At 64.6% G+C, this 57671-nt stretch carries 43 protein-coding genes (1 of these 43 running past the window's edge); 36 read left to right on the top strand and 7 right to left on the bottom strand.

Annotation, left to right across the window (positions count from 1 at the left end):
- Positions 1-292: 292 nt before the first annotated feature.
- From icmH to tssJ, 3 genes are all read right to left on the bottom strand, one after another.
- A complete protein-coding gene (gene icmH, locus ABIA71_RS13665) occupies positions 293-1084 on the bottom strand; it encodes a type IVB secretion system protein IcmH/DotU (RefSeq protein ID WP_038687984.1) in 792 nt (263 codons plus the stop codon).
- Positions 1084-2418, bottom strand: a complete 1335-nt coding sequence (tssK, locus tag ABIA71_RS13670) for a type VI secretion system baseplate subunit TssK (RefSeq protein WP_038687986.1) — start codon at positions 2416-2418, stop codon at positions 1084-1086. Before tssK ends, icmH begins: the two co-directional genes overlap by 1 nt.
- Positions 2419-2604: 186 nt before the next feature.
- On the bottom strand, positions 2605-3165 hold the full coding sequence (tssJ, locus tag ABIA71_RS13675; RefSeq protein WP_236546289.1) for a type VI secretion system lipoprotein TssJ: 561 nt from the start codon (positions 3163-3165) through the stop codon (positions 2605-2607).
- A gap of 302 nt (positions 3166-3467) precedes the next feature.
- Between tssJ and ABIA71_RS13680 the strand changes: the two genes are divergently transcribed.
- The 23 genes from ABIA71_RS13680 to ABIA71_RS13790 all read left to right on the top strand — a co-directional run bounded on the left by ABIA71_RS13680 (position 3468) and on the right by ABIA71_RS13790 (position 36199).
- Positions 3468-4091: a tetratricopeptide repeat protein gene (locus ABIA71_RS13680; protein WP_354285812.1), complete on the top strand. Its 624-nt coding sequence runs from the start codon at positions 3468-3470 to the stop codon at positions 4089-4091.
- Positions 4092-4127: 36 nt separating this feature from the next.
- On the top strand, positions 4128-4628 hold the full coding sequence (tssB, locus tag ABIA71_RS13685) for a type VI secretion system contractile sheath small subunit (protein WP_038687988.1): 501 nt from the start codon (positions 4128-4130) through the stop codon (positions 4626-4628).
- 3 nt (positions 4629-4631) lie between these two features.
- Positions 4632-6125 carry a type VI secretion system contractile sheath large subunit gene (gene tssC / locus ABIA71_RS13690; RefSeq protein WP_354285814.1) on the top strand — a complete coding sequence of 498 codons (1494 nt, stop codon included), beginning with the start codon at positions 4632-4634 and terminating at the stop codon, positions 6123-6125.
- Positions 6126-6265: 140 nt separating this feature from the next.
- Positions 6266-6763, top strand: a complete 498-nt coding sequence (locus ABIA71_RS13695; protein WP_038687991.1) for an Hcp family type VI secretion system effector — start codon at positions 6266-6268, stop codon at positions 6761-6763.
- Positions 6764-6902: 139 nt separating this feature from the next.
- Entirely contained in the window at positions 6903-7394 is a 492-nt protein-coding gene (tssE, locus tag ABIA71_RS13700; protein WP_128097832.1) for a type VI secretion system baseplate subunit TssE, read from the top strand.
- 1 nt (position 7395) lies between these two features.
- A complete protein-coding gene (gene tssF / locus ABIA71_RS13705) occupies positions 7396-9231 on the top strand; it encodes a type VI secretion system baseplate subunit TssF (protein WP_128097831.1) in 1836 nt (611 codons plus the stop codon).
- Positions 9195-10286, top strand: a complete 1092-nt coding sequence (gene tssG / locus ABIA71_RS13710) for a type VI secretion system baseplate subunit TssG (protein ID WP_128097830.1) — start codon at positions 9195-9197, stop codon at positions 10284-10286. The genes tssF and tssG overlap by 37 nt, the downstream gene beginning before the upstream one ends.
- 71 nt (positions 10287-10357) lie before the next feature.
- Complete coding sequence (gene tssH / locus ABIA71_RS13715) at positions 10358-13108, top strand: type VI secretion system ATPase TssH (RefSeq protein WP_354285817.1); 2751 nt, start codon at positions 10358-10360, stop codon at positions 13106-13108.
- Between the two features lie 26 nt (positions 13109-13134).
- Positions 13135-13488 carry a hypothetical protein gene (locus ABIA71_RS13720; protein ID WP_038688001.1) on the top strand — a complete coding sequence of 118 codons (354 nt, stop codon included), beginning with the start codon at positions 13135-13137 and terminating at the stop codon, positions 13486-13488.
- Between the two features lie 231 nt (positions 13489-13719).
- Positions 13720-16461 carry a type VI secretion system Vgr family protein gene (locus ABIA71_RS13725; RefSeq protein ID WP_354285819.1) on the top strand — a complete coding sequence of 914 codons (2742 nt, stop codon included), beginning with the start codon at positions 13720-13722 and terminating at the stop codon, positions 16459-16461.
- 3 nt (positions 16462-16464) lie between these two features.
- Positions 16465-17310 carry a DUF4123 domain-containing protein gene (locus ABIA71_RS13730; protein ID WP_354285821.1) on the top strand — a complete coding sequence of 282 codons (846 nt, stop codon included), beginning with the start codon at positions 16465-16467 and terminating at the stop codon, positions 17308-17310.
- Entirely contained in the window at positions 17297-20023 is a 2727-nt protein-coding gene (locus ABIA71_RS13735; protein WP_354285822.1) for a T6SS effector BTH_I2691 family protein, read from the top strand. The genes ABIA71_RS13730 and ABIA71_RS13735 overlap by 14 nt, the downstream gene beginning before the upstream one ends.
- A 9-nt stretch (positions 20024-20032) precedes the next feature.
- A complete protein-coding gene (locus tag ABIA71_RS13740) occupies positions 20033-21052 on the top strand; it encodes a DUF6708 domain-containing protein (protein ID WP_354285823.1) in 1020 nt (339 codons plus the stop codon).
- Positions 21053-21228: 176 nt separating this feature from the next.
- Complete coding sequence (locus ABIA71_RS13745) at positions 21229-22275, top strand: DUF6708 domain-containing protein (RefSeq protein WP_354285825.1); 1047 nt, start codon at positions 21229-21231, stop codon at positions 22273-22275.
- A gap of 126 nt (positions 22276-22401) precedes the next feature.
- Positions 22402-23337 (top strand): DUF6708 domain-containing protein, encoded by a 936-nt coding sequence (locus ABIA71_RS13750; RefSeq protein WP_354285827.1) that lies wholly within the window; start codon positions 22402-22404, stop codon positions 23335-23337.
- A gap of 436 nt (positions 23338-23773) precedes the next feature.
- Positions 23774-26506, top strand: coding sequence for a type VI secretion system Vgr family protein (locus ABIA71_RS13755; RefSeq protein WP_354285829.1), 2733 nt, complete (start codon positions 23774-23776; stop codon positions 26504-26506).
- Positions 26493-27404, top strand: coding sequence for a DUF4123 domain-containing protein (locus ABIA71_RS13760; RefSeq protein WP_354285831.1), 912 nt, complete (start codon positions 26493-26495; stop codon positions 27402-27404). The genes ABIA71_RS13755 and ABIA71_RS13760 overlap by 14 nt, the downstream gene beginning before the upstream one ends.
- Positions 27397-30657, top strand: a complete 3261-nt coding sequence (locus ABIA71_RS13765) for a toxin VasX (protein WP_354285833.1) — start codon at positions 27397-27399, stop codon at positions 30655-30657. The genes ABIA71_RS13760 and ABIA71_RS13765 overlap by 8 nt, the downstream gene beginning before the upstream one ends.
- A 7-nt stretch (positions 30658-30664) precedes the next feature.
- Positions 30665-31726, top strand: a complete 1062-nt coding sequence (locus ABIA71_RS13770; RefSeq protein WP_354285834.1) for a hypothetical protein — start codon at positions 30665-30667, stop codon at positions 31724-31726.
- A 212-nt stretch (positions 31727-31938) separates the two neighbouring features.
- Entirely contained in the window at positions 31939-32817 is an 879-nt protein-coding gene (locus ABIA71_RS13775; protein ID WP_354285836.1) for a DUF6708 domain-containing protein, read from the top strand.
- 137 nt (positions 32818-32954) lie between these two features.
- Complete coding sequence (locus ABIA71_RS13780) at positions 32955-33794, top strand: DUF6708 domain-containing protein (protein WP_354285838.1); 840 nt, start codon at positions 32955-32957, stop codon at positions 33792-33794.
- An 8-nt stretch (positions 33795-33802) separates the two neighbouring features.
- The gene (locus tag ABIA71_RS13785; RefSeq protein ID WP_354285840.1) at positions 33803-34636 is read left to right on the top strand and encodes a hypothetical protein; all 834 of its coding nucleotides are present in this window, start codon (positions 33803-33805) and stop codon (positions 34634-34636) included.
- A gap of 507 nt (positions 34637-35143) precedes the next feature.
- A complete protein-coding gene (locus ABIA71_RS13790) occupies positions 35144-36199 on the top strand; it encodes a DUF6708 domain-containing protein (RefSeq protein WP_354285842.1) in 1056 nt (351 codons plus the stop codon).
- A gap of 74 nt (positions 36200-36273) precedes the next feature.
- Here the strand turns inward: ABIA71_RS13790 and ABIA71_RS13795 are convergent, their stop codons facing one another.
- The 3 genes from ABIA71_RS13795 to ABIA71_RS13805 form a co-directional block, all read right to left on the bottom strand.
- Positions 36274-36471 (bottom strand): hypothetical protein, encoded by a 198-nt coding sequence (locus ABIA71_RS13795; protein ID WP_354285844.1) that lies wholly within the window; start codon positions 36469-36471, stop codon positions 36274-36276.
- Between the two features lie 102 nt (positions 36472-36573).
- A complete protein-coding gene (locus ABIA71_RS13800; protein ID WP_354285846.1) occupies positions 36574-37584 on the bottom strand; it encodes a hypothetical protein in 1011 nt (336 codons plus the stop codon).
- 129 nt (positions 37585-37713) lie between these two features.
- On the bottom strand, positions 37714-38481 hold the full coding sequence (locus ABIA71_RS13805) for a hypothetical protein (RefSeq protein WP_354285847.1): 768 nt from the start codon (positions 38479-38481) through the stop codon (positions 37714-37716).
- A 218-nt stretch (positions 38482-38699) separates the two neighbouring features.
- Here ABIA71_RS13805 and ABIA71_RS13810 point away from each other — a divergent pair, with 218 nt between their 5' ends.
- The 6 genes from ABIA71_RS13810 (at position 38700) to ABIA71_RS13835 (ending at position 46921) form a co-directional block, all read left to right on the top strand.
- Positions 38700-39554 (top strand): M15 family metallopeptidase, encoded by an 855-nt coding sequence (locus ABIA71_RS13810; protein WP_354285849.1) that lies wholly within the window; start codon positions 38700-38702, stop codon positions 39552-39554.
- Positions 39555-39659: 105 nt separating this feature from the next.
- On the top strand, positions 39660-39920 hold the full coding sequence (locus ABIA71_RS13815) for a PAAR domain-containing protein (RefSeq protein ID WP_354285851.1): 261 nt from the start codon (positions 39660-39662) through the stop codon (positions 39918-39920).
- A gap of 164 nt (positions 39921-40084) precedes the next feature.
- Positions 40085-41404 (top strand): hypothetical protein, encoded by a 1320-nt coding sequence (locus ABIA71_RS13820; RefSeq protein ID WP_354285853.1) that lies wholly within the window; start codon positions 40085-40087, stop codon positions 41402-41404.
- 14 nt (positions 41405-41418) lie between these two features.
- Entirely contained in the window at positions 41419-45159 is a 3741-nt protein-coding gene (gene tssM / locus ABIA71_RS13825) for a type VI secretion system membrane subunit TssM (protein WP_354285855.1), read from the top strand.
- Complete coding sequence (tagF, locus tag ABIA71_RS13830; RefSeq protein WP_354285856.1) at positions 45156-46139, top strand: type VI secretion system-associated protein TagF; 984 nt, start codon at positions 45156-45158, stop codon at positions 46137-46139. Before tssM ends, tagF begins: the two co-directional genes overlap by 4 nt.
- A 2-nt stretch (positions 46140-46141) precedes the next feature.
- A complete protein-coding gene (locus tag ABIA71_RS13835; RefSeq protein ID WP_354285858.1) occupies positions 46142-46921 on the top strand; it encodes an OmpA family protein in 780 nt (259 codons plus the stop codon).
- A gap of 20 nt (positions 46922-46941) precedes the next feature.
- Here ABIA71_RS13835 and tssA read toward each other — a convergent pair whose 3' ends face one another.
- Positions 46942-48006: a type VI secretion system protein TssA gene (gene tssA / locus ABIA71_RS13840; RefSeq protein WP_128097952.1), complete on the bottom strand. Its 1065-nt coding sequence runs from the start codon at positions 48004-48006 to the stop codon at positions 46942-46944.
- A gap of 379 nt (positions 48007-48385) precedes the next feature.
- Here tssA and ABIA71_RS13845 point away from each other — a divergent pair, with 379 nt between their 5' ends.
- The 7 genes from ABIA71_RS13845 to ABIA71_RS13875 all read left to right on the top strand — a co-directional run.
- Positions 48386-51169: a type VI secretion system Vgr family protein gene (locus ABIA71_RS13845; protein WP_354285859.1), complete on the top strand. Its 2784-nt coding sequence runs from the start codon at positions 48386-48388 to the stop codon at positions 51167-51169.
- 2 nt (positions 51170-51171) lie between these two features.
- Positions 51172-51771 carry a hypothetical protein gene (locus tag ABIA71_RS13850; protein WP_354285861.1) on the top strand — a complete coding sequence of 200 codons (600 nt, stop codon included), beginning with the start codon at positions 51172-51174 and terminating at the stop codon, positions 51769-51771.
- 2 nt (positions 51772-51773) lie between these two features.
- Positions 51774-53183 carry a hypothetical protein gene (locus ABIA71_RS13855; protein WP_354285863.1) on the top strand — a complete coding sequence of 470 codons (1410 nt, stop codon included), beginning with the start codon at positions 51774-51776 and terminating at the stop codon, positions 53181-53183.
- Positions 53176-55359: an SH3 domain-containing protein gene (locus ABIA71_RS13860; protein WP_354285865.1), complete on the top strand. Its 2184-nt coding sequence runs from the start codon at positions 53176-53178 to the stop codon at positions 55357-55359. The genes ABIA71_RS13855 and ABIA71_RS13860 overlap by 8 nt, the downstream gene beginning before the upstream one ends.
- Positions 55360-55367: 8 nt before the next feature.
- Positions 55368-55970 (top strand): hypothetical protein, encoded by a 603-nt coding sequence (locus tag ABIA71_RS13865; RefSeq protein ID WP_354285867.1) that lies wholly within the window; start codon positions 55368-55370, stop codon positions 55968-55970.
- A 55-nt stretch (positions 55971-56025) separates the two neighbouring features.
- The gene (locus ABIA71_RS13870; RefSeq protein WP_354285869.1) at positions 56026-56655 is read left to right on the top strand and encodes a decarboxylase; all 630 of its coding nucleotides are present in this window, start codon (positions 56026-56028) and stop codon (positions 56653-56655) included.
- Positions 56656-56797: 142 nt separating this feature from the next.
- Positions 56798-57671, top strand: the beginning of a protein-coding gene (locus ABIA71_RS13875; protein ID WP_354285870.1) for a type VI secretion system Vgr family protein. 1925 nt of this gene lie beyond the right edge of the window; the window shows 874 of its 2799 coding nt (coding positions 1-874); it begins with the start codon at positions 56798-56800; its stop codon lies beyond the right edge, outside the window.

Raw genomic sequence — 57671 nt, forward strand, 5'->3', positions numbered from 1 at the left:
GTACTGCCGCAGACCGATTCCTGGCCGTCGAAGCGCTCCACGACCAGGCCTGGGGCCGGGCCCTGCAGCTGGATCAGGCGTGCCTGCTGCGAGGGAGAGGCGAGAGCGGCGAGCGCCGCTGAGCGGGAGATATCCATATCGTCGTCATGCTTCTTGGAAGATGGGCGAAGATGCTCACGTTCCTGTGCGCATCCGCATACGGTCGACACGCACCGTCATGCGCTGAAAACTGCTTGTTGCCCTTGTGGGGCAGTACCAGGTCGCCGGGACAGGGCCGGCGACCCTGGGCGCCTCAGGGCAGCGTGATGGTGATGTGCGCCGTACGCTGCGGCATCTGCACCACATCGTTGTACGCCGCCATCCGCTGCTGGGTTTCGTGACCCAGATAGAAGCGCAGGCCGAAGAAGCCCAGCAGGCCGAAACCAGCCACCAGTGCCGCCGGCATCCACAGCGGCACCACGCGGCGCAGGCTGTGGCGCACGTTGTCCGGCGGCAGTGCATGCGGCGCGAAGCCGTGTCGCTTGCCCTTGAGGTAGACGATCTCATCGCCCAGCCGGGCGGTGAGGTAGCCGAGCTTCTCGGTGCCCTCCAGGCGGTACTTGCCTTCGAAGCCCATCAGCAGGCAGAAGTGGTACACCTCCAGCGACGGCAGGCGCGGGGCACCCTGGCGGCGAAGCTCTTCAAGCCGGTCGAAGAAGTGTTCACCGGCCAGGTGCTCGCCGAACAGGCGCAGCTGCAGCGGGTTGCGCTCCCAGGATTCATGCAGCGACGACGGCTGCGACAGGATCGCTTCGTCCACCGCGGCGCAGAACGCGTACTTGGCGGCGTAAACATCTTCGGAGGCGATGCCCATGCGGTTGGCGTTACGCTCCACGCCGTCCAGGAACTTCTGCACGGTGGACACGAACGCTTCACCGTCGGAGGGCAGCTGCCCACGCTTGAGCAGCAACAGCAGGTAGAAGCCATCGGCCATCAGGTCCTGCAGGCTCTGCGGATTGGCGGCCTGCGGTGCAGGCGCAGCCAGGCCGCCATGCGAGCTCAGCGAGGGCATCGGGCCCGGGGTAGGGGGCAGGGGCGAATTCATCATGAGGTCACCGCGACAAGTTCCATTTTGAGGTCGGCAATGCCGGACGGCACGTACACCATCAGCGACTGCGACTTGAGCATGCGCTCATACAGCGCGCCACGCGTATCCAGTTCGAAGTAGTGGCTGCCCGGGCGCACCGGGATCGCCGCCGGCACCTGGTTGGCGTGGGTGAGCTTGACGCCGGGCAGCGCCGACAGCACGCATTTCTCGACGTCGTCGGGGGCGCCGATCTTGAAGCGCACCGGCACCGTCTGCACCAGCTCCTGCGCGGGCACGTCGGCCGACACCGCCAGGTAGAACGAGGCATCGCCATCGATACGCTGCGAGTCCAGTCGGCCCAGGTGGTAGGACGGCTTGACTTCGTTGAGCGCGATCTTGAAGTAACGCGCCGAAATCACCGTGTCCAGCAGCGTGCGGATGATCTCGAACAACTGCCGGAAGCCCGCTTCAGGCTGCGCGTGCAGGTAGCGCGGCAGATCGTTGAGCGCGTATGCATTGGAGAACGTCAGCATCGCCCCGGCCATGCGCAGCAGTTCCTGGTGCAGGCGTTCGGGGTGCAGCTGCGGGTGGTGGTACAGGTGCGCCAGCGAACTGAACGACGAGTTGATCGTGTGCAGCAGCCAGAACGAGGCGATGTCGCCGGAGCGGAACTCGATGATGTTCTTCGACGGTTCGCGGTGCAGGCCGTACAGCGCGTCCACCTTGGCCTGGAGCGAATCGAGGATGCCACGCAGTTCCCGGTGCAGGGTCGGCGAAGCTTCCAGGTGCGCGCATGGCGGAATGAACTCGTCGTCGAGCTCGAAGCCACCGGTGGACGTGCGGCGGATGCGCGCCAGCGCCACGGTGGAATAGGGGTCGCGCGGGTTCTCGTCGGTGAGCAGCTTCACCGCCTTGCCGAGGAAGCCAAGTTCGGCTTCGACCGCATCGGTGTACAGATCGTTGGCGCCGCGATTGATCTGGCGATAGCGCGCCAGCTGGCTGGACTCCGCATCGGCGCAGTTGTCGCCATCATCGCGCAGCAACGGCAGGGCGAGGTGGATCACCGTGGACTGCACGCCGGGCGGCAGATCCTTCAGCGAAAGCGCATCGGGCAGTGCGTCATGCACCGGCGCGTCGTAGCTCTCGCCATCGGGAAACACGGCCGAAATGTCCAGCGGACGCAGCGTGCCGCTGCCGAGTGCCTGCGGATCGAAACGCACGCGACGGCAGCCCCAGGCATAGGGGTGCAGCGTGAGTGACAGGTCCTGCAGACGCGCCTCGTGATACGCATCCTGGCGCTGGAAATGCTGGGGCCTCAGGAACAGACCTTCACCCCAGAGAACTTTGGACATCCTGCTTACATATGCCACATTTCAATCCTTGGAAATCTCGGGCCAACCCCGCCCGATACACACTAGGGTTCCACACACACTCCCAAGACAGGAATGTGAAAGTGCGAGATGCATCACGTTTTTGATGCCCGGCTGCACAACAATACTACCGCATGCCGGGATTCTGACGTCAGAATGCAGGCATCTTCAACGAGGAGAGACGCAGCGCACGGAAGCGAGACTGCCCGGGTCCCCTGACACACGTGTGACCAGGGCCTGGCTGTCAGTGGTCAGTGCGCAGGCATGGATTCCCACCGTAATACCTTCGTTGGCCAGGTTCTTGTGCTTGCTGTCGAACGCGAACCGCCATCGGCCTTCAGCTGGCGCGCGGAACAGGGCAACCACACCCAGCACCGCGGTCCCCTCACTCAATTGTTCCTTGAGCTCCTGGCGGTTGCCCGGGGTCAGTACGATCTCGTTCACCGACAGCAGATCCGCACCCAGCGCGGCCTGCTCGCCACTCTGGTCCAGGAACGCATTGAAGGGCGCCTGTTCGAAGCGCTGCGCACTGCGCAGGTGGTAGACCTTCACCACCGCGGCGGTGGCGCGCTTGTCGTTGCCGGCGTTGAGGTTGATGCCGGCCAGCAGGCGCAGCGGAACGACCGGCGGCGCTTCCGGTTGCGCGTCACGGATGCCGACCGCCTGCAGTGTCTTGTCCATGGCCTTGCCCAGCCCGCCGCTGGCACAGCCGGACAGCGACAATGACATGGCCGTGACAAGACATATAAGAGTGTGACGCCCTAAGCAGAAATTTCGGCTCATGAGGGGTTTCATGCATTCTCGGACTGAGGATGGGGATGGTGATCAGCAGGGCGTTGCGATGCCGCATGTACGTCAAGATCGCGGAAGACAGTGTGAAAAACTGCAACGTTGCATTGAAACACTCTATGCGCTTCACTATACCCCTGCGTATTTGCAGTTGTACACTTGCGGCGGTTAGGGAAGGGAATCCCGTGTGTTGTATCGGCGGGGACCGGACTCACCTTTAGAAGTTTCCATGAGGGATTGGCATGAAAGTGAAGGTAATGGGGAAGGCTGTCTATCGGCCGTTGTTGGCAATGGCGTTGCTGTCCAGTCTGGCGGCGTGTTCGTCGGCGCCGAAGAAGGGCGCGGTACCTCCGTACGAAGCAACGATGACCACCGCGGAAACGCAGGTCACCACGGTGGGTTCCGAAGCGGCCATCAAGAGCTTTGAAGACGCCGCGCGCGCCGATCCGACCCGCAAGGAACCGTGGGTGCGCATCGCGCAGCTGCAGTTCGACCAGGGCCAGTACGCACGTGCCATCGTTGCCGCCGAAGAGGTGCTGCAGCGCGATCCGGACGACCTGGTCGCCGATGGCGTCATCACCGTGGCCGGCTTCCGCATCGCCAACACCTCGCTGACGCGCCTGCAGGGCCGCGGCGCACTGGCATCGGAAACCGCGCGCAAGGAAGCCAAGACCCTGGCCGACACGCTGCGCAAGACCATGGGCGATGCCGTGCTGGAAGATCCCAAGCCGAAGCCGCGCACGCCGGCCCGTCGCACTGGCCCCCGTCGCACCACCTCACCGGCCACGGCACCTGCTTCCGCGCCTGCCGCACGTCCGGCGCCGTCCAACGGCGGCGATCCCTTCCAGAACCTCGGCGGCAACTGATCCGCACGCAGTAACGCCCCCAGTCAGGAGACACCGATGGCGAAGAAGGACAGTATTCAGAAGCGGCTCCAGAAGATCCGCCCCCCGCGCGTGCAGTTGACCTACGACGTGGAAAAGGGTGACGCGATCGAACAGAAGGAGCTGCCGTTCGTGGTGGGCGTGCTCGGTGACCTGAGCGGCAACCCGGAACAGCCGTTGCCCAAGGTCAAGGACCGCAAGTTCGTCAACGTCGACCTGGACAATTTCGACGAAGTGATGGAAGGCGTCGCGCCGCGCGCGGTCTATCGCGTCGCCAACAAGATCAGTGATGGCGGCGGCGAGTTCGGCGTCGAGTTGAAGTTCAACTCGATCGACGATTTCCGCCCCGAATCGGTGGTCGACCAGATCGAACCGCTGCGCAAACTGCTGGAATCGCGCACCAAGCTGGCCGACCTGCGCAACAAGCTGGCCGGCAACGAGAAGCTCGAAGACCTGTTGACCGATGTCCTGAACAACACCGAACAGCTCAAGAAGCTGGGCACGGGCAAGGAGCAATAAGCCATGGCAGCAGAAGCTACCGGTGTAGCCGAACAGTCGGCCGCGGCCGTCGAGGAAATCGGCCTGCTCGACCAGATCGTCGAGAAGAGCAAGGTTGCCAAGTCCGAGACCGAGCACCAGCGTGCCAAGGACATCATTTCCGAGCTGGCCAGGGAAGTGTTGGAAGGCACCGTGGTGGTGTCCGACAACCTCAACCTGACCCTGGATGCGCGCATCGCCGAGATTGACCGGATCATCTCCGAGCAGCTCAGCGCGGTCATGCATGCCCCGCAGTTCCAGCAGCTGGAAAGCACCTGGCGCGGCCTGCACTACCTGTGCCAGCAGACCTCCACCGGCCCGAACATGAAGATCAAGGTCTTCAACGCGCCGAAGAAGGACCTGGTCAAGGACTTCAAGTCGGCGATCGATTTCGATCAGAGCGCGCTGTTCAAGAAGGTCTACGAAGAAGAATTCGGCACCTTCGGCGGTGCGCCGTTCGGTGCGCTGGTCGGTGACTATTTCATCGGTCGCCAGCCGGAAGACATGTACTTCGTCGAGCAGATGTCGCACGTGGCTGCTGCCGCCCATGCGCCGTTCATTTCGGCCGCGTCCGAGGGCATGTTCGGCCTGGAGACCTTCACCGACCTGGGCAAGCCGCGCGACATGGCGAAGATCTTCGACACGGTCGAATACGCCAAGTGGAAGTCGTTCCGTGAAAGCGAGGACAGCCGTTACGTGGGCCTGACCCTGCCGCGCTTCCTTGGCCGCCTGCCGTACAACCCGAAGGATGGCACCACCGTCGAAGGCTTCAACTTCGTCGAGGAAGTGGACGCTGCCGACCACAGCAAGTTCCTGTGGTGCAACACGGCCTATGCCATGGCCGCGCGCCTTACCCACGCGTTCGAGGATTACGGCTGGTGTGCAGCCATCCGCGGCGTCGAAGGCGGTGGCCTGGTCGAGGACCTGCCCACCCATACCTTCCGCACCGATGATGGTGAAGTGGCACTGAAGTGCCCGACCGAAGTGGCGATCACCGATCGCCGCGAAAAAGAACTCAGTGACCTCGGCTTCATTCCGCTGGTCCACTGCAAGAATACCGACTACGCCGCGTTCTTCGGCGCCCAGTCGGCACAGAAGCCGAAGAAGTACAACACCGATTCGGCCAATGCCAATGCGATCCTGTCTGCCCAGTTGCAGTACATGTTCGCCGTCTCGCGTATCGCCCATTACCTGAAGGCGATGATGCGCGAGAAGATTGGCAGCTTCGCTTCGGCGGGCAACGTCGAGGAGTTCCTGAACCGTTGGATCTCGCAGTACGTACTGCTGGACGACAACGCCTCACAGGAAGCCAAGGCCCAGTACCCGCTGCGCGAAGCCGCTGTGAACGTTTCGGAAGTGCCGGGGAAACCCGGTGTCTACCGCGCTGTGGCCTTCATCAGGCCGCATTTCCAGCTCGATGAGCTGTCTGTTTCGTTGCGATTGGTTGCCGAATTGCCGGCAACTGCAAAAAAGTCGTAACGCATTGATGTTGCTGTAGCGCCAAGGGGCGGATGCCCTGATTGCAGCGACGTTTTTCCAAGAGGGTTAAACCCCCCTGAACCGCCGGGAGCGATCCCGGCACCCAATCTCACGGAAGACCGGAACTTAGGAGACCAGATATGCAGCACGCTTTCCTCTCTATCGACACCATCAAGGGCGAGTCCCACGACGACAAGCACAAGGATTGGATTGAAATCCAGTCCTTCTCGCAGGATCTGCTGCAGCCGCGTTCGGCCACCGCGTCGACCTCGGGTGGCACCACCGCAGCTCGTGTGAATCTGTCGCCGATCGAAATCACCAAGACGATCGATCTCGCCACCACTGCCCTGAACCAGGCGGCCAGCAATGGCACCACCTTCCCGAAGGCTCGCATCGAATTCATGCGCGCTGACAAGGACGGCAACGCGATCAATTACTACACGGTCGAGCTGCTGAACGTCCTGGTTCACCGCGTCACCACCACGGTTGATTCCGAGGGGATGCCGCAGGAAGTGATTCAGTTGAGCTTTGGTGCGATCAAGTGGACCTACCAGCAGCAGAAGCCGGAAGGCGGCGTTGGTGGCAAGGCCGTGGCGCAGTGGAGTGCAACCAAGAACATTCCGAACTACGCCGTTTGATGTAGTGTCGCTGCGATGGCGCCTTGCGCGCCATCGCAGTCTGAAATCACCTGGCAGTACATCGGGAGTGGCCAGGAACGGCCGCAGCGCGTGTTGCCCCTCTGCATGATGCAGGGACGCAGACAGACCGGAATGACCAATGAAGGGACTCGAACCCAGCTTGCTCGAGAAACTGTTTGACGATGCCCCCAAGTCCAATGGGGGAGGGCATGTGTTCAAGTCCATATCGCTGGACCAGTACAAGGAATCGATCGCCCGCGACCTGGAAGGCCTGCTCAATTCCCGTGCAGCGTTCCAGGAAGAAGACATGGCCGAATTCCCGAACTGCAAGCAATCGCTGCTCACCTACGGGCTGGCGGATTTTTCCGCGATGAGCCTGGCCAACGCCTATGACCGTGCCGCCATCTGCCGCTCGCTGGAGCAGGCCGTGGCCCGGCATGAGCGCCGTTTGAAGAACGTGGGGGTCAGCCTGGAGGTTGGCTCGCAGTTCGGTGGCGGCCTGCACTTCACCATCAACGCATTGCTCGACCTCGAGCCGGCCCGCGAGCCGGTCAGCTTCGACGCGATGTTGCAGCCGTCGACCCTGCAGTACCAGGTCAGCCGTACCCGTCGCCAGCAGGCGACCAGCTGACATGCAGGATCTGCTGCCCTATTACGAACGCGAACTGGCTTACCTGCGCCGCTACGGCCGCGAGTTCGCCGATCGCTACCCCAAGATTGCCGGTCGCCTCCAGCTCAATGCCGAAGGCAGCCAGGACCCGCATGTCGAGCGCCTGATCGAAGCCTTCGCGCTGCTCAGTGCACGCGTCTCCAAGCGCATCGAAGACGATTACCCCGAATTCACCGACGCCCTGCTGGACGTCCTGTATCCGCATTACCTGCGCCCGTTCCCGTCGTGCTCGATCGCCCATTTCGACATGGACGGTGTGTCGTCCAAGTTGAGCGCGCCGATCACCGTGGCGCGCGGCACGGCACTGCAGTCGCGCCCGGTGCGCGGTGTGTCCTGCCGCTTCCGCACCGCGTTCGACGTGGTGCTGGCGCCGATCGCGGTGCAGTCCGCCGTGTACCGCGGCGTGGCGGAAGCGCCGATGGCCACCAGCCTTCCCGCCGGCAGCGGCGCGCAGGTGTCGCTCAGTTTCCGCCTGATGTCTGACCAGGCCAGCTTCGACACGCTGGGTACCGACGCCCTGCGCCTGTTCCTGGACGGTGAACCCTCACTGCGCGCGTCGCTGCGCGATGCGCTGGCGCTCGGGGTCAAGGTGGCCTACGTGGAGGCCGACAACAGCGGCCGCTGGCGCCGCCTGGACGAGGTGCCGCTGCGCCAGGTCGGCTTCAGCGAGGACGAATCGCTGGTCGACTTCCCCGCGCGCTCGCACCCGGCCTATCGCCTGCTGACCGAGCTGTTTGCCTACCCGGAAAAATTCGGCTTCGTCGACCTGCTGCTCAAGCCGGTTACCGCCGGGGCCAGCCGCAGCTTCACCCTGCACCTGATCCTGCAGGCCAGCGCGCCCGAACGTGGCAACCAGCTGGTCCTGGAAGACCTGAGCGCCAGCAATGTGCGCCTGGGCTGTACCCCGATCGTCAACCTGTTCACCCAGCCCGGCGAGCCGATCCGCGTGACCCATCGCACGGTCAGCTACGCGGTGCTGGCCGATGCGCGGCGTGCGTTTGCCTATGAGGTGCACTCGATCGACTCGGTGCACCGCATCCGGCAGACGCCGCAAGGCGAAGTAATCCAGGCATTCCGCCCGTTCTACTCCCTGCATCACGGCGAAGACCCGGATCGCACCGGGCAGTACTGGGTGTCGCGCCGCGACGAGGACATCGCCCGACAGAGCCCGGGCTTTGAAACCGAGATCAGCTTCGTCGACCTAGCCTTCAACCCGACCCTGCCGCAGACCGACACGGTCAGCCTGGAGCTGACCTGCAGCAACCGCGACCTGCCCAGCCACCTCGCTCATGGCGTGGCCGGCGGCGATCTCACCCTGGAAGGCGGCACGCCCGCGCGGGCGATCAGCCTGCTGCGCAAGCCGACCCGGCCGTTGCGCTTCCGCCAGGGCAAGAATGCCCAGTGGCGGCTGATTTCGCACCTGTCGTTGAACCAGCTGTCGCTGACCGGCAGCGGGCTGACCGCGCTGAAGGAGATGCTGCGGCTGTACGACCTGTCCGGCAACAACGTGTCGGCCCGGCAGATCGACGGCATCCTGGCATTGGAGCAGCACCCGGTGACCAGCTGGATGTCCGGCAAGCAGTTTGCCTCGGTCGTACGCGGGCTGGAGATCCGCCTGACCATCAACGAGAACCATTTCGTGGGCGCCGGCATTGCCGCGTTTGCTCAGGTGATGGATCACTTCTTTGCACTGTACGTGCATGCCAACAGTTTCACCCGGCTGGTGCTGGTGTCCAGCGACAGCGGTGAGGAGATCGTCCGATGCCCGGCGCGAAGCGGCGAATCGATCCTGGCGTAGCCCAGCAACTGCTCGCCGAACCGCACCGCTTCGAGTTCTTCCAGGCGGCGCGGTTGTTGGAGCAGGTGTTCCAGCGCCAGGGCGTGAAGGCAGGCCAGGCCGTGCCCATGCGGGTGCGGTTCCGCAACCCGTTGTCGCTGGGCTTCCCGGCTACTGAGTTGAGCTCGGAATGCGTGGCGTACTCGCTCAAGGGCGACAAGCTGGAAGACGCTGCCGCCATCGACCACGCGCTGGAGCACGAAACGCTGGCCGAGGTGCACCTGACCCCGTATTTCATGGGCTTGCTGGGCACCACCGGTGCGTTGCCGCTGCATTACACCGAAACCCTGCAGATCCGTGAGCTGTACGACCGCGACCGCACGGCACGCGCGTTCCTGGACATCTTCTCCACGCGTGCGGTGTCGCTGCATTACGCGGCGTGGAAGAAGCACCGCCTGGCCCTGCAGTATGAAATCGACCGTCGCGAGCGCTTCCTGCCGTTGATCATGTCGCTGTTCGGCATGGGCATGAACGAACTGCGCGACCGGCTGGTGGACGGGCACGGCGACGTGTTCGACCAGGCCTTTGCCTACTACGCAGGCGCGGTGCGGCAACGCCCGGTGTCGGCGGCGCTGATGCAGCGGGTGCTGGCCGACTACTTCCAGGTGCCGCTGGCGCTGGAGCAGTTCGTGGGCGCCTGGTACCGGGTGCCGGCCGGGCAATCCACGCGCCTGGGCCAGGCCAACGCCACGCTCGGCGCCAGTGCGCTGGCCGGCGACCGGGTCTGGCAGCGCGACCTGCGCATGCGCCTGAGCATCGGCCCGCTGCGACGGGAGCAGTTCGACGATTTCCTGCCCGGCGGCAGCGCCGAGCAGGCGCTGGCCAAGTGGCTGTCGCTGCTGACCGGTGGCACGCTGGAATACGAAGTGCGGTTGGTGTTGCGTCAGGAAGACGTGCGCGGCGCCGGGCTGGGTGCCGGCGTCGGCGCGCGGCTGGGCTGGGACAGCTACATGTGCTCGCGTGCCGCCGATGGCCCGCGTTCGGACACCACCTACGGCATCCATACACTGCAATGAACAGGTCGGGGCAGGGCTGACCGGCCGCTGCCCTTCATCAACAGGTTTCAGCAAGGAGCGCGTTTTCCCGCATGAGCATCAATCTCAAGACCCTGATCAGCAAGCTGGACGATACCTGCCGTCTGGCCGCCGAGCGTGCCGCCAACCTGTGCATGTCGCGCGGCAACTACGAGGTTGATCTGGAGCATCTGTTCCTGGCGCTGCTGGAGCAGCCGCACAGCGATTTCGTGTTGATTGCCCGCCGCTGCGGCATCTCGCCCGATGCGCTGGAACGGGACCTGTCCGACGAGATCAGCCAGTTCAAGACCGGCAACGGCCGCACGCCCGTGTTCTCGCAGCACATTCCCAAGCTGTTCGAACACGCCTGGCTGATCGCCTCGCTGGATTCGGAAACCAGCCGCATCCGCAGCGGCCACCTGCTGCTGGCACTGATGACCGAGCCGGAGCTGTCGCAGCTGGCCTACCGCGGCTCCAAGCTGTTCGTGCGCTTCAAGCTGGACGAGCTCAAGCACGACTTCGCCAAGCTCACCGAAGGCTCGCAGGAAGCCACCCAGACCGTGCGCAACGCCGATGCCGGCGCGGGCGAGGGTGACCTCGGTGGCGAGACCGCCGCCGCCGTGGACGGCGGCAAGGGCGGGCTGTCCAAGACGCCTGCGCTGGACCAGTTCACCACCAACCTGACCGAGCGCGCCCGCGAAGGTCGCATCGACCCGGTGATCGGCCGTGACGGCGAGATCCGCCAGGTGATCGACATCCTGATGCGTCGCCGTCAGAACAACCCGATCCTCACCGGTGAGGCCGGCGTCGGCAAGACCGCCGTGGTGGAAGGGCTGGCCCGCCGTATCGCCGACAAGGACGTGCCCGACGTGCTGCTCGGGGTTGAACTGCATACCCTGGACATGGGCCTGCTCCAGGCCGGTGCCAGCGTCAAGGGCGAGTTCGAGAACCGCCTGAAGAACGTGATCGACGAGGTCAAGAAGAGCCCGCACCCGATCATCCTGTTCATCGACGAAGCCCACACCATGATCGGTGCCGGTGGCACCGCAGGCCAGAATGACGCCGCCAACCTGCTCAAGCCGGCCCTGGCCCGTGGCGAGCTGCGCACCATCGCGGCCACCACCTGGAGCGAGTACAAGAAGTACTTCGAGAAGGACGCCGCGTTGGCGCGTCGCTTCCAGGTAGTCAAGGTGGAAGAGCCCACCGAAGCCCTGGCCGCCGCGATGCTGCGCGGCATGGTCGGCCTGATGGAAGCGCACTTCAACATCCGCGTGATGGATGAAGCCGTTACCGAGGCCGTGCGCCTGTCACACCGTTACATCAGCGGCCGCCAGCTGCCCGACAAGGCGGTCAGCGTGCTCGACACCGCCTGCGCGAAGGTGGCACTCGGCCAGAGCGCCACGCCGGCGATCATCGAGGACACCCGCAAGCACCTGGATCGCCTGGAGGCCGAGCTGGCCGCGCTGCAGCGCGAAACCGCCGGCGGTGCCAACCACCATGCCGAGCGTCTGGGCGAACTGCAGCAGCTGCAGGCCGATGCCCGGGCCGTGCTGGCCACCAATGAAGAACGCCTGTCGCTGGAGCGAGCCTTGGCCGACCAGATCCGCCAGCTGCGCCAGCAGATGGAGAACGGCGGTGCCGAAGCGGCTGCCAGTGACGCAGCCCCGGCTGACGCCGTCGCCGCCGAGAAGCCCGCAGCGCGGGGCAAGAAGGCTGCCGCAGCCGCGGTGTCGCCGCAGCAGGCCGAGCTGGACCGCCTGCTGGCCGAACTGCGCCAGCTGCAGGGCGACACCCCGATGGTGCCGCTGCAGGTGGATGGCGGCGTGGTGGCCGAAATCGTCTCGGCTTGGACCGGCGTCCCGCTGGGCCGGATGGTCAAGGACGAGATCCGCACGGTGCGCACCCTGGGCACCTTGCTGGTCGACCGCGTTATCGGCCAGGACCATGCGCTGGAGGCCATCGCCCAGCGCGTGCGCACCGCCACCGCCAAGCTGGAAGACCCGAACAAGCCGCGCGGTGTGTTCATGTTCGTCGGCCCGTCCGGCGTCGGCAAGACCGAGACCGCACTGGCACTGGCCGACATTCTGTACGGCGGCGAGCGCAAGCTGATCACCATCAACATGAGCGAGTACCAGGAAGCGCACAGCGTTTCCGGCCTCAAGGGCTCTCCCCCGGGGTATGTGGGCTATGGCGAAGGTGGCGTGCTGACCGAAGCGGTCCGCCGCAACCCGTACAGCGTGGTGCTGCTGGATGAAGTGGAGAAGGCGCATCCGGACGTGCTGGAGATGTTCTTCCAGGTGTTCGACAAGGGCCAGATGGACGATGCCGAAGGCCGCGAGATCGACTTCCGCAACACGCTGATCATCCTGACCTCCAACATCGGCTCGTCGCAGATCATGCAGGCCTGCCTGAACAAGCCGGCCGAGGAGATCCCCACCGCCGACGCACTGGGTGAAGCCCTGCGCCCGGTGTTGATGAAGAGTTTCAAGCCCGCCTTCCTGGGCCGCATGAAAGTCGTGCCGTACTTCCCGATCAACGACGACGTGCTGGCCCAGATCATCGCGCTCAAGCTCGGCCGCATCCGCGACCGTGTGGCGGGCAACCACAAGGCCACGTTCTTGTGGGACGACAGCCTGGTCGAGGCCGTGCTGTCGCGTTGCACCGAGGTGGATTCCGGTGCACGCAATGTTGATCACATCCTCAACGGTACGCTGCTGCCGGAGGTCGCGGAAAGCGTCCTGGCGGCGATGGCCGAGGGGAACCGGATCAACACCATCAAGGTGACCGCAGGGAAGAACGGCGCCTTCAAATACAAGCTGTCCTGATTGTCGACTGGAAAGGAGATACGAATATGGATTTCTACGGATTCAACCGCGCCAAGGCCATTGCCAACTGTGGCAGCCTCGAACTGGGCCTGGCCCGCGACACCAACAACGTGCGCGCCTGGAACCGCCTGCGCCCGGAGCACATCGTCGAGCTGCTGCACGGTGCCGCCGCCGATGCCCGCCAGGATGCCCGCAACCTGGCTGCACAGATCAGCCGTGGCGCCTGGCGCATCCAGACCCACGCACCCGCGCAGGGCAAGGCCAACCAGCTGGTCAGCAATGCCCGTGAAGTCTCGGTCACCGCTGGCGGCCGCGACTACCGCCTGCTGCTGAACGAAGGTGCCAAGCTGCAGCTGGAACGTATTACGCAGTCGGCCTGATAGAGGCGTTCAGGTGCGCCCACCGCAGCTGCGGCAGGTGCACCGGACAGCTCGCCGGCGCCATGCGTCGGCGAGCTGTCACCCAGCTGGAAATGTGTGACATGTGACGTGTGCGACGCAATGCCCACCCGGGGTACAGCCCGGGTGAAATATACGGTGCTTGCGCTGATCTATGCTGACGATGGATCGCTCCAGTCGAATTCACTGGGCTAATGAATGCGGGGATGCATCATGGATTCCGTAACCAAGATACTCGCCGCACTTGCGGCACCGGGGCAGGCACAGCGCCTGCTGCAGCTGCGCACCTCGCTGGGGAGCGACGTGCTGGTGGCCGAGTCACTCAATGGCGTCGAGCAGATCGACGGCATCGGCTTCGTGTTCGATGTGATCGCATTGTCGGCCGATGCCAACCTGTCGCTGGACGGCCTGCTAGGCCAACCGGCCGTGCTGCAGATGCAGGCGGTCGGCAGCGCACGCCCGTTCCACGGCCGGATCACCGCCGCCGAACGCATCGGCAGCAATGGCGGTCTGGCGCGGTATCGCCTGCGCCTGCAGCCGTGGCTGGCGTTTCTGGGGCAGCGCGTGGACAGCTACGTATTCCATGACGCCAGTGTGGTCGACATCGTCGAGAACGTGTTCGCCGACTACAGCGGCCTGGTCCCGGCCTGGCGCTGGGACCTCACCGACCGCAGCCTCTACGCCAGGCGCAGCCTGACCACGCAGTACCAGGAGACCGACCTGGCCTTCGTGCAGCGTCTGCTGGCCGAAGAGGGCATCTATTACTGGTTCGAGCATGCCGCAGACCTAGGCAGCGAGGCGTTTGGCGCACACACCCTGGTGCTGGCCGACAACCACCATGGCGCCAAGGACCTGGGCGCGGTGCGCTTCCACCGCGGCGATGTGACCGAGCGCGATGACAGCGTGCAGCAGTGGTCGACCGCGCGCCGCTGGCGTACCACCAAGGTCTCCCGGCATACCTGGGATCACCGCACGCTGGAGCTGCGCCAGGCCAGCGCCGAGGCACAGACCGCACACGAGGCGACCGGCGAAGATGCCGACACCTGCGGCCCATACGGCTGGCAGGACAACGCGCGTGGCCAACGCCGCGCCCAACAGCATCTGGACGCACTGCGTGTTCGGGCGCATACGATTGAAGGGCAGGGTAAGTGGCGGCAGCTCACCCCCGGGGCGCAGTTCCAGCTGGCCCAGCACCCTGGTATAGATGCCGGCACCGCTTTCCTGTGCCTGTCGGTGCAGCACCAGGCGCGCAACAATTTCGAGGCCGATGTGTTCGATGCGCTGGAGCAGCAGCTTGGGCCGGCCGCGCAGGCGCCGCTCAGCCTGCCGGGTGCCTTGAGTGGCTTGTCCGTTGCGAATGCATCGCCGGATCTCACTACGACCTTCTACGACAACCGCTTCGTCGCCATCCCGGCCGACGTGGTGTACCGCCCGCAGACCGAAGGCGGCCACGGCACGCGTTTGCATCCGCGCCCGTCGATTACCGGCACGCTCAGCGCCATCGTGGTCAGCGACGGCGAGCCCTTGCAGTCTGATCGTGACCACCGCATCAAGGTGCAGTTCCCGTGGCAGCGCGGCGGCAGCTCCAGCACCGGCTTGGCCCATCCCGGCGGTGACGACAATGCCCCGGCCAACGGCGGTGCCTGGACCTGGGTGCGGGTGATGACCCCGTGGGCCGGCGACAACTGGGGCGGCGTCGTGCTGCCCCGTCGCGGCCAGGAAGTCCTGGTGGCCTTCCTCGAGGGTGACATCGATCGCCCGGTCGTGGTCGGCGCGGTCTACAACGGCCGCGGCCAGACCGATGCCGCCCACAACCAGGTCGCCAGCGGCGGTGCCAACGCCACCGGCAATGCGCCGGCGTGGTTCGATGGCAATGAACATGCCGCGGTGTACACCGGCTTCAAGAGCCAAGCGCTAGCCGACAGCCAAGGCGGGCAGGGCGGCTACCAGCAGATGCGCCTGGATGACACGCCTGGCCAGGGCCGCGCGCAGCTGTCCACCACCCAGCATTCAACTACGCTCACCCTCGGCCATCTGAAGGGTGGCGAAGACAATGTGCGCGAGACCGAGCGTGGTTTCGGCGCCGAGCTATCCACGCAGGCCTTTGGGTCACTGCGTGGAGGCAAAGGCCTACTGCTGAGCACCGAACCGGGCGAACCCCAGCTGGCCGCCAACCAGGCACTGACCCAACTGCAGGAGAGTGCCGAGCTGCTGCAATCGCTCAACGAATCGGCAGTGAACCAGCAGGCCCAACTGCCTGAGGAGCCGACCACGCTGCAGGCCCACGACGCGCTGGAACGACTGCAGGAAAGCCTGCGAGCTACCCAGAGCGGCAGCGCGGCGGGCAGCATCAGCGGCGGCGACGGCGATGCCCCGGGCTGGGACAAGCCGGTGCTGATGGGCAGCGGCGTGGCCGGTGTGATGAGCCTGACCCCGGCTGATCAGGTCTGGGTGAGTGGTACGCACACCACGCTGGCCTCGGGCGTGGCGCTGAACTGGCTGAGCCAGGGCTCGATCACGATGGCGGTGGCCGGCGGGCTGGTGCTGTACACCGCCGGTGCCGAGCCGAAACCCGAAAGTCCGAACCAGGAACGCGGGATCGCGCTGCACGCCGCGCAGGGCAAGGTCAGTGCACGCGCGCACAAGAACCAAGCGATCCTGGCGGCCAAGACCAACGTGAAGATCACCAGTACCCAGGCCGATGTGCAGCTCTCGGCGCCGAGCAAGCACCTGCTTGCGACGGCGGCCGGGGCTTACATCCGGATCGAGGGCGACAACATCGAGCTGGGCGCGCCGGGGAAGGTGGAGTTCAAGGGCACCCAGCGCGAGTGGACCGGGGCGAAGGCGCTGAAGCTTGCAGCGCCCCCCCTGGCTTCCGGAAGCCACGGGCCGTGCCAGTTCCGCGTGAGAGCAGCCGAGCAGAGTGGTGCGGCCGTCGTGCCGCTGGGGAGCTGATGCATGGAGTTCAGCCACCGCTTCTTCATGTCCCAGGACTTCGCGTTGATCAATCCGATGCAGATCGATGCCGACATCGTGGCGCTTTGGCCAAGTGAGCCGATTGTTCCGGATGCACTGAAGGGACAGGAAAAGCACATGCCGCGGCTGATCGCGTTGACCGAACTGGACGAGGATGATCGTCTGTATCGGTTGGATCAGACCATGAACTATGGGAGCGCGCGCAACAAAGCCCCCTTCTGCGGCTTGCTGCGGAGCCCGGCGTCGCCCAGCCGGGTAGCCAGGCATGTGCAGAGCGCGATGGTGCAGAAGATCGGCGGCGAAGCGATGTGGCTGCGTTTGCATGACCCGCGGGTGTGGCTCAACCTTCGCTGGATCCTGCGACCCTTTCAGGTCGACGCCCTGCTGGGCCCGATCAGCCACTGGTCCTGGCCAGTGCCTGGTAGTGAGCACTGGACGGCCAGTACACGTGAGCGAGAGGCCGCGCAACGGCTTGACCTGGATATCGACCAGATGCGGGCACTGTCCATGACGGGCTCGGTCAATCGCGTCTTTGCCAGGCTGGCGCGCGACGGTGCTCCGGTGCTGGACACCGACGCCTCAAGAAGGACCGCGTTCAACGAGATGATGAGGGCTCAGGCACTTGGCTTGAGCACCGATGAAGATGTGGAGTTCTTCGCCTTCCTCTCGCTTGTCAGGTCTCCCCAGGTGCATGACCAGCCAGTGGAGCGAAGGATGATCGATCTGGCGGTCGCGGGGGAGTGCGGGTACTTGTCGGCATGGATGGACGAGTACAGCCAATCAATGGAACTGAATGCAGAGGAGCTGGACGAACGTGGCAACAACTGACACCAAACAGCCGGGTGGCCTTGGGGCCTGCGATCCGAGCAAGAAATGCCAGATGTGCGACCAACGCGGTCTGCCCATTCTTCCCCTGCGCTACTCGCTCGCGCGCACCGATGTGCGGGCCGGATTCACCATGCCGCCGCTGGAGGGAAAGTTCGGCGCGGGTGTGAAGGACATCGTCCTGCCGGCTGCGCGAGCCCAGTACACATTGCGCTTGGCACGTCAGGGGTACCTTTACGTATTCAACGAGGCGCGCGGCGAATGGAAGGGATACTTCGTCACGGAAGATGCTTACCTGCTTGAGTTCGATGTGCACGCCGATGCACCGCCCATGGAGGAGTTCGCGCCCACCTGTGCGCGCATGGCGACCTCGCAGTTGGCGCGCTTCGTCACCATTCCCGACCCTTCCAGGGCTGGGAAAGTGTGGTTTGGTTTCAGCGAGGCACCGTGGGCACCTGAGGTGCTGAAGCGCAACCGGCTCTCCTCCGAGCGAAAGAAGCACATGCGCTCGGTCGATGTGAAAGCGTGGGTTGGCGGGGCGCGCTCCGATCACACCGGTGAAGTGGGTGACGCCAAGCGTCTGGTGAGTGAGTTTGCGTTCGAAGAGCAGGTTGCAAAGCCTCGAGACCCGAGTCAGCCGACGTCGCAGATGGTGCTGGATCCAAAAACCGGAAAGATGATCAAGCAGGTCAATCTCGAAGGCGTGACGGTCTCCAATAACCCGGCGTTTGACTTCACCACCTTCGCCTTCCGCCGCTGCAAGCAGCAGGTCGCGGGCATGGAGGAATGGGTCAAGAAGGCGTCTCCGGAGGTGCCGGCGATGATGCTGGCCCTGAACGATCCGGCCGGTCTTACCCAGGACGTGTCGGCCTTGATGCGGGAGTTGGTGAGGGACTTCGAAACCGGCAAGGATCGCAATTGGAAGTTGGCCGCGGCGACGGGTATCAAGGGCATCCGGAAGGCGATCGAAGATCAGGCGGCCGCTACCGAGCTGAGCGAGCGGCGTGCAACGGCGATCACGGGCAAGGCCTCGGCAGAACTCTACGCTGCTGGACTCATCAAGATGCCCGAGTCGTTGACGGCCGAACAGGACCGCAAGGCGCGTGTGTCAGCGTGGAACCGCTACAAGGATGACTACGATGAGTCGGCCGTGTCCAGGTTCGAAGCAGAGCTGGAGCGGGAAACCAAGGAATTCACCAGCAGCCAGCTGACGCCGTTGGCGATGTCGTTCGTGCGTTGGTATCAGTCCGATGCACTTCGTGACTGGTTGTCGTCCAACCATCATGAAGGCCTCGAAGGCGGTGGCGGGGCATTCACCGTCATTGTCCAGCGCTGCGTGGAAGGCATCACCGGTCATGACCAGGTTGCTGCAGCGCTGTTGAAGGATCTCAACGGGCGTTTCGATGAAAAGCGTAACATCACCCTGCGTGCGCTGGTCCTGAACGACACCACGATCGCCAAGTATCTGGAGCTTGCGGCCGGGCCAAGCCTCGAACTGGCCAACAACCCGGGCGCCTGGAGCAACGTGCTGAAGGCGTTCGCACACGTGGACGACAGGAAGAAGAACAATCCGGCGGATATGCAGACCCGCACCGGTATTGTGGCCAACTTCATGCATGAGATCGCCGGGTCATTCATCACCGGGCTTTCAAAGGCGGGGCAGACCATCAAGGTGGGCGCGGCGAATATTGCGCTCAGCATTGCCATGAAGCACCGGATGATGGCACTGATGGGTGCGGTATCGGGCCGACAGATCACCCGGCTCCCGGTGAGGGCGTCCGAAGCCGAGCTTGCCCACTTCATCGTCGAGGCGCTGACCGCTGGGCAGTCTCCCGCCGAAAAGGCACGTGCCCGTCAGCAGGTGGATACACATCTTCGCCAGCAGCTGACAGAACGCTCCGGTGCGCGGACCGCAACCGGTGAGCGCAATGCGCGGGGTCGCAAGGTCTTCCAGTGGGCGGTCTACTGGGACGATGAAACCATGCGCGCCCTGCGCGGCACGAATATCACGACCCTGGACCGGGCGCTGTTGAGCGAGGACCAGTTGCGGGCCGTGGTCAGAAGCCGCGCAGCCTCCTTTGCAACCGTCAATATCCGGGCAGACGTCGGCTTCGGTGTAGTGGGGTTGCTGCTGGATGGTTGGAATGCCGCGGACGCCTTCACCAAGCTTGATGACGAGAAGCAAGGTCCAGAGAATCGCCGCCGCATCAGTTTGGGATCGGCCCTGTTCGGGCTTGCGGGGACAAGCGTTGAGTTGACCGCTATCGGGTTGGAACGAACTGCGTATGGGCAGGTGGCGCGATCGGTGCGCATCGCGGCGGTTGAACTGAGGACAACGTCGGCCGTGATTGGATGGATGGGCAAGCTTGTAGGAACCGTGGGAGCGTTCCTTGGCGCCGTGGTCGATGGTTGGAAGTTCTATGAAGCCGCCAAGAGTGGCGACATACCGATGGCCATCCTGTTCGGCGCGACGGCTGTGGGCGGCGCGGTGGTTGCCGTGTGCGTGCTGTTCGGCTGGATGACCGCTGGCATAGGCTTCATCATCATGATTGTCCTGGCCATCATCGGGTTTGTTGGCGAGTGGCTGATCAACCTTATTCGCGATGATAAGATCGAAATCTGGATCAACAAGACACCCTTTGGTGCGCATGATCATGGACGTTTCGAGTCACTTGAAGACCAGGAAGCAGCGTATGTCGCATTGCAAGCCAAGTAGGACCTCCCGATGAGCAGTTTTGCTGGCTGGCTGGTCAGCCCGTTCAAACTGGGCCGCGAAGTGTCCGACAAGGAAACCCGGGCCAACCTGCGGTCTCCCGGGATGCCTCGTCCGAAGCCACTGAACAAAGGCGCCATCCATCTCGATTCCACTTGCCTGGAGTATCTGGACCGGTACTTCCTGATGCGGGGTTGGGGGGTGCTTGGGGGTGGGTTTCTGGTTGTGTTCTGCCTGGTCCTTGGCGGCGCAGGCATCTACGGATTCCTGCAAAGCTCGCAGGGACAGGTTGCGCCTGTGTTCTGGGCGCTGGTCATCATGGCCGTGATGTTTGGTGTGCCTGCGCTTGTGGCGCTGAAGGTGCTCGTGCTCAAGGATGCGTTCCGATACACCCACTATCCTGTCCGCTTCAATCGAGCCAACCGTAAGGTCTATGTGTTCACCGGCGGGCCGCGGAAGTACGTTGAGGTGCCGTTCGACGATGCATTCTTCTTCATCAACGAAGATGGCGGCACCGGTGCCAACAACGTCCGCATCTACGACCTGCGGATGCATGTCATCGAAAGCGGCAAGATTGTCCATACGGTGTCGATCGGATCCGATGGCGGCAGTAGCCCGGGGGTCGTTCTTGCGCATTGGGAAATGATTCGCCGCTTCATGGATGAGGGGATGGAGGATCTGCCGTTCCCCCCCCTTGGCATATTTGCGTCCTCGCATGTTTCGTTGAAAAACGCGTTCATCATTCCGTTTGCAGTGTTCAATGGCGCATTGCGGTGGATACTCGCGCCTTTCCTCTTTCCGATTGGTGTCGCCCGCTACATTGCACTGGCAAGCAGCCGGCGCCCCGTATGGCCAAGCTCGGTGGAAGCAGAATGCGCGCCAGCGCGTGGCAGCCGGGTTCTGCGCGAACCGCAGGTTTACGGCGACCTTCCGGGCGGCAAGAGTGGGGAGGCGGCGTTCATGCAGTACTGGAACGACGCTGAGATGCAGGCAAGGGCGGAGGACCAGGGCCTGGCGTCGCTCTTCAGGTGAGGGGGGGGCTGGACGCTTCCGGTCAGCGCGGTCCAGTCCCTATTGAATCCAGTGCGCGGCGCTGGGTGGCTCCGGTTTCTGCTGGTGTCACGTAGCGCAGTCGCACGCAACGCGGGGTGGACGGGACGTCCAATCCGGCAGTGCCTGGCGCAGCGGCCGACTTCAAGGATGTGAGCATGAGTGCATTTGCAGGCTGGTTGGCTCAGCGTTATCGGGTCAACAGACCCCTGTCGGACGCCGAGCGCAACGCGGATGTGCGCAATTTTGATGGCATGGTCAAGGATCCAATCGACCAGGGCATCATCGCGCTCAATCCCACGTTCATCGAATATGTAGATCGGCATTTTCACTATCGCGGCTGGGGGGCGATGTGGGGGCTGCTGGTGATTGCGCTTGCCGTTGCATTCGCCGTTGCGATGGCAATGTCGCCCACGGTGACGCCCCAGGGCTTTCCACGGCCGCCGACAACGGGCGAGCGTTTCGTGGTGGGCTGGATCGTCACACTGTCGTCCGGGTTGGCAGCCTTCAGCTATTGGATGCTGTTGGGCAAGGATGTCTTTCGGTATCAGTATTATCCCATCCGGTTCAACCGCAAGACGCGCAGGGTGCACGTCTTTACCGGTGGCCGCCACACCGCGCGCTCGGCGTCGTGGGATGAGGTGCGTTTCATCATCGGGTGCGGCGCGCCTCCAGGCGCGGACGACAAAGGGACAACCTACGACCTTCGCGGCCACCTGATGCAGGGCGACCAGGTGATCTACACCTTCGCCGTTGGCAGCGACAGTGGCCCCAATCCCGGGCCAACGTTGGCGCATTGGGAGATGATTCGCCGCTACATGGAGGGCGGGATGGATGCGCTTCCATTCCCGCCGCTGCAACTCTACACATCGACCACACCCAGCCTTCGGAATGCAGTCATCATCCACGTGTCGTCTGCTGGTGCGGGCCTGGGTCTGCTTTTTTTGCCCATTACGCTGCCGTGGGCCATGTTCAGGTATCTGTCGATGAAGCTATGTAGGCGCCCCGCCTGGCCCCGCGCAGTCGAGGACGAATGCGCCGACGGTTCAGGGGCTGGGAGCCTGAGGGAGCCGGTGGTGTACGGTCGGGTAGGCGACGGCCATGGCAGCGAAACAATGCTGGCGTACTGGAAGCAAGCCACCCGTGATGCAATGGCGCTCAACGAGACGTTGCGCACACGGATGAAGGCAAACGGTGGGCATTGATCGCCTCGAACAACCGCCGGCGCAGTCTCACTTGCCGCATCCTTGCTGCTGCACGACACATTGGCTTGGATAGGCCCGCTGAGTGCGTTGTTCCCGCATGCGAGCGAACACGGGAGTGAGACGAGGATGTACACAGGTTGGTTGAGAAGGTTCAAGGTAGATCGAACGATCAACCCCACCGAGCAGTGCGAGCCGTTGAAGCGGGAGCGCACGGGCGCGAGCAACGAACGGCACTGCGTCATCCGCCTGAACTCGACGTACATGGATGTGATTGATCGACGCTACCGTCTTCGGGGGATGGTGGCGACAACCGTGGTAACACTCGTGAGTACCGCGCTGGCGCTGTTCGGGGTGTGGATGCTGGTGACCTGGCTCCCTACCGTATACGAGGGGCGGGCGGTGGACTGGTTCATGGTGGGCGTTCTGGTGATCGGCTTCGTCGGCCAGTTCGCGCTGATGTATCGATTGGTCATTGGCCGCGATTTCTTCACCTACAAGTACTACCCGATCCGGTTCAATCGTCGCACGCGGATGGTGCACGCCTACACCGATGCGGGCCCTTCCGGCGTCATCAGCGTGCCGTGGGATCAGGCGTACTTCCATCTTGGGCACGGTCAGGGTGAGACGTTCCTGCGCGATGTTCGGTGCCACGTCATGGATGGGGATATGGTCAGGCACACCTTTGCCGTCGGCCACTATTTTGACGATGCGGACAAGGTTCGCGAGATCTGGGAGTTCATCCGACGTTACATGGACGAAGGACCGGCGCACGTGGTTGACGCGCCTTCGTCGCGGCATGTGCACCTGTCTGTGGCTGACACCTGGAAGAATTGCTACCTGACGGTGGTCATCAGCCTGGGTGAGGCACTGCTACCGTATCGCACGGTGCTGATGCCGTTGCTGGGGCCATTGGTCATATGCCGATGGCTGGTCTTGAAGAGCAGCAGAGCGCCGGAGTGGCCGGCCTATGTGGTGACGGAATCCGTCGTCGACGTGGCCGATCCGCATCAGTGGCCGGAGCCGGAGTACGTCGGGCAGTTCTATGCGGGACGCGGTGCCTGACTGCTTCGCGCGTTCGGGCGAGAGTGCCAGTGCGGCGATGCCGTTTCATCGTGACTGGGCGACGCGCATGCTGTGCCTGTGTTCTCGCCTGCATCCGGTGACATGCTGCAGACTGTACGCGCGCGCGATTGAGAGCGCTGTTGATGTGAAGATGCACCGAATGGCGCATTTTCCCAGCGTGCTACTCGACTGACTTGCCTGTGTTCCCTATTCTAGGCGGCATGTCCGATTTTCCGACTTGGCTTGGTACAAGAGCGCGGCGTCGCTCGGCGCTCTTGATCGGTGCGAATTGTGACCTAGGTCACAGTGCGTCCTGTATAGGTTCTGATGGTCGGCTGATTTGCCGTCGCGAATGAATCGTGCGGCGTCTCGACTGATGTTCTGCTGATGATGGGTCGCCCCAGTTGAATCTGCGGGGCTAATGAATGGAAGCATTATGAAATCCACAAGCACGATACTGGCCGCACTTGCGGCACCGGGGCAGGCACAGCGCCTGCTGCAGCTGCGCACCTCGCTGGGGAGCGACGTGCTGGTGGCCGAGTCACTCAATGGCGTCGAGCAGATCGACGGCATCGGCTTCGTGTTCGATGTGATCGCATTGTCGGCGGATGCCAATCTTTCGCTGGAGGGCCTGCTGGGCCAGCCGGCGGTACTGCAGATGCAGGCCATCGGCAGCCCACGCCCGTTCCATGGCCGCATCACCGCCGCCGAACGCATCGGCAGCAATGGCGGTCTGGCGCGCTATCGCCTGCGTTTGCAGCCGTGGTTGGCGTTCCTCGGCCAGCGCGTGGACAGCTACGTGTTCCATGACGCCAGCGTGGTCGACATCGTCGAGAACATCTTCGCCGATTACAGCGGGCTGGTTCCTGCATGGCGCTGGGACCTCACCGACCGCAGCCTGTACGCGAAGCGCAGCCTGACCACGCAGTATCAGGAAACCGACCTGGCCTTCGTGCAGCGTCTGCTGGCCGAAGAGGGCATCTATTACTGGTTCGAGCATGCTGGCGACCCAGGCAGCGAGTCGTACGGTGCCCACACCTTGGTGCTGGCCGACAACCATCACGGTGCCAAGGACCTGGGTGCGGTGCGCTTCCACCGCGGCGATGTGACCGAGCGCGATGACAGCGTCCAGCAGTGGTCGACCGCGCGCCGCTGGCGTACCACTAAGGTGTCCCGGCACACCTGGGACCACCGCACGTTGGAGCTGCGGCAGGCCAGTGCCGAAGCGCAGATGACACAGAATTCCATGGGTGAGGACGCCGACACCTGCGGCCCGTACGGCTGGCAGGACAACGCCCGCGGCCAGCGCCGCGCGCAGCAGCACCTGGATGCGCTGCGTGTTCGCGCCCACACGATTGACGGGCAGGGCAAGTGGCGACAGGTGATGCCAGGCGCACAGTTCCAGCTGGGCCAGCACCCTGGCGTGGACGCCGGCACCAACTTCCTGTGCCTGTCGGTGCAGCACCAGGCGCGCAACAACTTCGAGGCCGATGTGTTCGATGCGCTGGAGCAGCAGCTTGGGCCGGCCGCGCAGGCGCCGCTCAGCCTGCCAGGCGCCTTGAGTGGCTTATCCGTTGCGAATGCATCGGCCGACCTCACCACCACCTTCTACGACAACCGCTTCGTTGCCATCCCGGCCGACGTGGTGTACCGCCCGCAGACCGAGGACGGCCACGGCACGCGTCTGCATCCGCGCCCGTCGATCACCGGTACGCTCAGCGCCATTGTGGTCAGCGACGGCGAGCCGCTGCAGTCCGATCGCGACCACCGCATCAAGGTGCAGTTCCCGTGGCAGCGCGGCGGCAGCTCCAGCACCGGCTTGGCCCATCCCGGCGGTGACGACAACGCCCCGGCCAATGGTGGAGCCTGGACCTGGGTGCGGGTGATGACCCCCTGGGCCGGCGACAACTGGGGCGGTGTGGTGCTGCCCCGTCGTGGCCAGGAAGTGCTGGTGGCCTTCCTCGAGGGCGACATCGACCGCCCGGTCGTGGTCGGCGCGGTCTACAACGGCCGCGGCCAGGCCGATGCCGCCCACAACCAGGTCGCCAGCGGCGGTGCCAACGCCACCGGCAATGCGCCGGCCTGGTTCGACGGCAATGAGCACGCTGCGGTCTACACCGGTTTCAAGAGCCAGGCGCTGGCCGACAGCCAAGGCGGGCAGGGCGGCTACCAGCAGATGCGCCTGGATGACACGCCCGGCCAAGGCCGCGCGCAGCTGTCCACCACCCAGCACGCCAGCACGCTGACCCTGGGCCACCTGAAGGGTGGCGAAGACAACGTGCGCGACACCGAACGCGGCTTCGGTGCGGAGCTGTCCACGCAGGCCTTCGGCTCGCTTCGCGCAGGGCAAGGGTTGCTGCTCAGCACCGAACCGGGCGAGCCGCAGCTGGCCGCCAATCAGGCACTGACCCAGCTGCAGGAAAGCGCGGAGCTTCTGCAATCGCTCAACGAATCGGCCGTGAACCAGCAGGCGCAACTGCCCGAGGAGCCGACCACGCTGCTGGCGCACGACGCGCTGGAACAGCTGCAGGAAAGCCTGCGTGCCACCCAGAGTGGCAGCGCGGCGGGCAGCATCAGTGGCGGCGACGGCGACGCCCCGGGCTGGGACAAGCCGGTGCTGATGGGCAGCGGCGTGGCCGGTGTGATGAGTTTGACGCCGGCAGACCAGGTCTGGGTCAGCGGCACGCACACCACGCTGGCTTCGGGCGTGGCGCTGAACTGGCTCAGCCAGGGCTCGATCACGATGGCGGTAGCTGGTGGGCTGGTCCTGTACACCGCCGGCGCCGAGCCGAAACCCGAAAGTCCGAACCAGGAACGCGGGATCGCGTTGCACGCTGCGCAGGGCAAGGTCAGTGCTCGCGCGCACAAGAACCAGGCGATCCTGGCAGCCAAGACCAACGTGAAGATCACCAGTACCCAGGCCGATGTGCAGCTCTCGGCGCCGAGCAAGCACCTTCTTGCGACGGCGGCCGGGGCCTACATCCGGATCGAAGGCGACAACATCGAGCTGGGCGCGCCCGGGAAGGTGGAGTTCAAGGGCACGCAGCGGGAGTGGACGGGGGCGAAGGCTATGACCTCCAACGCCACAGCGCAGGCGGGAAAGAACGATCGATGCAACGAGGCTAGTGTAGATGCGGCCAGCGCAGGAGCAGCATATGTTGCGCTATGACGCGCGATATGACGTCTTTGTGGAGCTGAGAGAGCGAATGCGCTCGTCAGTGAATGGCTGGCTTGTGCTGGTTGATCCTATGTCGCGTTGTGCAATGGGCTCGCTTGAAACGGCTGACAGGAAAAAGCACATCGTGGATCTGGTTCGCTTTGGCATCGACAGGGAGCTCTGCCCCTTCATTCTGGAGTTGGATGGTCCCAGTGATGTGTTGCTGGAAGAAACGGTGACTATCGCTTGGGAGAGGCGCGGTGACTGGCAGCAACCCCAACCAATATGTGGATGGATCTCCAGCGCACTGCCCGCCGCCGCAGTGGCGGGAGCGGTCCTGCGGCAAGCCGTTGCGGTCACGGGCGATGGAAAGCGCAGGCTTGAGCGATTCTATGACCCGCGAGTTGCGCGTCATGCGGGTTTCTCCGAAAGTGCCCGACACCCTTTCGAGGGCGCAGATGTATGGGTTCAACTCGGCTGGGACGGCGAGTTACAGGCAATGCCCTGTATGACCGGGGGATATGTGGCGCCGGCATCCCCAATGCAGTCCGACCCGCGTGCAGCCTGGTGTGTGGCCGTCAATGCGGCGATTTCTCAACTGCAGCGCATGGACGACCTCACGTTGGAGCGGGAGCGGCAATTACAGGCGGCGGTAGACTGCGCGATACATCTTGGCCTATGTGCCGACGAGGTCGCCGATGCCACAACGTTCCTGCTACACAAAGTGCTGGTGCATCCTCAAATTGAACGTCACCCGGTGATAGCCGAGTGGCTGCGAGAGGCAGTGGCCGGTGCTGGAGCCTATGCAGATCGCTGTGCGGAAGCTGATGCAGAATGGTGGCAGGGCATTGAGCATGGCGCCTGGTCAAGCAATACGAATGGATTCAACGTGGAGGCAAGACATGGCTGACGGCGCAAGTATCGCGACGGGTGTAAAGCGATCGGTACAGAACCCGGCGCCGTTTGGAGACTGCAAGCGCTGCGACAAGGCGGGCTTCCCCATCCTTCCGATGCGATTTGCATATACCGCCCGATCTGCCTCCGCAGAAGCGGGGTCGGCAAGCTTGTCCGGCCAAGACTACACTTTCCGCGCAGGCGTGCTGGCGATGCGCATGCTCAGCCAGGGCTTCCTGTACGTACTTGACGAACGCGGCGGGGGAACCTGGCGCGTCTTCCAGGTTTCCAATGAGGGTTCGCTGTCCGAGTTCACGGTGGCTAACAAGCCTGAACCGGTCGAACCACAATGCGGGCGCTCAGACCACGCCGTGCGTTCGGCGGCATTTTCAATCCCCGATCCGAAGAACGCCAAGCGGGTCTGGCTCGCTTACTTCAGCGTATGGCAGACCGAGCACCAGCTGCAGCTTTATGACGCGGCGCTTCTCGGCAAGGCCATGCCCGCCCGCTTCGAGGAAGATCCTCAGGTCGAGCTCAAGAATCTGAAAGGACGGTTCCAGGAGTTTTCAGTCCCGGACCTCATGACAGGAGTCAAGGCCGGCGCTGTAAGTCATCGGCAAGCCGATGCACTTGGGGCGGACCTCGGCGTGGTGCGGGATCATGCCCCCGAGTTTGGGGGCCGCCATAGCTTGTATGTGGACAGTGTGACCCCCGGTGTAGACCGGTCAGGCTTGGCCACGGCGGTGGCCCAGCGCATGGCAGGCATGCATGAAGGTGGCGGCGTAGCCGTCTACCTGCACGATCCTATCGGCATCGCATTGGAGATACGCCACCTCGCTACACTCAAACGGCTGAAGATCGAGGCAATCAACCAGAAGTTTCGACGAAAAATCGCCGTCAAGCGCCTGATCGAGCAAATCGGCGCATCGTGGAAGGCCGGTGGCGGTGACAAGGCGCAGGAATGGGCAGAGGACTACTTCGACAAGATTGATGCAAGCAAGATTGCGTCCTTCGATCGTGAGTACGCTGCAGAGATTGGACAACTTCCTTCGATCTTGAATGGCCTCTGCGACGATGGCGGCAATTTCCAGCAGGCGTGGGCGCTGAGGAACTGTCTTAAGCATGATTTCGACGTGGCCGACGCCGCCTCGACGATGGCGATGGTTTGCCAGGCGGCTACCGTGCTGGGCGGCGGTGGCCTGTGCGATATCGATCGCGGTCATGCGATCAAGGAGTTCGAGAAGCCGGTCGAGGACAACTTGTGGTACTGGGCCATCACGGGTGGTCAGAGAAGTCTCCTGACGGTCCTTGCCGAGGACAAGCAGGCCGATGTCCAGGGCATCATCAAGTCGAGCTATAGCGTGTTTGATGCCTGGGTCTTTGAGAACCAGGGTTTCATGTCGCAGCTTCATGCACAAATGACGGGTGCGGCTGCAGCGTCTGCGGGTGGGTCTGCTGACCGGGTTCGTATAGCGACCTTCCGAAGTGCATTGTTCATCGAGGAGGCGCTGAGGAATCTGATCACCGGCGCGCAGGGCCTGCTCACAGATGTAAAGCTGGCGGCATACAAGAACCTTCGCGTTTTTGCCGTTGCCGGGGCGTTGTGGTTCCGGACGGCCGTCCAGCCGGTTGTACAGGAAGTCACGGTCGCCGATTTCATTCGGGACAACAAAGAGAGCGCCTGGGGGCACTCATTGGAGTCGAGACTGCAGCGGTCGGTCGATGCAGAGGGGGGTAAGCGCTCTGCGATCAATCTTGCGGATGTAACCGATGAGCTGGGTGAAGCCGGTCGAAAAAAGATTCCGTTGCTCCGTATCCATTGGGGTGAGGTGATCGAGCTGGAGTCATTGACCGGCGAGCGTGCGCGCGTCGTCAGCCAGGAGGCGAATCGACGCATTCGGCGTGCCGCAGGCAAGACCGGCGCCGGCAAGGCAGGCGGAAGACGAGGCGGCAACTTTGCCAAGGCGCCGCTAGGCGCGGCCATGGACAAAGCCTACGAACAGCTGCGACGTCAGGCGCTTATTGAGCAGGCGGCCGATAAGGCAAAACGGGAGCTGGCGGCCGAAACTGCCCGGATCAATCGCGCGCGCGTTCAAGGCGCCAGTGTGCCGGCAGTAGCGAGCCCTGCCGCTTTGGCTGGCGCTCCGCATGCAACCAGCGGCGGCTGGAGCACCAAGACCATCGCGGTCCTGAAGAACGGCGCCGCAGCCGGCACGCTCGCGGTGTGGGCGATGGGGTTCCAGGCCGTCGCCCTTGCCGCTTCGCTGAAAGAATGCGAGGACAAGCCTTCCTCTGCGGCCTACGCCAAGATCAGCGCTTCATTGTTGGGGTTCGTCGGTGCAGGGCTTGAGGCGAGCGGCGCGATGATGGCACTCCGCGCATACCTCACCGCCCGGACAACCGGTACGCTTGTGCGGGCCGCCACCGCAACGGCCGGTGCAGGTGGGATACTTGGAGGGGCCGCTGGCATCATTGTCGGCGTGATGACGATCAGAGACGCGCGGGACCTGAAGGACGCCGGAGACCGCGACGCAGCGGATGCGATGCAGATCGCCGGCATTCTGCTCACCATCAGCGGCGCGGCCACTGCGGGCGGAGGCATGATGCTGTTGGGTATGTCGCTGTATGGCGGTCCGATCGTGTGGGCCATCGTCGCCGTCGGCGCTGCCATTGCCGGCCTCTACTTCTTGGTCGTTGCCGAAGAAAAACGCGACAATCCGCTTCAGGTCTGGCTTCGTTCGTGTTGCTTCGGCATCAAGCCGACGTATGCGACGGAGAAGGAAGAGGCTGATGTGCTGGAGAAGCTGTTTGTCATTCCCTTTGCAGTGACCGGGATCTGGCGGACGGGGGCATCTGTGTTGGGATACACCTTTGGCGGTACTGTCGATGTGCTTATTGACGCTCCCGATGTGATGGAAGGCAAGGGCTGGCTCGAACACAGAATCGAGCTCCAGATGACCGACGGCCGTGTTCTCACGGCAAGCTCGTCTCGGCTGCTCAGTGCGGATCTTCGCGCCGGGCTGGTCGATCCGCAGCGATTCTCCGAGGGGCTGGAGCACCAGAACAGGGGCTTGTCAGCACCGACGTCCGGGGGGGCAAACCTACGCCGGAGCGAGACCGGTGGAGTAATGTGGCGGATCATCTATGTCAACGATTCCCTGAAGAGCGTCAAGGTCACGGCGCGGCTGTGGCCGGACAAATCCAGCAATCCAGGTTTGGTCCTTCCGAGTGGTGAAGGTATCGTTCAATTGATCACCGCAGAGAGATGAAGGCGCAATGCGCGATAACGACATAACGCTCCAAGCCGGCCAGGACATCATGGATATGGCCTCGCCAGTGCAGGGTCCGGGTGGGGTGATGTATCCCCTTACCCATCACCGCGCAGAAGATGTGGATATCGACTTCGTGCTTGATGTCGACGAAAGCGAGCTTGTGGTGGCGCCTGACGTGACCCTGTTGTCGGGTGCCAAGGGCGGGCTGCTGTGGCTGGTCGGCATGATCGTGCTGGTGGATGTCGTGATCCTGGCCGGCCTCCCAGGCATGCTCGCCGACTGGGAGGACATGGTCGCCTCCACCGTTGTTACCCTGCTGTTTCTGTTGCTGAGCGCAGCCTTCTGCGTGGGCATGGTCCGTTCGGTCAGGCGGGGGAATCGGGTGGAGCCCGTGCTGTTCAACCGGGTAGCCCGCACGGTTACGCATTTCGGTAGCCAAGGTGTTCGCACCTACCCTTGGGAGCGGCTTCGGCCCTTCGTTCGGATCGTCCGCGTAGTGAATACGGTGGGCGGCGGCCAGACCTACCAGCTCGTGTTGGCCGATGTAGATCCGTCCACTGGCCGGGTTGGCGCAGAGTTCGTCGCGGGCAAAGGGGATCTGATCGGCGCCGGCGTGCTCCGCTATGGATTTTTCAAGACGTATATGGACCAACCACTTGAGCGCTTGCCGAGCTTCCGTCTCGTGTCGGCCAGGCCCGATTGGATGCAGCGCCTTGCATTGAGCATCTGGACCTTCCCAGGTCTCGCGCCGCGATGGCTTGGCGAGCGACCGTGGTCGCCGCTGGTAGCCCTGGGCAGTGTGCTCAACACTGCCTTGGCAATGCCGCTGCAGATACCGGAACTGCTGGCAGCCCGGATTTCACTGGGGCCCTACGGCGAGGGTGCTTTGGCGCCGTGGTTGAAGCGCTTCAACGCGCTGCCAACAGGCACCACGCTACGGCGTCTGGCACGTACGCATGCGGCTGTCGTCGCGCCTGCGCGCAGATGCATCCCGGTTGCGCTGGTCCTCGGGACGCTGTTCTGGGGCGGTGTATTGTGGTTGTTGGGCGCTGCCGCGCTGGGCTGAAAGATTCCCGAAAGCAGAGGCAGTGAAGCGATATCGCGAAAACGGAGTGCGTGATACTGGAATCGGACGAGCAAACCGCAGCACTCACGGTTGAGTTGAATCCACCCAACGGACAGGCTGTGGCCCTACTGCCCCCGGCTTGCGTGCAGAGCAGCCATCACACAAGTACAGGGGGCGGGGTGGTGCGTGTCTACCCGCACGGCTTGGCGTTCGTGGATCAGTTGGGCGCTATGCGTGGTTACCTGAGCTCTTTTGGCATTCTGGCGCTGCCGTTGATGATTGCGATGGTCGTGATGGGTGTCAGCGCAGGTTACTGGCTGCCGTTGATCATGGTCGTAATCATGCTGTGGCTGGCGCTGCTCTTCATCCAGGTGGACTGGGTGGGGTTTCGCTACGAGCCGGTGCTGCTCAATCGTGCCTTGGGGAAGGTGCACGTGTTCAAGGTCATGGGTCTGCCATGGTGGCAGTGGGGATGGAAGTTGTGGGGTAATACACGATACGAGATAGACACGTACGACTGGTCATGCGTCCGCGCGGAGGTCGTAGAGTTCACCATCTTCACCGGTCAGATTTCACGACGGGAGTCTGGCCTGGTGTTTGCGATCACCGATGTGCCGGGTGGGCGTGATGTGGTGCAGCGCTTTGGGGTGGGGCCCAGCTTCGGCTACGGCGATCTCCAATCCCCGGTTCGCCGTTGGGAGCATATTCGACGCTTCATGTGTCATGAGGGGCCTGCTTGGACGTTGATGGACAGCCTTTATGAGGACTGGGGCGTCGCGTTTTGGCCCTCGTTCTGGTTGCTTCAACCCCTGTTCGACGATCGCGCAGTGGCGTGGCGGCGAAAAGGGATCCTGGCCTGGATGGCTGGTGTAGGCATGTTGTTCTTCCTGCCGTTCACCGCCTACATGGGACTGGTACGCTATCTCAGCTACCGGCTGAAGCGGGAACCCGCGTGGAGCAGGGACATTCTTGCCAGTCTCGGTGGCCCTGCGCTGACCCATGAACAGTTGAACGATTTGGCCCTTGCAGATGCGAAGGTGAAGCCAGGCAAAGCGTCCAAGCGTCGGCCGCGCCGCCAAAAAAGCCATTGAGCGCTGGAGCGTGAGCGATGTACACCGGCTGGTTGAGGAAGTTCAAGGTAGACAGGCTGCTCGACCCGCGAGAGCGCTATGAGGCACTGCCGCGGAATCGCAGTGGGCGTAGCAATGAACACCACTGTGTTATCAGCATGAATTCCACCTACATGGACGTCGTTGATCGTCGATACCGCCTGCGCGGCATGGTGGCAACAACGGTGGGGACACTGGTGTGCACCATGATGGCGTTGTTCGGCATATGGCTGCTGGCGACGTGGGTTCCGAACGCTCGACCGGACGGGCGGATCGACGGGTGGCTCGTCGCGATCATACTGACGCTGTTCATTGGCCAGTTTCCCGTCATGTGGCGTTACACGTTTGGGCGTGATTTCTTCACCTATAAGTACTATCCGATTCGTTTCAATCGGCGCACCCGGATGGTGCACGCCTACACCGACGCCGGCCCATCCGGCGTCATCAGCGTTCCGTGGGAGCAGGCGTACTTCCATCTGGGGCATGGTGAGGGCGAGACGTTCCTGCGGGATATTCGCTGCCACGTCATGGACGGGGAGATGGTCCGGAACACGTTCGCCGTCGGCCACTATTTCGATGATACCGCCACGATTCGCGAGGTATGGGAGTTCATCCGCCGCTACATGGATGAAGGCCCGGAGCACGTGGTCGACGCGCCTGCGTCGGCGCAGCTGCATCTGTCCGTGGCGGACACCTGGAAGAACTGCTACCTCACGGTGATCATCAGCCTGGGTGAGGGGTTGCTTCCCTATCGCGCGGTGCTGATGCCGCTGTTGGTGCCGTTGGCAGCTTGCCGCTGGTTGGTGTTGAAGAGCAGCAAAGCGCCGCAATGGCCGGCGTACGTGGTGGCAGAATCCAGCGTCGACGTGGCCGATCCGCACCAGTTGCCAGAGCCGGCGTATGTCGGACAGTTCCATGAGTTCACGGCATCTGATGGCTGTGCACGCCTAGAGAGGTAAGGGGCGATATGAAGAAGGCAGTGCGTGATCTCGTCCTCGGGATGAAAGAGCTTCCTGAGAAGGGAGGGTATTGGGGGCTTCTACTCAACAAGAAGGGGGTGCCCGCAGATTTGGAGCCGGCTTCGGCAAACGCATTGCAGTCTGTAAATGATAGATACATTCTGTTTACTCCAAGTCTGCAGGCGTCGAACAGAGGCTTTGGCTTTGTCTTTGGCTCTGCAATTGGATTTGCCTTTCTCAGCATGCTTGGCTCCATATTAATCATGAATGGGCTGTACGATGATTCAGGCTTTGTGATTGAGCGACTGTATGCGTTGCTCATCATTGCCCTTCTGGGGTCTGGGTTCTTCGGCTGGGCGTATGTTTCGCTTCGCAGCACGGTGGCGCCGCCTGTCGTACTGAGTAAGAGGTCGCGCCGATTCTGTTACTGGAGGAACAGTAAAGAAGGGTGGATTTCCCTGCCCTATGATGATGTTCAGCCGGTAAGCCTGATTGCCAGGATGTACAGCACGGCAGGTGGTTCGACAGCATACGTGTTGGCGATTGTCGACCTCGTGCCGGGTAGCCGCCGTATTCGCTGGTACCTGCCGCTTTCACAGCCGCAGCGTAGTATCGAGACGCCGGAACGCATTTGGGAGTTCATCCGTTGCTACATGGACCGCACGCCAGAGGAGCTTCCGCCCGTTGAGGCGCTGCCTGCAATAGACGATCCGAAGGCGGATCTGGCGCGCATGGACCGCTTTCTCTTTGGCAGTTTGGTTGATGAGAACCATCGTGTGGTCCCCGGAATATTCTCGAAGCTCTATGTTGGCTTTGTCGGGGGGCACCATGTATTGGTTTGAGCGCGCTGGACTATGGATATCCCGGACGGCGCCTCGGCCTCAGTGGCCCGAAGAGATTGCGGAAGAAATGGCGCTGCCGGTTGATTCCAGCGCCTACAGGTTCGTGCACCAACACCCGCACAACGCCTGGCCAACGAAAACGCGCTGCCGCACATGCGACGGCGTTGGATGGTGCTCGGTGGCATCTCCACGATATTTGTCCTAGCGATGTTTGCAGTTCTAGGTATTCCGCCGTGGTTCTAGGGTTCTGACGATGTCTGCTCGAGGGCAGCATGGCTCGCGCGAGCGCGTAGACTGGGCTTTACGCAGCCAGCCCCGATGGCGCCCGGTTGATGCCGGTCTTGACGGGCAACGCGCCATCCAGTGTGAGGATAGCGGGCACTCACGAAAGTTCCGGGGTAATTGTGGGTGGCGGTCGCTGACTCTCCTCCCGAGTGTGCGGCGAGAGAACCGCTGTGCATCGCGCTGCGCAGAGAGAGGGGCGGCAAGGGGACTTGAGGGATTGAAATGGACTACGCGGGTATCGATGCAAGAAACCTCAGGTTCCCGGTCAACCGCCCGTTGACCGAAGCAGAGAGGAATGAGCAGTTGGATCCGACCCGATCCACGGGTGTCGCACCTCGGATCGGGTTGTCCCTTGTCAAATTCAACTCGACCTACATTGAGCTCGTGGACCGCTGGTACCCGGTCAAGGGATTCAATGTCTGGCTGTCTGTCATGGGGGCGCTGGCGTTCGCGCCAACGTCGCTCTATCTGCTCATCAACCTGATCATCCTGGGTGAACCCTTCCGGGAGGATGAGCGCTGGATACTGTGGAGCTTCTGGATTGCTATCGTGCCGCTGTCGATCTTCATCATTGCTGGCATCGTGTGGCTGTTCAGAAGCGAGTGCTTCCGATGGACGCACTATCCCATGCGGGTGGACAGGCGCAGTCGCCAGATCCACTTCTTCCGGCACGATGGGACGGTTGCGACTGGAGCTTGGGATCGTCTGTTTTTCTTCATGGGAGAATCCACAACGCCTCCGATTGGAAGAACCAATGACCTGCGGGTTCACTTTCTGTCTGATGACGGAGGGACGGTGATCGAGACGTTCTCGCTTGGCTACGAGTACATGGGTGAGCGGCAGGACTTGCTTGGTCTGTGGGAGTACATTCGTCAGTACATGTACGGAACCGAAAGCGATGTCGCGAGACTTTGCGAACTGGTGCCGTTGTGCATGCCTGTTCACGATAGAAAGGAAGGGTTTGTATTCGGTGTGGCGCGAACGTTCGCCAACTTCATTCATTGGCCTTGGGTGCACCTTCTCGCTTCGCTTCCCTTCGGCTTTATCGCTATAGGCCGATGGCTGGCCATGGCAACCAGCCAGGTACCCCGCTGGCCGGCGGAGATCGAGGCAGCCAGTATGGTTGGCGACCAGGATCGTTATCGCCGCGACTGGCGGGACAACCTTCCTTTGGGCTTCATGGAAAAGACCTGGCCATTGATCTGCACCGCAGTCGGCTTGCTGACTGCCATCGGGATTCTGTATGTCATCGAGCAGGCGCTCGCACTGCGCGGGTAATGCCTTCGTACGGCAACACGTCGTCGGCCGCCAGGCCTCGGGCTGGCGGCTCCAGCGTGGCCGTCTCCAGGGAATCAGCGGAGCCCGACCAACAGGAAACCAGACAGCGCGAAGAGCATGGCGAGCAGGACGGGGCTGATGGCCAGCAGTCGCTTCAGCGGTGATTGCCAGCCGGCGAATCGGCCCAGATAGCGGTAAACCGCTTGCACAAAGCCACAGCAGATCGCCATGACCAGCGCGAAGTACACGATGTAAGTCCAGGTCCAGTTCACTCGATGCATCCAGCTTCAGAGGGCGGCTAGAGTAAGCCGGACCGGTGCGAGCGTCGAGTGGTCATGCAGGCCAAATGCGGGTGTTCCAGCCGCGTGGCCGCCTCAGCCAAACACCGCGTGCAGCATTTGCCGTGCCACCACTGACCATGCGGCAACGCTGATCAGCGTGCACGCCCCGCAGACAATGGCAACGATGAGGGCGGCTTTTCGCCTGCCGCGCAGCTCGCCCGCCGACGCTGGCGTAATGGCGTACGGCGACGCCCCGCTGGCGTGGCCAGTCGACGCCCCCGCAAGCGACGCCGGCAGCGGCACCCGGGGCCTGAAGCGTGCGTACACCATCCGGAATACCTGGTCTGGCCAGAACGCGACCCAGACCAGTACCGCCAGGAGATGCTCCCCACTCCAGAAGGGCTGCCAGTTGTGATCCCGCAAACCTTGGATGAACCCATGTGCGTCGCCACCCTCGGACAAGGGGCCAAATTCCAGCAGCGCTGACGTCCATGATCGCGGATTCACCACCGTCTGCATGGGGAGCGCTGCGGGCGCCTCATCCATGTAGCGGCGGATCAGCTCCCAGCTCTGCTGGCATGCCTCACGCCCCGGCATGGGTGCCTCGACAACGAAGCGCGCGCGCCAGGTCTGCGGGTCGTTCTTGAGGTACTCCACCAGTTCCAGCGCCACAAAGGGGCGTGAGCCCAGTTGTGGCGGACCGAAGCCAATTCGCACGTTCGGACGGACGTTGTCCCAATCAAGAACGAACGCCGTCTTGTTGGTGTAGTGGAAGATCTTGCGCTGCTTCTTGAGGAAGTAGACGTCGCTGTGCTTGCTTCCAAAGCTGATGCGCCAGGCGAAGTAGGCGCCCGTAGCGCCACCGACGGCCAACAATGCAGCCAGCGATACACTGAGTGCGCGCATGCCGAAACTGTCCATCGGGTCGCTCAGCACCGAGACACCTGCGCCGATGCCCCCCAGCGAGATGATCACGCCCGCAATGGCGAAGAAGGGCATGATCGATTCGATGACCGCTGCTGCGCCATCGTCGGACCACACCATCATTTCCTCGTCCAGGCGGATGATGTCCCGCATGCTGCCGGGCTCGGAGTTGCTGCGCAACGGCAGCTCTCCTTCATGGATTTCTGGTGGAGGCGGTGTACTCACGGGTTGGGCCTCATTCCGCGCGCCGTCCTGGGCACGCGCCGCCAATAGCAGGATCAGGCGCTCCAGCTACCGCCGCAGCGCACCTCACATCGCCGGGCAGGCCGGGTCCTTGCCCGCGGCCGCGGCGCAGATCTTCTTGCGGCAGTTCAGGCCGGCCGTCGTCGTGGCGCTGCCGCAGCTGCGCAGCTTGGCTTGAATGTTGGACTTGGTGGACGCGGTGGCGTTGCGGCCACTGATGTTGTCGAACACGTTGTCGGCATCGGCGGCCTGCTTGCGTTCGTCAGCCTGGATCTGTGCGATCAGCGCGTCCATCGAATCCGGGGCGGCCTTGGCCTTCGGCTTGGGCTTGGCTTTTTCGTCTTCCTTGATGATGCCCATCAGCGTCCCAAGCAGGTTCTCGTCACCCTTGGCCTTGTCACGCGCGGTGCGCGCAGCCGCGGTGCCGGCGGCCGGTTTGCGTGCGGCCGCTGCCGTTGCAGCGGCAGGCGCAGTCGCAACCGCTGCAGTGGCGGCCGCAGCGTGCGCACCCGGTGCGGGTTCTGCCGCAGCGCCGATACCTTCCAGGGGATCTGCCGCAGGCGCCGTGCCGTTGGCATCCACAGGTGCATCGACAATGGTGGCGCCGCCCGGCGTGGACGCTGCCTCCGGGGTCGACGTCGGATGGACGCTGGCTTCGGGTGGCAACGAGTAGCCCATCGGCTCTTCGCCGCTGCCGGCAGACAGGCGCCATGCCGCAAACGCGCCCAGCACCACGACCGCCATTGCCAGCAGTGCCAGCCATAGCCATCGACGGGAACGGATGCCTGGCGATGCGGCGGCGCGTGCAGCGCCGGCGACCGGGCGTCCTTCCATGTCTGCCAGGATGCGGCCCGTTGCCGGTGCCGCGTTCTTCGTCTGCGCTCCCCCTGAGAGCAGACTTGGTCGATTTATTCCGCCATTATTCAAGTGCATCCAGCCCTTGTTGGGTCGGCATCTGCCGAAAGCGAACCGCCCCATTCTAGTGACTGGGGCAGGACCGTCAACAACGAACAATACATGGAGGATCGGTGGTCGTCATTATCGGGGGAGCGGTGCTGCTGGTGCTGGTCACGGCCGCAGTCGGTTGGGTGCTGATGTTTCCGGAGTCTTTCGAGCGCATCCAGGCCGCGCTGGGACGCGTGTTCGGGCGGGTGGGGAATGCTGCCGGTCGTGCCGGGCGGCGGGTCTCGCAGCGCACCGATCGCCTGCAGGGCGGCGTGCGTGAAGAGCTGGGTGCGGCGCAGGGCGCGCTGCGCCGGCATTGGATGGTGCTGGCCGCGGCCGGCTTCCTGTTGCTGGTGCCGCCGGCGGTGATCCTGCTGACGCGGCAGAACGTGGTGCTCGATGAGTTTCGGGGCGATGACCTGTCCGAATCCGGCTCGATGGTCGCCCAGCTTCTCCGCGGTGAGCGCCTGACCCCGCCCGCGCCGCCGCCGCCGGAAGTCTTCACGACCGAAGAAATCCGCAGGACGCGCCCCGAAATTGTGACGGCCGACAGAAAATGGGGTCAGATTGACCCGGATCTGCAGCAGCGTGTGCTAGCCATCTATGAAGTAATGCGCCGACAATATGGCTATGAGATGGTGCTGGTGGAAGGCTACCGCAGCCCGGAACGCCAGGCCGAGCTGATGAGTGGCGGCAAGGCTACGCGCGCCGGTGCCTGGCAGAGCTGCCATCAGTACGGGCTGGGCGTGGACAGTGCGCCGATCCGTGACGGCAAGCTGCAATGGGACATGGGCGACCCATGGACCCGGCGCGGTTACTTCCTGTACGGCGAACTGGCCGAGCAGGCGGGGCTGGAGTGGGGCGGCAACTGGCGCAGCATCAAGGACTACGTGCACGTGGAGATGTCGCAGCAGTGCCGTGCGGCGCGTGCGGCGAAGAAAGCTGAATTGGCGAAAGGGTGATACTTTCATCAGTCAGCTGATATCGTTGGCAGACGATCCGGATCAGCCCCGGGTAGCGGGGGCGATGGAGTCGCCGGATGCGGAAGCAATCAAGGAGCATGATTGATGTCACGACCATTCGTAGTTGTCGGGGATAAATTGAGTCACGGCGGTAGCGTGGTCACTGGATCGGGACAGACCGATATCGGTGGCAAGCCGGTGGCCCGCATCGGCGACAAGGCCGTATGCGTGGCGCATGGGCCGACCACGATCGTCAGTGGCGATTCCACCGTGGTGGTCGACGGCAACCCGGTGGCGCGTGATGGGGACCGCACCGCATGCGGCGCCACCTTGATCGCGTCACAGGGCACGACCGGCATCGGTTGACGGGCAGCGCAGGTTTGAATCAGCAGGATGGCTTGATGACTCAGGGAGCAGGACGCTAGATGTCCGGGATACTTGGGAAGGCGTTCTCGGTAATCGCGGTTTTCGCGGTGGCATGGGGTGGCGCAATCTTCTATTGGCGCAGCACTGGCACGGTTCCGTCGGGCATGGAGATGCTCGCCTACCTGGGCCTGGTGCCCGTGGGCGTGAGCGGTGCCGGCTTCATGCTGCGCAACGCCGGGCGCAGCATGCTGGACAAGGCTGTCGATGCTGCGAGCAGCCCCGGCGACGCGAGTGCGGCCGGTGCGCAGGCCGAGGCGATCGCGACGCGGGCGGTGCCGTCGGTGGCCGTGCTGGGTGCAGACATGCGCCTGGGCATGATGCTCGAGGCCGATGCGTTGCTGGACATGGCCGCCGCGCCGCCGCGCCCGTCGCTGGATGCGCGCTTCCATGACCGCGACGGCCTGCCGTTGCTGATCAGCGCGGACAAGGACCTGGACGACACCGCGGTGCTGCAGGTGCAGATGCCGGGCTTCACCACCCGCGATGGCGAACGCCGCGCGATGACCCTGCTGGAACCGGTGGCCGATACCTTGATGGGCCAGGCGCTGCTGGCGCTGCCCGAACTGGAAGTGGCCGAGGAGCGGGTGATTGCCGGCCTGCGCCGCCGCGACGAGCAGGTGGTGGGGCAGGTGCTGACCATTGAATTGCTAGTGCCGGCCGACTGGTCGGCATCGCTGCGCACCTACTGCGCCGACTGGCTGCATGCACGGGCGGTCTACAACGGGCTCGACCCGCGCCGGTTCTCCATCAACGTGGCCGTTGCCAGCCAGTCGGCAGATGTCTGGTCGCGGCTGCAGCGGGTCACCGATGCGCTGGCCCAGGGTGAGCCGCGCTGGTACCTGTTGCTGTCGTGCAGTTCGGCGGTGGACCCGGGCACGATTGCCGCATGGCTGGACAGCAACCGCATCCTGCACCGGCGCAACAAGGACGGGCAGATTCCTGGCGAAGGCGCCGCCGGCCTGCTGCTGGCCTCGTCGACCCTGTCCACCACGCCGACCCCGCACCTGTGGCGCCCGCACCGCATGGAACTGGCCGAAGGCCTCAGCAACGCCGAGTCGCGGCGCCAGGCCGAGGCGCTGGGCCGTGCGATGCTGGCCGATGCCGCACTGGCGCCAGAGCGCGTGGGCTTTGCCCTGCACGATGCGGATCAACGCAGCCAGGTGGCCGTGGAGGCCTGCGCCGCCGCGGTGGCCGCCAATCCCGATCTTGAACTCGACCAGCAGACGCTGGCCGTGCCGGTGTGTGCCGGCGAGCTGGGCCCGGTCCTGCCGCTGGCGCTGCTGACCCTGGCCCATGCGCATGCCGCACGCGGACAGAGCGCCGCACTGGTGCTGGCGGTTGGCGCCCCGGCCCAGCGCGTGGCCGCGATCATCGATATTCCCGTTTTGAACGACCCGTCGACCGACACTGTGTCGGCGGCATAACCCTGGACGCCTAGATGATGTTGAGTAATTTCAGGTACTTCCTCGGCGATTACCGCCTGTGGATGGTGATTGGCTTGATCGGTGCCGGTTCGTTGGCGTACTTCGGCGCCGCCGAAGCCCGCCAGATCGGCATCTGGGTGGCCATCGCACTGGCGGCGCTGCTGTTGCTGGCGCTGGTGGTGTGGGTGATCAAGCGCATCCTGGCCCGGCGTGCGGCCAAGCGCGTGGAGGCGATGGTGCAGACGCAGGCGGACCAGGCCGTCGCTGCTGCGCCCTCGGCCCAGCGTGCCGATACGGAGGCGCTGCGCACGCGGATGATGGAGGCGGTCAAGCAGATCAAGACCTCGCGCCTGGGCGTGCTCAAGGGCAAAGCGGCCCTGTATGAGCTGCCGTGGTACGTAATCATCGGCAACCCGGCCGCCGGCAAGAGCACCGCGATCCTGAACTCGGGGCTGCAGTTCCCGTTCGAGGACAATCGCAGCAATGTCATCCAGGGCATTGGCGGTACCCGCAACTGCGACTGGTACTTCACCACCACCGGCATCGTGCTGGATACCGCCGGCCGGTATTCGGTCAGCGTGGAAGACCGCATGGAGTGGCTCACCTTCCTGGGCCTGCTCAAGAAGAACCGGCCGCGCGCGCCCATCAATGGCGTGATCATCGCGGTGAGTATCGCCGAGCTGTCCGGCAGCAAGCCCGAGTTCGCCATCGAGCTGGCCAAGAACCTGCGCCAGCGCGTGCAGGAAATCACCGAGCGGCTGGAAGTGTTCGCGCCGGTGTACGTGCTGTTCACCAAGGCCGATCTGATCGCCGGGTTCAGCGAGTTCTTCCGCAGCCTGGATCCGTCCGAGCGCGAGAATGTGTGGGGCGCGACGCTGCCCTTCGACGTCCACGCGCAGGGCGATGCGCTGACTGCCTTCGATACGCACTTCGACCAGCTGGCCGAAGGCATCAAGGAAATGAGCCTGTCGCACATGGCCATGCAGCGCGGGCGTGACGTGTCGCCGGGTCTGCTGACCCTGCCGCTGGAGTTCGTGGGCATCAAGCCGGCGCTGCGCACCTTCATCGCCACGCTGTTCGAAGACAACCCGTTCCAGTTCAAGCCGGTGTTCCGCGGCTTCTACTTCAGCAGTGCGTTGCAGGAAGGCCACTCGGTGCACCACGCCTCCGATCGCGTGGGTCGCCAGTTCTCGCTGTCCTCGCGCGGGCACAACAGTGATGAAGCGCCGACCGGGCAGACCGCGTTCTTCCTGAAGGACCTGTTCCGCAAGGTCATCTTCTCCGACCGCGAGCTGGTCCGGCAGTACTCCAGCCCGCATCAGAACCGCCTGCGCTACGGCGTGTTCCTCGGCGCGGTGGGTGTGCTGGCGCTGGCGCTGGGTCTGTGGACCTGGTCCTACACCACCAACGTGCAGCTGGTGAACAACGCGACCAAGGACCTGGAGCAGGCCGTCCGCGTGCAGAAGGACCGCGTGGACCTCAAGTCGCGCATCGATGCGTTGCTGCTGCTGCAGGACCGCATGGAGCAGCTGGACCGGTACAAGAAGGAGGGGGGCATCACCACCAGCCTGGGCCTGTACCAGGGCGACAACATCCGCGCCAAGCTGATGAAGGAGTATTACCACGGGATGCAGCAGGTGATGCTGGATCCGACCGTGGCCAGCCTGGAAGGCTATCTGGGCCAGGTGGTGAACGAGCGCGAGAAGCTGGGGCAGGGTGGCCCGGTGGCTGCCGAAAGCGACGTGCTGTACCAGAATGCCTCGCCCACCAACACCAATGACGCCTACAACGCGCTCAAGACCTACCTGATGCTGGGCAACCGCAAGCAGGTGGAGGGCGCGCACCTGTCGCAGCAGCTCACCCTGTTCTGGCGCAACTGGCTGGACGCCAACCGCGGCCAGATGACGCGTGAGGAGATGGTGCGTGCGGCCGAGAAGCTCATGAACTTCTACGTGGCCCAGTCCGCCGACCCGGCGTGGCCGCAGGTGCAGAACAAGGTGACCCTGGTCAGCGACAGCCGCCAGGCGCTGACCCGCGTGATGAAGGGCCAGCCGGCCATGCAGCGTGTGTTCGCGCAGATCAAGGCACGTGCTGCGGCACGCTTCCCGACGGTCACGGTGGATGCGTTGATCGGCAATGAGCGTAACGGCAGCCTGATCACCGGCAGCTACGCCATTTCCGGCGCGTTCTCGCGCAAGGCGTGGGAAGACTACGTCAAGGATGCGGTGAAGGAAGCGGCCAGCACCCAGCTGAGCACCACCGACTGGGTGCTGGGTACCACCGAGCAGAGCGATCTGTCGCTGGCCGGCAGTCCCGAGCACATCGCGCGTGAGCTGGTGACCCTGTACAAGCAGGAGTACGCCGCCGAGTGGACCAAGTTCCTGCAGGGCCTGAGCGTGGCCCAGTTCGACAGCTTCGATGAAGCCGCCGCGCGCATGAATGCCCTGGGCGATGCCAACAACTCGCCGCTGCGCACCCTGCTGGAGAAGATCAACGAGCAGACCATCTGGGACAACCCGGCCGCCGAGGCGCGCTCGAAGAAGGCCAAGGGCGGGTTCGTGGCCTGGTTCCAGAAGACCATCCTGCGCAAGGACCCCGAAGCGGTGGCCCAGCAGCAGCCGGTGGGCCCGATCGGCAAGGCCTTCGAAGGCATCGCCAAGCTGACCACCAAGCGGGGCGACCAGCCGGCGGTGATCGACGCCTACTTCGAGACCCTGGCCAAGCTGCGTGCACGCCTGAACGCCATCAAGGGCCAGGGCGACCTGGGCGTGGGCACCCGCAAGTTGATGCAGGACACCTTCAGCAATGAAGGCTCCGAGCTGAGCACCGCGGTGGCACTGGTGGACGAGCAGGTGTTGACCGGGCTGGATGCCGGCCAGCGCGAGGCGCTGCGTCCGCTGCTGCTGCGTCCGCTTACCCAGACCTTCATGGCGCTGGTGGAGCCGACCGAGGAAGAGGTCAACAAGAGCTGGACGGCCCAGGTGTACACGCCGTTCGCCGAGCGCATCGGCAAGCAGTTCCCGTTCAACCTCAACTCCGACGTGGATGCCGCCCCGAGCGACATCGCCGCGATCTTCGGCGCCAGCGGCAGCATCGCCGCGTTCAACAAGGACCAGCTGGGCACGCTGGTGCTGCAGCGGGGCAACCTGCTGGAAGCACGGCGCTGGGCGGGGATGGGCATCAACCTGTCGGCCGATCTGGTCGCCAACTACGGCAACTGGGTCAGTGGCAGTGCGGCCGGTGCGGCCGCGCAGGACACCACCATCTTCGAGATCCTGCCGGCGCCGGCGACCGGCGCGCTGGAGTACACGATCGAAATCGATGGTCAGACCCTGCGCTACCGCAACACCCCGCCGCAGTGGACCACCATGCAGTACCCGAACGTGGGCCAGGTGCCGGGCGTGAAGATCACGGCCGTGGCGTCGGATGGTCGTACGGTGGAGGTGTTCAACGCGCCGGGTAGCAACGGCTTCACCCGCCTGATGCGGGAAGGGTCGTTCGAGCGCCTGGAAGGCGGCAGCAGCCGCGTGACCTGGAAGGCCGACAACGTGGAAGTCACCGTGGAGATGCGCGTGGTTCGCCGTGCGGGTGAGTCCTCCGGCGGCGGCGATTGGCAGCGCGGCGCACAGTTGCCGGCCCGCGTGGCCGGTGGTGCCGCGCCGGCCACCGCCGCACCGGCAGCCCCGGGCACGGCACCTGCCGCGGCGCCCGCGGCCGCGCCGGCCGCGACCCAGCAGAGCGGAGGTTCGCGATGAGTCGTGTGGTCAGTGCGGGCGTGTCCTACTTCGGCAAGGTGCCCTCGCGCGGCGATTTCGTCCGCGCCGCCGACAATCACCAGCTGCTCGGTTGGCTGGACCGGTGGGCGGGCGAGAGCGTGGAACTGCTGAGCCAGAATCCGGACTGGAAGCGCGTCTACGACGACTCCCCGGACATCCACTACGCGTTCCTCGGCTCGCGCAGCAAGCTGGTGTTGTGCGGGCACTTCCTGCCAAGTCGCGATGCCTCGCAGCGGCGCTTCCCGTTGTTGTCGGCGGTGCGCCTGGAGGCCACCGAACCGCTGCCGTTCATCGGTCGCAGCCCGTTGGCGATGTCCAACGCCTGGTCAGGCCTGTCACGGATGGCGCGCCAGGCCTTCAACGACGAAGACGCAGGCAATGCGCTGAATGAACTGGCCGATGCGCGCTTCAGCATCAGCACCGATCCCAGTGCCTACAACGCCACCTTCCGTGACTTCCTGGAAGGCCAGACCATCGGTTCGATGGAGCGCCTGCTCCGCGACGCCGGCCATCCGGACATCTCGCTGAAGAACGCGCTGCTGGCGCTGGGGCTGCTGCTGCAGCCGGTGCTGGGCGGCGGTGATGTGAACGTCGACCGCGCCCTGGTGTTCCCGCTGGTCCGCGATCCGCTGTACCGGCCCCTGGTGGCTGCGTTCTGGCTGGACATCGTGGCCTGCTTCGTGGCCCGCGGCGACTTCGAACTGGCGGTGCTGATCCGCAACGATGCCGCGCCGTCGATGCTGGTGGGCTTCAACGGTGCCGACCGCCATGCGCTGCGCGCGGTGCTCGACCCGGCCGAAGCCGGCGACTTCCTGATCCGCCTGCAGGAGGCCCAGTGGGTCGAGGAATACCTGCACAGCGACTACAACCTCAACCGCCTTGCCAGCTACCTCGATCGTGACGATCTGGCATTGAGCACGGCGCGCAGCCTGTTCGGCGAGACTTTCCTGGGAACCTGACCATGCGCCTCCGCTCTACTCTCATTGTTGCCCTGGCCGCGTTGTCAGTCACCGGCGCTGCGTTCGCACAGGCGCCTGCGGCGACAGCCGCCACCGAGCGCCCGGTCGTCATCGAAGGCGTGGTGCCCGACCAGGCCACCAAGGCACGGTTGCTGAAGAACCTGCGCGAGGTCTACGGCGCTGATCGCGTGGTCGACCGCATCCAGGTGGAATCGATCGCCACGCCGCCGAACTGGGGCGAGTACGTGGCCGGCATGATCACCCCCGGGCTGAAGCGGGTGTCGCCCGGCAAGCTGGAAGTGAACGGGCAGGCCGTGCGCGTGACCGGCGAAGTAGGCAACGAAGCGCTGCGCCAGCAGGTGGCCAGTGACCTCAGCCTGGCCAGCAATACGTCCTACACGGTGACCAACGCGCTGAAGGTGGGGTCGCAGCAGAAGCTGCTTGACCAGACCCTGGCCAACCGCATCATCGAGTTCCAGAGCGGCAGCGCCAAGCTGACCCCGCTGGGCATGAGCATCCTGGACGAAATGGTGGCCAAGATGGCCCAGATGGGCGACACCAGCTTCGTCATCATCGGCCATACCGACAACGTCGGTCAGCGCGAAAGCAACCTGGCGCTCAGCCATGCACGCGCGCAGGCGGTGAAGGCCTACATGGTGCAGAAGGGGATCGCGGGCAACCACCTGGACGTGCTGGGCAAGGGCCCGGACGAACCGGTCGCCGACAACACCACCAACGACGGTCGCGCACGCAACCGCCGTATCGAGTTCAAGATCCAGTAACCCGGTAACGCTCGACGGGCTTATTGCCCGTCGAGGTTCTGGTTGATGTCCAGCATCTCTTCCATCTGGTCGAGCACGCTGGAATCCTTGATGACCCGCTTCAGCCACACGTGCAGCGGCATCTCGCCCCAACGCGCGGCCTTCTCGGCCAGGTAGGCCACCGGGCTGTGCGGTTCGGTGCGGCGGAAGAACTCGGCCACCTGGCGCAATTGCTGCAGTGCTTCCTTGCGGCTGGTGGGCGCGCCGGCCGGGCCACGGGGCGCAGCGGCGGCCGTGTTGTCGGTGCTGCTCACCTCTACCGCGAAGCTGTCGTCGGCGGCGATGTCTTCGGCCATGTCGCCGTCCAGCAGCACGCCCGCGTCGCGCGCGAAGCGCATCACCGTGCGCTGCAGGTGCTCGATCTGCTCGCGCACCGCGCTGAAGCTGGGGCCATCCAGGCCCAGGCGGTTGTCGACCGCGGCCTGCAATGCGGCCAGCGCGTCGGCGCATTCCGGCAGAACCTCGACCAGTTGGCGATAGAACTCGTGCTGGGTATCGCGGCGGGCCGCTTCCAGCTGTTCCAGGCCAGGGCGGTCGTCGTGGTAGTCGCCGCCATTGCTGGCCCGCGAATGCGCCACTTCGAAATCGGACAGGCTGAAACGCCCCTGCGGCGCGGACACGATCGGCACGTTGCGCAGCCACTGCAGCGAATTGCTGAGCAGCCAGCTGAGGTTGCCGATGCGCTCTTCCTGGTCGTCGTCGACGGCGACGGGATGCACATCGTCCCAGTACTGGTCGCACAGCCCGGCCACCACGCGGTAGCCGGTGGTCAGGCCGCGGAAGCCCTCCACCTGGGTCGCCGCTTCGGTCAGCCAGCCGGCCAGGCGCAGGTCCTTGGTGCGGGTCTGCAGCAGGTCGGCGCATTCACGGGCGACGCTGCTCCAGTCGGCATATTTGATGTCGGTCTGCCACTCGCCCTGGTCCAGGGTCGGGTCATCGGCACGCCGGCTCTCCTGGATCCGGTCGAACTCCGGCGAGAAGGACAGGTCTTCGCCAGTGGGCGAATGGTCGGCAATCGGGGCCAGCAGGGCATCCTGATCCAGCATGGCAAATCTCGAGATGGGAACTGGGGTGATTCTAGCGTGGTGATCGCGGGCTGCGGGGATCGCGGCCGGCGCGAAGATGCGCGTTGCAGTCAGCGCGAGCGGGTGCGAGTAGGCGCTCATGCTCGCTTATATCAGCGGTGTTCCAACAAGTGGCGTCGCGTCAGAGCGATGATGGTGCAGCGTAAAGCAGCGCGAAGCAGCATGTCCGTAGGCCAACCTGCGCGCAGTGACGTATTTCGGTCATGTAGGGCGCGTGAAAGTGTGATGGTGGTCTCGATTGCCTTCGAATCCAACGCGATGGTGTTGGGTTTCTGACGCATCTGGTACATTTTCCGGTTGGGAAAGGACGTCCCGCGCCGCGGGATGACAGCTGGCAGAGATGGCATTGGACGCGTTGAACTCTTTATTCGCACAGGTGGCGGGCCTTTCGGGTGCCCCGCGGTTGCATCGTCTGGCCCTGCCTGGGGCAGGCGACCTGGTGGTCGAGCGTTGGAGCGGCGAGGAATCGCTGTCCACGCATTTCGATTACGTGATCGATTTTCTCTCGCTCGATGCCGGTCTCGACCTGGAGGCATGGCTGGGCCAGCGCGCGACCTTGACCACGCGGGCCGCCAGTGGCGCCGATGTCGAGCGCGTGGGGCTGGTCAGCGATGCGACCCTGCTTGGCAGCGATGGCGGCGTGGCGCGCTACCGGATCGGCCTGCGGCCGTGGACGTGGTGGCTGGAGCACGGTCGGCACAGCCGCGTGTTCCAGGAGCGCAGCGTGCAGGACATCCTGTCGTCGGTGTTCGACGGCTACAAGGACATCGCCCGCTGGCAGTGGAGCGACGAAGTGGCCGGTTTCCTCGGCGCCGAGCGCAAGCGCAGCTACTGCGTGCAGTACCGCGAGAGCGATGCGGCGTTCGTGCAGCGGTTGCTGGCGGAAGAAGGGCTGGGCTGGCGTGTGCAGAACGACGCCGAGGCGCCCGCCGGCCACTGCATGGTGATCTTCTCCGACAGCGCGACGCAACCGGAAGACCTGACCTCGTCAGGCAGCGGCGTGCGTTTCCATCGCAGTGCCGCCACGGAAAGCGAGGACACGGTGCAGGCGTTGGGTCAGTCGCGTCGGCTGGGCAGCAATCGGCTCACGGTCTTCAGCGGCGACTACAAGCGCAGCAGTGGGCAGGGCGCCCAGGTGCCGGTCAATGGCGGCGGCAGCCAGTCGGCGCGCGAGGCCTATGATCCGGCCGGTGCCTATGCGTTTGCCGACAGCAGCGACGGTGACCGCCTGGCGGGCCTGCAGGCCGAGGCGCACGAAGCACGCAACCAGGCGTGGCGCGGGCGCAGCAGCGTGCGCTCGCTGTGTGCGGGCCAGTGGCTGCGGATAGGCCAGGTGCCCGCATCGGCGCCGTCCGAGGTGTTGCTGACAGGCGTCTGGCATCTGGGCGTCAACAATCTTCCCGTGGACCTGCGGGCGTCGCTTGCGCAGGCATTGGGCGCTGCACCTTCAGCGCATCCGGTCGATCCGGCCGTACACGAGCGCGCCGAAGCAGTGGGCTATGCGAATGCCTTCACCGCGATTCAGCGCACCACGCCGTGGCGGCCGGTGCTGCACGACGACACCGGCGTGCGTCTGAACCCGCGGCCGCTGGCGCCGGGCTACCAGACCGCGATCGTGGTGGGCGCACAGGGCAGCGCTGCCGGCGCCGGCAGCCACGAAGTCCACGCGGATCTGGCCGGGCGTATCCGGGTCAAGTTCCATTTCCAGTCCGGGCAGGGCGATGGCGCGCGCGACAGTGCGTGGCTGCGCGTGGCCCAGCGCTATGCCGGTCCGGGCGTGGGCAGCCAGTTCCTGCCGCGGATCGGTCAGGAGGTGCTGGTCGGCTTCCTCGACGGTGATATCGATCGCCCGGTGGTGCTGGGGGCGCTCTACAACGGGCGCGGCGAAGCCGGCGTGGCACCGACCCCGGCCGGCCAAGCCGCCAGCGCTGACACCAGCGCCTATGCGCAGGCTGCCGATGCACGCGCCAGCGCGCAGGCCAATGTGACCGGCGGTCACGCGCCGGCCTGGCACGCGGCCGCCGCCGGCGACGATGCGCACCGCCATCCCGGTGCACTGTGGGGCGTGCGCTCCAAGGAGTGGGGCGGCAGTGGCTACAACGCGTTGCTGTTCGACGACAGCGACGCCCAGCTGCGCGCGCAGCTGCTGACCACCCAGGCGGTAACCAGCCTCAACCTGGGCCACCTGATCCACCAGGCCGACAATTTCCGCGGCAGCCTGCGCGGGGAGGGCTTCGAGCTGCGCAGTGATGCCTGGGGTGCGCTGCGTGCGCGCTCGGGGCTGTGGCTGAGTGGCTATGCGCGCGGCGCGCAGGGCAAGGCCGGCGATGCGGCGCAGCCGGTTGCGTTGCTGACCCAGCTGCAGACGCTCGGCAGCGCCTTCGCAACGGCGGCCAGTACCCACCTCACCAGCAAGCTGGCCGCGCACGAAGGCGCGCAGCAACCCAACCGCTCGCGGCTGGTGCAGGACAAGGCACCGCTGGCCGCGCTGCTGGCCAGTGCGCGCACCACCGTGGAGGGCGTCGAGTACGCGCCGGCGCGTGGACAGGCGGCCGAGCGCGATGGCAGTGCCGGTGACAACAAGGTGCCGCACGTCGGCGATGCACTGCTGGGCCTGGCCGCGCCGGACGGCGTGGTGCACGTGGCCGGGCAGGCGTTGGGCTGGGCGATCGGCGAGACGTTGACGCTGGGTAGCGGGCAGGCCAGCGAGACCGCTGTCATGGGGCAGATGCGCCTGCATGCCGCGCAGAGCGTGGGGGTGCTGGCCACGGCGGTGCAGGGCAAGGCGGCAACGGCTGCAGCGCTGAGCGTGGTGGCCGGGCAGGGTGAGCTGGACGTGCAGGCGCAGCAGGACGAACTGCGCATCCAGGCGCAGGCCGCGCTGAAGATGGCCAGCGCCCAGTCGCAGTTCGACCTGGCCGCCGGCAAGACCCTGCACGTGGCCACGGCCGGCGGCGCCAGCGTGACCATCGAAGGCGGCAACATCACCTTCACCGCACCGGGCAACATCGTGGTGCATGCCGGCAAGAAGTCGTTCACCGGTCCCAGCAATTACCAGGCCGAGCTCAAGAGCTGGGTGCACGGGGACCTCAAGAAGCAACGCATCATTGGATTCTCGGGATGAGCATGAACAGGATTTTTATCGCATCGCTGCTGTCCGGCGCGATGCTGCTGGCGGCCTGCCAGGCACAGCCACCGGCAGACCAGATGGCCGACGCCGCCGCCCAAGGGGATGCAGCAGTGGCCGCGGTGGCGGTGGATGCACCGGCAGCCGAGCCCGCTGCGGCAACCGCCTCAGAGGCGACCGATCCGCTGGCGACCGAACTGTTCAACCTGGTGGGGGATGCGGCCTGCGGCAAAACCTGCCCGCAGTACGACCCGCGCGTGGATAAGGCCTTCACCGACATGCTGGCCGACGCGGCAGCGCTGGGCGATGCGCGTCTGCGCGAGCGGATCGGCAGCGGCCCGCAGCCGCAGGGCGAGCGCATCCAGACCGCGGCCGGCGAACGCTGGCTGTACCGCGCCTGCCAGGCGCACCAGTGCAACCTGACCACCCTGGTGGCGCTGTACGACCCGGCCACCGGCCGCATGGCCGGGCGCCTGGTCGACAAGTGCCAGGTGCATTGGCTGGGCACGCTGCCTGCCGACGCCATGGATCGCATCAGTGAGCGGGCGCCGGTGCAGATCAGCGACGAAGACTACACCGCGTTCTGCACCGGGAACTGACCATGGCAAAGGACCTGCAGGGCTTCCTCAATGCGTTGTTCGCCTCCGAAGGCGGCGGCGACTCGACGATCATCAACAAGTTCGGCTACGTCGGCAAATACCAGTTCGGCGAAGACGCGCTGATGGACCTGGGCTACTTCAACCACGACGGGAAGAAGCACGAAAAGGACGGCAAGTTCTTCCAGGACTGGGACGGCACGTGGACCGGCAAGGACGGCGCGACCAGCCTGCAGGTGTTCCGCAACAACGTGGCCATCCAGGACAAGGCGGGCCAGGCCTGGGTGCGGCGGCTGTGCAGCATGGGCCGCAAGTATGGCGCGCACGCGTACATCGGGCAGACCATCGGCGGGGTGCTGGTCACCGAGTCGGGCATCATCGCCGCGGCCCACCTGAAGGGTTACGGCACGGTCACGCCCAAGGAAGGCAAGTACAAGACCCCGGCGGTGATGGCCTTCCTGAAGACCGGCGGCGCCATCAATGCCACCGACGCTTTCGGCACCTCGGTGGGCAAGTACATGGCCAAGTTCGCCGGCTATGCGCTTGGCTGCTGCGAGCCGGTGGAGGTGCAGCAACCCTGGTCGTATCCGTTCCCGCCACAGGGCAAGACCACTGCGCTGGACGGTGCGGCGTATATCGGCCTTCCCGCGCTGCAGGGCGCGTTGAGCAAGGCCGACGACGGGTTCTTCCCGATCGGCGCCAGCGGCCTGTGGCATGGCGGCATCCACTTCGATGCCGGTACCGGCACGGTGCTGAACCAGGCCGATGGCGTGCGCTGCATCAAGGACGGCGAGATTGTCGCCTACATGGTGAACCGCAAGTACCCGGAAATCACCTTCCCCAAGGTACAGCGCAGCGCGGCGTATTCGTCGGGCTTTACGCTGGTGCGGCACCGCATCGAGCTGCCGCCGAATGCCGAGGCGCTGTTCAAGGCCGAGGCCGAGAAGAACGCGCCCAAGACCTGCACACCCGACAATCCGTCTGGCGGTGTTGCCGCCGCCGGTGCCGCGGGAGCCACCACGGGTGCTGCGGCGGCCGCGGGGCAGGGGACCGCAAAGAAGGACCCGCCCAAGACGGAGGCACCCAAGCCGCGCGATCCGGGCATGCAGATGGTGTTCTACAGCCTGTACATGCACCTGCTGGATTTCCAGGGTTACGAGGAGAATCCCAAGCGCGCGCGGCCGGCGTACTGGGATGCCAGCAACGAGTTCGTCGTGGGCGAGCGCGCCAAGGACACGCAGGAGGTGCCACCGGCACCGGTGCAAGCCGCTGCGGAGGCCCCGGCGGAGGTGGAAGAGGTGGGCTGCGATTGCGGCCACGGTATCTCCAGCGAAGCCAATGAACTGCTCGGGTTCTTCCCGCCCGAGACCAAGGAGTGGGACAACGTGACGTCCGAGGAGCTGGTCCATGAGTGACGCCGCCGCGCCGATCATCGGCTTGAACATCCGCAAGGAAGCCAACGGCAAGAGCGCCCGCATCGGGCTGCTGCCGCGTGGCGCGCGCATCACGGTGAAGAACCGGGGCGAGAAGTGGGCGCAGATCGACCGCATCCTGGAAGGCCAGATTGCGCCGGTGCGTCCGGGCGAGGCGGTGGATCCGGCGGCCGCGCAGGGCTGGGTGTTCCTGTCCGAACTGGACCCCGGCCCCAAGGCGCCACTCACCCTGGACCAGGTGGTGATTCCGGAAAAACCCATTCCGGTCAGTGCCGGTGCGCTGCTGGGCCATGTGGGCGAGTACCAGCAGTACGTGGATGCCCAGCCGCGCGCCAAGCGCGGCTGGCGGCAGATGGTGCATCTGGAGACCTTCGCCGGCAACGACCTGCCGGTGTTCGTCAAGACAGCGCGCAAGTATGCCTCGCTGCTGCCGCCCAACACCGGCTCGCTGTTCCTGATCGACAAGGGGGCCAAGCTCAAGCTGCCGGTGCCGCACGACACCACCTGGCCGGCCGATACGCGGTTGGTGCAGGGCAAGGACGGCGCGATCGGTCCGTGGGCCAAGATCCAGAAGGCGGGCCTGGTGGTGATGGACCGCGAGGCATTGGGCGCGTACTCGTCCAAGAGCAAGCGCTACGCCAAGGCGCCCGATGCCGAATGGACCGGCTGGTTCGTCGGTCCGGCCGACACCGACCGCACCCTGGACGAGAAGCTGGCCAAGAAGCTGAACTACAAGCGGCGCGAGATGCGCATGCCGCAGGGTGACGCGGTGTGGGTGGAACGTGCGGCACTGGTGTCGTGCGGTGCCGACGGCATGAAGGTGTGGAAGAAGTTCCCGTTGCGGCTGGACGGCCCCGATGCGGGTGGTGAAGCCGCGTTTGCGCGCGTGATGACCCGCGCCGAGCTGGAGAAGAACCCGCCGGCAGACCGCGTTGTCGACGCCGATGGCAAGCCGTGGTGGCGCGTGTCGGTGCGCAGCCAGAATGCCGGCAAGATCCACGTCGGCTGGGTCTGCGAAAGCGGCATGCCGAAGGTGGGCTGGCAATCGCCGTGGGCGTGGCCGGGCTTCGACTGGGTCGAAGAAGGGCAGATCCAGCCGGTGGACATGCTGTCGGCCTCGCTGGTGAACATGGGCGCGCTGCGCGCCGATGAGGTCACCGACTACAAGATGCGCGCCGACAAGGTAGACCAGAGCGCGCTGGTCAAGAAGCTCTATGAGCAGCTGGACACCGACAAGAGCGGCTACCTCTCCAAGGCCGAGCTGCGCACGGCGATGGAACAGCCGCTGATGGCCCAGGCCATGAGCCGGATGATTGCGAAGTACGAAAGCGAGTGGGGCGGCAGTGATGCCAAGTGGGACGCGCTGGATCCGCTGATGCTGGGCGGCCAGCCCGAGTGGAGCGCCGAGAAGCTGCGTATCAAGCACCTGCGCTGGTGGGACAAGGTGCAGCCGAAGGTGCCCGGTTTCCCGGTGTCGCCGGAGGTGTACCACATCCACCCGATCGCGCTGCTCAACAATTTCTATTCGCCGCTGGGCGAGGCCAATGCCGCGGCCACCGATGGCGGTGCCACCAGCAAGAGCGGCAAGCACTGGCATGGCCGGTTCCTGCAGAGCGCCAAGGTGGCCGACCTCAAGTCGCCGTTCCGCGAGGGCGCGAGCAGCTTCATCGCGGCGATGAAGGCCGGTGGGATCGACGTGATCATCAACACCACCCTGCGCCCGCCGCAGCGCTCCTACCTGATGTACTACGCCCGCGAAGTGGTGCAGGGGCTGGCACCGGGCAAGGTGCCCAAGTTCGTGCCGCAGAATGGCGACGAACCGGTCAACATCGACTGGGAGCACCTGGACGCCAACGGCAAGCCCGACCTGGACGCGGCCAAGAAGGGCGCGCGTGCGATGGACCAGGCGTATGCGGCCGCCGGCGCGATCGGCAAGCCCTACAGTTCCAACCACAACGGGGGCGAGGCGATCGACATGAAGTTCGATCCCCCGTGGGGCATCGGCAAGACCGTCAAGAACGCCAGTGGCGTGTCGGTGGCGATTACCAGCAAGCGCGACCTGCAGGAAGTAGGCGCCACGTACAAGGTCTATCACTGGACCTACTACGGCCCCAAGAACAAGGTCGACGAACCGCATTGGTCCAAAACAGGTAATTGAGCATGTCCATGAAAGGCGCCATCGCTGCTGTGTTTTCCCTGCTTGCCGCCGCTGGCAGCGCCCACGCGGCCGGGCCGTCCGCGGGCGGCTGGCGCAGCCTGACGATCGGGCCGGCGTATTCGGTGTCCGAACAGCGCAGCGCGTTCGTGATGCTGCCTGCCGACGCGGGCAAAGGCACCCGCTTCACGGTGATGGACCTGACCCGGTGGCAGCCTGTCTGCTGCCTGGAAGTGTCCAGTCCCCGGCTGCAGCGGGCCACCCTGGAACATTCCTACCAGGTGCCCGGGGTGTGGGCATCGGATCTGACCAGTGGGTTGGACAATGGCGCCGGCGGGGCATCGCACGTGTTCGCCGCGCGCCCGGTGGGCCGCCTGCTGGGCTACCGGTTCGAGGGGCATTTCACCGAGAGCGGCGAATGGGGCGGCCTGTTGCTGCCGGCCGATGCACAGGCGGCCGGCGCGGGCAAGGTGAGCTTCGGCGGTGCGACCTACACGGTGGTCCGCACCGTGGACACGTTGCCCGACGATGACGGCGGGCTGGAAACCTACCGCCTTACGCCTGAAAACGGTGGCGCCGCACAGACGGTCGACGTACGCTTCGGCACCAATTGATCCTCCCGCGCCGCTGACGCATAGTGGCGGCGCTTTCAACACTGGACCCACACCCATGCAGGGCAGAAACATCACCCAGGCGCTGCTGTTGGCGCTGGGACTGGCGGTCGGCCTGGATGCCGCCGCACAGGCCGCACCGGTCGCCGCCGTCTTCGGCGGCTGGCGCAACGTGCATTCGGCCAATGGGGTCGAACCGGCGCAGGACGATCTGGCGTTTGCGATGCTGCCCACCCCCGTGGCCAAGGGCACGCGCTTTGCCATTCTGGACCGGGAAGCCAACCGCGTGGTGTGTTGCATGGTGGTCAGCAGCGACCGGCTGGACGCGGGCGTGCTGGAAACGCAGTACCGCTTGCCGGGCGTGTGGGTGTCGGACCTGCTCAACGAGGGCAACGACACCCCGCCTTACCAACCGCGCGTGTACGAGATGCAACGCGACGGTGCCCTGGCCACCTACGTCTTCCATGACGCCATCGAGGCGTACAGCGACCTGGGTGGGCTGCTGCTGCCCCCGGGCGCCAGCATCGATGCCGCCGGCACCGTCAAGACCGGCACCCGCAGCTACAAGCTGCAGTTCCAGACGACCACCTTCACCGATGAAGACGGCACGCTGGACCGCTTCACCCTGCGCCCGGTGGGGGCGCCAGGCGCCCCGGTCGTAGTGGAAGTTCCCTACGCCACCTACTGACTCACGTTGGCAGCACGTTGACGTGGTTTTAACGGACGCTGCCTTGCGTAGCGTGCGTGTTGGTTTTGCATCTGCTACCGTCGGGTCACAGGGGATGGAAGCGGCGCCGGCAACGCCGGTGGCGCGCGAGCCAAGGTGAGCCATGGAAGCAATGCGGAACCTGATGACACAGGCGGCCTGGTTGTTGGATGGGGAACGTCTGTACCGGATGCAGTTGCCGGATGCGCCGATGGTGCTGGTGGACCGCTGGCAGGGTGAAGAACAGCTCTCGCACGGGTTCCGCTACGAGGTGCTGCTGTTGGCGCTCGACGCGGACCTGCCCCTGGAGCAGTGGCTTGGCAGTGCGGCTTGCCTGCAGACCCGGCTGGCCGACGGTTGCTGGCTGCCCCGGCATGGCCTGATCACCGAAGCGCACCTGCTCGCGGACGATGGCGGCCTGGCCCGTTACCGCGTGGTGCTGCGGGACGCCAGTTGCCGGTTGGAACATGGCCATCACAGCCGCGTGTTCCAGAACATGGACGTGCAACAGATCGTCGACACCTTATTGGGCGACCACGCCGGCCAGCTGCAATGGCGCTGGAGCGGGGAAGCCGCGGATTTTCTGAAGGGCGCGCGACCGCGCAGCTACTGCGTGCAGTATCGCGAGACCGACCTGGCCTTCCTCCAGCGCCTGCTGGCCGAAGAAGGCCTGGGCTGGCGGGTGGAAGATGGTGGGGAGGATCCCGGCGGCCACGTGCTGGTGCTGTTTGCCGATGCCGCCGCGCAGGCGCAGGACGCGGTGTCGCAGGCAGGTGGCGGGGTGCGCTTCCACCGTGCCGATGCCACCGAAGCCGATGACACCGTGCAGGCACTGGGCCGCCGGCGTCGCCTGGGCGCCCAGCGCCTGACGCTGCACAGCGATGATTACAAGGCCAGCCGTTCGCTCGCCGCCGGCGTGCCGTTGGAAGGCGGCGGGCAGGGTGAGGCACGCGAGGTGTACGACCCGTCCGGCGCCTACAGCTTTGCCGACAGCGTCG

The organism is Stenotrophomonas sp. 2619, from assembly GCF_040548725.1.
Classification (GTDB): Bacteria; Pseudomonadota; Gammaproteobacteria; order Xanthomonadales; family Xanthomonadaceae; genus Stenotrophomonas; species Stenotrophomonas maltophilia_AP.

Excerpts from the sequence above, each read along its gene's own strand:
- icmH (WP_038687984.1), bottom strand. The coding sequence starts at position 1,084 with ATGAATTCGCCCCTGCCCCCTACCCCGGGCCCGATGCCCTCGCTGAGC.
- tssK (WP_038687986.1), bottom strand. The coding sequence starts at position 2,418 with ATGTCCAAAGTTCTCTGGGGTGAAGGTCTGTTCCTGAGGCCCCAGCAT.
- tssJ (WP_236546289.1), bottom strand. The coding sequence starts at position 3,165 with ATGTCATTGTCGCTGTCCGGCTGTGCCAGCGGCGGGCTGGGCAAGGCC.
- ABIA71_RS13680 (WP_354285812.1), top strand. The coding sequence starts at position 3,468 with ATGAAAGTGAAGGTAATGGGGAAGGCTGTCTATCGGCCGTTGTTGGCA.
- tssB (WP_038687988.1), top strand. The coding sequence starts at position 4,128 with ATGGCGAAGAAGGACAGTATTCAGAAGCGGCTCCAGAAGATCCGCCCC.
- tssC (WP_354285814.1), top strand. The coding sequence starts at position 4,632 with ATGGCAGCAGAAGCTACCGGTGTAGCCGAACAGTCGGCCGCGGCCGTC.
- ABIA71_RS13695 (WP_038687991.1), top strand. The coding sequence starts at position 6,266 with ATGCAGCACGCTTTCCTCTCTATCGACACCATCAAGGGCGAGTCCCAC.
- tssE (WP_128097832.1), top strand. The coding sequence starts at position 6,903 with ATGAAGGGACTCGAACCCAGCTTGCTCGAGAAACTGTTTGACGATGCC.
- tssF (WP_128097831.1), top strand. The coding sequence starts at position 7,396 with ATGCAGGATCTGCTGCCCTATTACGAACGCGAACTGGCTTACCTGCGC.
- tssG (WP_128097830.1), top strand. The coding sequence starts at position 9,195 with ATGCCCGGCGCGAAGCGGCGAATCGATCCTGGCGTAGCCCAGCAACTG.
- tssH (WP_354285817.1), top strand. The coding sequence starts at position 10,358 with ATGAGCATCAATCTCAAGACCCTGATCAGCAAGCTGGACGATACCTGC.
- ABIA71_RS13720 (WP_038688001.1), top strand. The coding sequence starts at position 13,135 with ATGGATTTCTACGGATTCAACCGCGCCAAGGCCATTGCCAACTGTGGC.
- ABIA71_RS13725 (WP_354285819.1), top strand. The coding sequence starts at position 13,720 with ATGGATTCCGTAACCAAGATACTCGCCGCACTTGCGGCACCGGGGCAG.
- ABIA71_RS13730 (WP_354285821.1), top strand. The coding sequence starts at position 16,465 with ATGGAGTTCAGCCACCGCTTCTTCATGTCCCAGGACTTCGCGTTGATC.
- ABIA71_RS13740 (WP_354285823.1), top strand. The coding sequence starts at position 20,033 with ATGAGCAGTTTTGCTGGCTGGCTGGTCAGCCCGTTCAAACTGGGCCGC.
- ABIA71_RS13745 (WP_354285825.1), top strand. The coding sequence starts at position 21,229 with ATGAGTGCATTTGCAGGCTGGTTGGCTCAGCGTTATCGGGTCAACAGA.
- ABIA71_RS13750 (WP_354285827.1), top strand. The coding sequence starts at position 22,402 with ATGTACACAGGTTGGTTGAGAAGGTTCAAGGTAGATCGAACGATCAAC.
- ABIA71_RS13755 (WP_354285829.1), top strand. The coding sequence starts at position 23,774 with ATGAAATCCACAAGCACGATACTGGCCGCACTTGCGGCACCGGGGCAG.
- ABIA71_RS13760 (WP_354285831.1), top strand. The coding sequence starts at position 26,493 with ATGTTGCGCTATGACGCGCGATATGACGTCTTTGTGGAGCTGAGAGAG.
- ABIA71_RS13765 (WP_354285833.1), top strand. The coding sequence starts at position 27,397 with ATGGCTGACGGCGCAAGTATCGCGACGGGTGTAAAGCGATCGGTACAG.
- ABIA71_RS13770 (WP_354285834.1), top strand. The coding sequence starts at position 30,665 with ATGCGCGATAACGACATAACGCTCCAAGCCGGCCAGGACATCATGGAT.
- ABIA71_RS13780 (WP_354285838.1), top strand. The coding sequence starts at position 32,955 with ATGAATTCCACCTACATGGACGTCGTTGATCGTCGATACCGCCTGCGC.
- ABIA71_RS13785 (WP_354285840.1), top strand. The coding sequence starts at position 33,803 with ATGAAGAAGGCAGTGCGTGATCTCGTCCTCGGGATGAAAGAGCTTCCT.
- ABIA71_RS13790 (WP_354285842.1), top strand. The coding sequence starts at position 35,144 with ATGGACTACGCGGGTATCGATGCAAGAAACCTCAGGTTCCCGGTCAAC.
- ABIA71_RS13805 (WP_354285847.1), bottom strand. The coding sequence starts at position 38,481 with ATGGAAGGACGCCCGGTCGCCGGCGCTGCACGCGCCGCCGCATCGCCA.
- ABIA71_RS13815 (WP_354285851.1), top strand. The coding sequence starts at position 39,660 with ATGTCACGACCATTCGTAGTTGTCGGGGATAAATTGAGTCACGGCGGT.
- ABIA71_RS13820 (WP_354285853.1), top strand. The coding sequence starts at position 40,085 with ATGGAGATGCTCGCCTACCTGGGCCTGGTGCCCGTGGGCGTGAGCGGT.
- tssM (WP_354285855.1), top strand. The coding sequence starts at position 41,419 with ATGATGTTGAGTAATTTCAGGTACTTCCTCGGCGATTACCGCCTGTGG.
- tagF (WP_354285856.1), top strand. The coding sequence starts at position 45,156 with ATGAGTCGTGTGGTCAGTGCGGGCGTGTCCTACTTCGGCAAGGTGCCC.
- ABIA71_RS13835 (WP_354285858.1), top strand. The coding sequence starts at position 46,142 with ATGCGCCTCCGCTCTACTCTCATTGTTGCCCTGGCCGCGTTGTCAGTC.
- tssA (WP_128097952.1), bottom strand. The coding sequence starts at position 48,006 with ATGCTGGATCAGGATGCCCTGCTGGCCCCGATTGCCGACCATTCGCCC.
- ABIA71_RS13845 (WP_354285859.1), top strand. The coding sequence starts at position 48,386 with ATGGCATTGGACGCGTTGAACTCTTTATTCGCACAGGTGGCGGGCCTT.
- ABIA71_RS13850 (WP_354285861.1), top strand. The coding sequence starts at position 51,172 with ATGAACAGGATTTTTATCGCATCGCTGCTGTCCGGCGCGATGCTGCTG.
- ABIA71_RS13855 (WP_354285863.1), top strand. The coding sequence starts at position 51,774 with ATGGCAAAGGACCTGCAGGGCTTCCTCAATGCGTTGTTCGCCTCCGAA.
- ABIA71_RS13860 (WP_354285865.1), top strand. The coding sequence starts at position 53,176 with ATGAGTGACGCCGCCGCGCCGATCATCGGCTTGAACATCCGCAAGGAA.
- ABIA71_RS13865 (WP_354285867.1), top strand. The coding sequence starts at position 55,368 with ATGAAAGGCGCCATCGCTGCTGTGTTTTCCCTGCTTGCCGCCGCTGGC.
- ABIA71_RS13870 (WP_354285869.1), top strand. The coding sequence starts at position 56,026 with ATGCAGGGCAGAAACATCACCCAGGCGCTGCTGTTGGCGCTGGGACTG.